This is a genomic window from Bradyrhizobium sp. R2.2-H, from assembly GCF_004346455.1.
In the GTDB taxonomy this organism is placed as follows: Bacteria; Pseudomonadota; Alphaproteobacteria; order Rhizobiales; family Xanthobacteraceae; genus Bradyrhizobium; species Bradyrhizobium diversitatis.
In genome coordinates, this window is record NZ_SMBR01000016.1 from 114,390 (window position 1) to 166,611 (window position 52,222).

At 61.5% G+C, this 52,222-nt stretch carries 44 protein-coding genes (1 of these 44 running past the window's edge); 6 read left to right on the forward strand and 38 right to left on the reverse strand.

Annotated elements, in window-relative coordinates:
- From EDE08_RS32205 to EDE08_RS32300, 20 genes are all read right to left on the reverse strand, one after another.
- Positions 1–4,607 carry the 5' end (the start) of a non-ribosomal peptide synthetase gene (locus EDE08_RS32205; RefSeq protein WP_131873184.1) on the reverse strand. The gene continues 5,140 nt to the left of window position 1, outside the view, so only the first 4,607 of its 9,747 coding nucleotides appear in the window; it begins with the start codon at positions 4,605–4,607; its stop codon lies beyond the left edge, outside the window.
- 57 nt (positions 4,608–4,664) lie between these two features.
- The gene (locus tag EDE08_RS32210; protein WP_131873182.1) at positions 4,665–5,633 is read right to left on the reverse strand and encodes a TauD/TfdA family dioxygenase; all 969 of its coding nucleotides are present in this window, start codon (positions 5,631–5,633) and stop codon (positions 4,665–4,667) included.
- Positions 5,602–6,357 (reverse strand): thioesterase II family protein, encoded by a 756-nt coding sequence (locus EDE08_RS32215; RefSeq protein ID WP_131873180.1) that lies wholly within the window; start codon positions 6,355–6,357, stop codon positions 5,602–5,604. The genes EDE08_RS32210 and EDE08_RS32215 overlap by 32 nt, the downstream gene beginning before the upstream one ends.
- Positions 6,358–6,378: 21 nt before the next feature.
- Positions 6,379–6,606, reverse strand: a complete 228-nt coding sequence (locus EDE08_RS32220; RefSeq protein WP_131873178.1) for an MbtH family protein — start codon at positions 6,604–6,606, stop codon at positions 6,379–6,381.
- Between the two features lie 365 nt (positions 6,607–6,971).
- On the reverse strand, positions 6,972–9,311 hold the full coding sequence (locus EDE08_RS32225) for a TonB-dependent receptor (RefSeq protein WP_131873176.1): 2,340 nt from the start codon (positions 9,309–9,311) through the stop codon (positions 6,972–6,974).
- A gap of 315 nt (positions 9,312–9,626) precedes the next feature.
- Entirely contained in the window at positions 9,627–9,809 is a 183-nt protein-coding gene (locus EDE08_RS32230) for a hypothetical protein (protein WP_132013690.1), read from the reverse strand.
- Positions 9,810–9,823: 14 nt separating this feature from the next.
- The gene (locus EDE08_RS32235) at positions 9,824–10,774 is read right to left on the reverse strand and encodes an urease accessory protein UreD (protein ID WP_131873172.1); all 951 of its coding nucleotides are present in this window, start codon (positions 10,772–10,774) and stop codon (positions 9,824–9,826) included.
- Complete coding sequence (gene ureG, locus EDE08_RS32240; protein ID WP_131873170.1) at positions 10,771–11,421, reverse strand: urease accessory protein UreG; 651 nt, start codon at positions 11,419–11,421, stop codon at positions 10,771–10,773. Before ureG ends, EDE08_RS32235 begins: the two co-directional genes overlap by 4 nt.
- Entirely contained in the window at positions 11,418–13,124 is a 1,707-nt protein-coding gene (ureC, locus tag EDE08_RS32245) for an urease subunit alpha (RefSeq protein ID WP_131873168.1), read from the reverse strand. The genes ureG and ureC overlap by 4 nt, the downstream gene beginning before the upstream one ends.
- A gap of 2 nt (positions 13,125–13,126) precedes the next feature.
- Positions 13,127–13,825 carry an urease subunit beta gene (gene ureB / locus EDE08_RS32250; RefSeq protein WP_131873166.1) on the reverse strand — a complete coding sequence of 233 codons (699 nt, stop codon included), beginning with the start codon at positions 13,823–13,825 and terminating at the stop codon, positions 13,127–13,129.
- A 14-nt stretch (positions 13,826–13,839) separates the two neighbouring features.
- Positions 13,840–14,523: an urease accessory protein UreF gene (locus EDE08_RS32255; RefSeq protein WP_245524942.1), complete on the reverse strand. Its 684-nt coding sequence runs from the start codon at positions 14,521–14,523 to the stop codon at positions 13,840–13,842.
- Positions 14,510–14,962, reverse strand: coding sequence for an urease accessory protein UreE (ureE, locus tag EDE08_RS32260; protein ID WP_131873164.1), 453 nt, complete (start codon positions 14,960–14,962; stop codon positions 14,510–14,512). The genes EDE08_RS32255 and ureE overlap by 14 nt, the downstream gene beginning before the upstream one ends.
- A 33-nt stretch (positions 14,963–14,995) precedes the next feature.
- Positions 14,996–15,298 carry a putative quinol monooxygenase gene (locus EDE08_RS32265; RefSeq protein WP_131873163.1) on the reverse strand — a complete coding sequence of 101 codons (303 nt, stop codon included), beginning with the start codon at positions 15,296–15,298 and terminating at the stop codon, positions 14,996–14,998.
- Entirely contained in the window at positions 15,298–16,812 is a 1,515-nt protein-coding gene (locus EDE08_RS32270; RefSeq protein ID WP_131873161.1) for an amidase, read from the reverse strand. The genes EDE08_RS32265 and EDE08_RS32270 overlap by 1 nt, the downstream gene beginning before the upstream one ends.
- Before the next feature lie 84 nt (positions 16,813–16,896).
- Positions 16,897–17,598, reverse strand: coding sequence for an ABC transporter ATP-binding protein (locus EDE08_RS32275; protein ID WP_131873159.1), 702 nt, complete (start codon positions 17,596–17,598; stop codon positions 16,897–16,899).
- Entirely contained in the window at positions 17,595–18,323 is a 729-nt protein-coding gene (locus EDE08_RS32280) for an ATP-binding cassette domain-containing protein (protein WP_061882174.1), read from the reverse strand. Before EDE08_RS32280 ends, EDE08_RS32275 begins: the two co-directional genes overlap by 4 nt.
- 2 nt (positions 18,324–18,325) lie before the next feature.
- The gene (locus EDE08_RS32285) at positions 18,326–19,390 is read right to left on the reverse strand and encodes a branched-chain amino acid ABC transporter permease (protein WP_131873157.1); all 1,065 of its coding nucleotides are present in this window, start codon (positions 19,388–19,390) and stop codon (positions 18,326–18,328) included.
- Positions 19,390–20,256, reverse strand: coding sequence for a branched-chain amino acid ABC transporter permease (locus EDE08_RS32290; RefSeq protein ID WP_061020378.1), 867 nt, complete (start codon positions 20,254–20,256; stop codon positions 19,390–19,392). Before EDE08_RS32290 ends, EDE08_RS32285 begins: the two co-directional genes overlap by 1 nt.
- Before the next feature lie 63 nt (positions 20,257–20,319).
- Entirely contained in the window at positions 20,320–21,558 is a 1,239-nt protein-coding gene (locus EDE08_RS32295; RefSeq protein ID WP_061882172.1) for an urea ABC transporter substrate-binding protein, read from the reverse strand.
- 66 nt (positions 21,559–21,624) lie between these two features.
- A complete protein-coding gene (locus EDE08_RS32300) occupies positions 21,625–22,674 on the reverse strand; it encodes a substrate-binding domain-containing protein (RefSeq protein ID WP_131873155.1) in 1,050 nt (349 codons plus the stop codon).
- A gap of 246 nt (positions 22,675–22,920) precedes the next feature.
- On the opposite strand from EDE08_RS32300, the gene EDE08_RS32305 reads away from it, so the two are divergent.
- Both EDE08_RS32305 and EDE08_RS32310 read left to right on the forward strand, forming a co-directional pair.
- The gene (locus EDE08_RS32305; protein WP_131873153.1) at positions 22,921–23,376 is read left to right on the forward strand and encodes a MarR family winged helix-turn-helix transcriptional regulator; all 456 of its coding nucleotides are present in this window, start codon (positions 22,921–22,923) and stop codon (positions 23,374–23,376) included.
- Between the two features lie 216 nt (positions 23,377–23,592).
- Entirely contained in the window at positions 23,593–24,492 is a 900-nt protein-coding gene (locus tag EDE08_RS32310; RefSeq protein WP_131873151.1) for a LysR substrate-binding domain-containing protein, read from the forward strand.
- Between the two features lie 177 nt (positions 24,493–24,669).
- Here the strand turns inward: EDE08_RS32310 and EDE08_RS32315 are convergent, their stop codons facing one another.
- The 9 genes from EDE08_RS32315 to EDE08_RS38685 form a co-directional block, all read right to left on the reverse strand.
- On the reverse strand, positions 24,670–26,160 hold the full coding sequence (locus EDE08_RS32315; protein WP_131873149.1) for an amidase: 1,491 nt from the start codon (positions 26,158–26,160) through the stop codon (positions 24,670–24,672).
- 16 nt (positions 26,161–26,176) lie between these two features.
- Entirely contained in the window at positions 26,177–26,974 is a 798-nt protein-coding gene (locus EDE08_RS32320) for an FAD binding domain-containing protein (RefSeq protein WP_131873147.1), read from the reverse strand.
- A gap of 11 nt (positions 26,975–26,985) precedes the next feature.
- Positions 26,986–29,373: a xanthine dehydrogenase family protein molybdopterin-binding subunit gene (locus tag EDE08_RS32325; protein ID WP_131873145.1), complete on the reverse strand. Its 2,388-nt coding sequence runs from the start codon at positions 29,371–29,373 to the stop codon at positions 26,986–26,988.
- A gap of 2 nt (positions 29,374–29,375) precedes the next feature.
- Entirely contained in the window at positions 29,376–29,867 is a 492-nt protein-coding gene (locus EDE08_RS32330) for a (2Fe-2S)-binding protein (protein WP_197488783.1), read from the reverse strand.
- A 21-nt stretch (positions 29,868–29,888) separates the two neighbouring features.
- A complete protein-coding gene (locus EDE08_RS32335) occupies positions 29,889–30,995 on the reverse strand; it encodes an ABC transporter ATP-binding protein (RefSeq protein ID WP_131873143.1) in 1,107 nt (368 codons plus the stop codon).
- Positions 30,996–30,997: 2 nt separating this feature from the next.
- Positions 30,998–31,903 carry an ABC transporter permease gene (locus EDE08_RS32340; RefSeq protein ID WP_131873141.1) on the reverse strand — a complete coding sequence of 302 codons (906 nt, stop codon included), beginning with the start codon at positions 31,901–31,903 and terminating at the stop codon, positions 30,998–31,000.
- Positions 31,900–32,778 carry an ABC transporter permease gene (locus tag EDE08_RS32345; protein WP_131873139.1) on the reverse strand — a complete coding sequence of 293 codons (879 nt, stop codon included), beginning with the start codon at positions 32,776–32,778 and terminating at the stop codon, positions 31,900–31,902. Before EDE08_RS32345 ends, EDE08_RS32340 begins: the two co-directional genes overlap by 4 nt.
- Before the next feature lie 83 nt (positions 32,779–32,861).
- Complete coding sequence (locus EDE08_RS32350; protein ID WP_131873137.1) at positions 32,862–34,211, reverse strand: ABC transporter substrate-binding protein; 1,350 nt, start codon at positions 34,209–34,211, stop codon at positions 32,862–32,864.
- Positions 34,212–34,433: 222 nt separating this feature from the next.
- Positions 34,434–34,601, reverse strand: a complete 168-nt coding sequence (locus tag EDE08_RS38685; protein ID WP_165936398.1) for a hypothetical protein — start codon at positions 34,599–34,601, stop codon at positions 34,434–34,436.
- Between the two features lie 930 nt (positions 34,602–35,531).
- On the opposite strand from EDE08_RS38685, the gene EDE08_RS32355 reads away from it, so the two are divergent.
- On the forward strand, positions 35,532–35,759 hold the full coding sequence (locus EDE08_RS32355; RefSeq protein WP_131873135.1) for a cold-shock protein: 228 nt from the start codon (positions 35,532–35,534) through the stop codon (positions 35,757–35,759).
- A gap of 39 nt (positions 35,760–35,798) precedes the next feature.
- On the opposite strand, the gene EDE08_RS32360 is transcribed toward EDE08_RS32355, so the two are convergent.
- The 4 genes from EDE08_RS32360 to EDE08_RS32375 form a co-directional block, all read right to left on the reverse strand.
- Positions 35,799–36,533, reverse strand: a complete 735-nt coding sequence (locus EDE08_RS32360) for a hypothetical protein (RefSeq protein WP_131873133.1) — start codon at positions 36,531–36,533, stop codon at positions 35,799–35,801.
- Between the two features lie 425 nt (positions 36,534–36,958).
- Complete coding sequence (locus EDE08_RS32365) at positions 36,959–38,167, reverse strand: glycosyltransferase family 4 protein (RefSeq protein ID WP_131873131.1); 1,209 nt, start codon at positions 38,165–38,167, stop codon at positions 36,959–36,961.
- 17 nt (positions 38,168–38,184) lie between these two features.
- Positions 38,185–39,318 carry a radical SAM protein gene (locus tag EDE08_RS32370; RefSeq protein WP_131873129.1) on the reverse strand — a complete coding sequence of 378 codons (1,134 nt, stop codon included), beginning with the start codon at positions 39,316–39,318 and terminating at the stop codon, positions 38,185–38,187.
- Between the two features lies 1 nt (position 39,319).
- Positions 39,320–40,675 (reverse strand): glycosyltransferase family 4 protein, encoded by a 1,356-nt coding sequence (locus EDE08_RS32375; protein ID WP_131873127.1) that lies wholly within the window; start codon positions 40,673–40,675, stop codon positions 39,320–39,322.
- 346 nt (positions 40,676–41,021) lie between these two features.
- On the opposite strand from EDE08_RS32375, the gene EDE08_RS32380 reads away from it, so the two are divergent.
- Both EDE08_RS32380 and EDE08_RS32385 read left to right on the forward strand, forming a co-directional pair.
- On the forward strand, positions 41,022–43,163 hold the full coding sequence (locus EDE08_RS32380) for a type I secretion system permease/ATPase (protein WP_131873125.1): 2,142 nt from the start codon (positions 41,022–41,024) through the stop codon (positions 43,161–43,163).
- A 69-nt stretch (positions 43,164–43,232) separates the two neighbouring features.
- Positions 43,233–45,266 carry an HlyD family type I secretion periplasmic adaptor subunit gene (locus EDE08_RS32385; protein WP_245524943.1) on the forward strand — a complete coding sequence of 678 codons (2,034 nt, stop codon included), beginning with the start codon at positions 43,233–43,235 and terminating at the stop codon, positions 45,264–45,266.
- Positions 45,267–45,580: 314 nt separating this feature from the next.
- On the opposite strand, the gene EDE08_RS32390 is transcribed toward EDE08_RS32385, so the two are convergent.
- From EDE08_RS32390 to EDE08_RS32405, 4 genes are all read right to left on the reverse strand, one after another.
- Positions 45,581–46,951 (reverse strand): DUF4910 domain-containing protein, encoded by a 1,371-nt coding sequence (locus tag EDE08_RS32390; RefSeq protein ID WP_131873123.1) that lies wholly within the window; start codon positions 46,949–46,951, stop codon positions 45,581–45,583.
- Positions 46,952–46,978: 27 nt separating this feature from the next.
- Positions 46,979–48,268 (reverse strand): class I SAM-dependent methyltransferase, encoded by a 1,290-nt coding sequence (locus tag EDE08_RS32395; protein WP_061882156.1) that lies wholly within the window; start codon positions 48,266–48,268, stop codon positions 46,979–46,981.
- 115 nt (positions 48,269–48,383) lie between these two features.
- Positions 48,384–48,965: a dTDP-4-dehydrorhamnose 3,5-epimerase gene (gene rfbC / locus EDE08_RS32400; RefSeq protein WP_131873121.1), complete on the reverse strand. Its 582-nt coding sequence runs from the start codon at positions 48,963–48,965 to the stop codon at positions 48,384–48,386.
- A 24-nt stretch (positions 48,966–48,989) separates the two neighbouring features.
- On the reverse strand, positions 48,990–49,172 hold the full coding sequence (locus tag EDE08_RS32405; protein WP_061882154.1) for a hypothetical protein: 183 nt from the start codon (positions 49,170–49,172) through the stop codon (positions 48,990–48,992).
- Positions 49,173–49,512: 340 nt separating this feature from the next.
- Here EDE08_RS32405 and EDE08_RS32410 point away from each other — a divergent pair, with 340 nt between their 5' ends.
- The gene (locus tag EDE08_RS32410) at positions 49,513–50,922 is read left to right on the forward strand and encodes a glutamate-1-semialdehyde 2,1-aminomutase (protein WP_131873119.1); all 1,410 of its coding nucleotides are present in this window, start codon (positions 49,513–49,515) and stop codon (positions 50,920–50,922) included.
- 242 nt (positions 50,923–51,164) lie between these two features.
- Here EDE08_RS32410 and EDE08_RS32415 read toward each other — a convergent pair whose 3' ends face one another.
- The gene (locus EDE08_RS32415) at positions 51,165–51,830 is read right to left on the reverse strand and encodes a Crp/Fnr family transcriptional regulator (protein WP_131873117.1); all 666 of its coding nucleotides are present in this window, start codon (positions 51,828–51,830) and stop codon (positions 51,165–51,167) included.
- Positions 51,831–52,222: the final 392 nt, after the last annotated feature.

The window sequence follows — 52,222 nt, forward strand, 5'->3', positions numbered from 1 at the left end:
GCGCGCCCGATCTCTCCGAGCTCGACACGATAGCCACGCAACTTGATCTGATCATCGGTGCGGCCCAGGAATATCAGCCGGCCCGCGCCGTCGCAGCGGACACGGTCCCCGGTTCGATAGAGGCGCTCGCCTGCTGCCCCGAACGGATCTGGGACGAAACGTTCCGCAGTCAGTCCGGCCGCGCCGCGATAGCCGCGCGCCAAGCCGACGCCGCCGATATAGAGTTCGCCGGTAACGCCGATCGGTACTTCGTTCAGCGCGTCGTCCAGGACATGGGCGTTCAGATTGGCAAGTGGCAGACCGATCGGAACCGGGTTGCTCTCGCGCTCGGCCGCGCATTCATGCGTTACCGCACCGACGGTCGTTTCCGTAGGCCCGTAGTGGTTGAGAATCCGGCATTCCGGACGCAAGCGACGGACTTCGTCCAGCAGCGCCCGGTCGCAAGACTCTCCGCCCAGAATGAGCGCCTCGCGGGGCAGAAGATCGGCCGACCGCGAGGCCTTCAACAGCCCCCGCAGATGGCTCGGCACGATCTTGAGAATGTCGACCTCGCCTTCGCGCATCGCTTGCGCGAACGCATCCGCGTCGATCACGGCGTCTGGAGACAGCAGATGCAGCGTCCCGCCGGACGCCAGCGCGCCGAACAGGACGGTATGGCCGAGATCGGCCGCCACCGTCGACACCATCGCCATGTTCGCTGACGGACGCGGCTTCAGGCGTAGCAGCAGGGCCTGAACGTAATTGGCCAAGGCGCCATGCGAGATGCTGACGCCCTTCGGGGCGCCGGTCGATCCCGATGTATAGATGACGTAGGCGGTCTGCTCCGGATGAATGGTCGTGTCGAACGGCAGGCTCGGGACCTCCCCGCGCGCGGCTTCGGCTTCTGCATCGAGCACGAGCCAATCGAGCCCACTCGCATCCCCGAGCTTTCCACCCGCCGTCAGCACGATCTCGATGCCGCCGTCCGCCAGGATGCGGCGGACGCGCTCCATCGGCCATTTCGGGTCCAACGGGACGTAAGCGCCGCCGGCTTTGAGCACACCGAGCAAGGCGACGACAAAAGCCGGCGAGCGCTCGATCCACAGCGCGACCGGCGTCTCCCGCGCCAAGCCCCTGGCGCTGAGCACCTGCGCGATACGGTTCGACCTGCGCTCGAGTTCCGCAAAGCTCAATCGCTCCCGGCCGCATCGGATGGCCGTGGCGGTCGATCGATCCGCGGTCGCCGCACGGTGAAGGCTGATGACATCGGTGAAGCCGAATGCGGCGGCCTCACTTGGAACGGCCTGCCGGTGCCCATCGTCAATGGCAAAGTCCGATATCCGCCGCTCGGCATTGTCGGCAATCTGCCGCAACATCGAACCGAACTGCGCCGCCAGCCGCCCGATGGTGGGACGATCGAACAGATCGGTGGCGTAGTTGAACGTGACCTTCATGCCGCCGGCGCTATCGATGACGTCGAGCGCGAGATCGAAATGCGAACCTGCGAGATCGATGATGTCGATTTCGGCAGTGAGCCCTTCGACGCCGGCAAACCCGCCCGGCGCCGTCATGTAGTTGAACTTCGCCTGGAACAGCGGATTGTGGCCCCCACTGCGTTCCGGCCTGACGCCTTCAACCAGCATTTCGAAAGGAAGGTCCTGGTGCGACAGTGCCTCGACCACCGATTCCTTGACCTGCTGCAGCAGGCTCGGGAAGGTCGCGTCGGCTGCAATCTCAGCCCGCAGCACCAGCGTATTGACGAAACATCCAATCAAGCCCTCGAGCTGCGTGTGCCGGCGTCCTGCGATCGGCACGCCGACGCGCAGATCACTCTGTCCGGTGTAGCGATGGAGCAGCACCTGATATGCGCCGAGCAGTAGCATGAAGACACTGACGCGCTGCCTGACAGCGATTCCCCGGAGTCGGGACGCAAGCGCGTCGTCGACGATAAGGCCGGTCGTCTCGCCGGCATGGCTCTGGATTGCCGGGCGCGGCCGATCATGCGGCAACGCCAGGACGGGATGAAAATCGCCGAGCTTCGCGCGCCAATACGCGAGTTGCCGCTCGGCCTCGCCTGCCGAGAGCCAGTTTCGCTGCCAAGCCGCAAAGTCGGCGTATTGAATCGCCGGAATCGGCGGCGCGCCTCCGCCCTGACCGATACCGCTGCGATAGAGCGCGGCCAGTTCGTCGAGCAGAACGTCGAGCGACCTGCCATCGACGATGATATGATGGGCGAGCAGCAGCAGCTCGTGCGCATCGTCCGCGAGCCGAAGCAACACCGCGCGCAACAGCGGACCGTTCACGAGATCGAACGGCTTGGCGAGCTCCGATCGCTTGAGGCTCTCCGCGCGCTCGGCGCGTTCCCCTGCAGAATGGGAACGAATATCCTCCTCCCGAATGCCGATGCTCATGACATCGTGGATGAGCTGCGTTCCGCGGCCGTCGCTGGCTGTGAACGTGGTACGCAATATCTCGTGTCGACGGACGATCTCGCCGAACGCGCGCGACAGGACGGCACGATCGAGCCGCCCCTTCAGACGGATTGTACTTGCGACGGTGTAGGCGGTCCCGGCCGGGTCCATGTTCCAGAGGAACCAGAGCCGCTCCTGCGCGTGCGACAGCATCGCACGATCAGCCGCGGCAGCCCACGGGATCGGCGGCAGCGTCCGGCCGCCACCAGCGCCAGCCAGGGCATCGATCCGGCCGGCGAAGGCCGCGAGCGTCGGCGCATCGAAGAAGGTACGCAGCTCGACCTCCACGCTTAGGCGGTCGCGGATCGCCGCGGCAACTTGGCCGGCTGCGATCGAATTTCCGCCGAGCACGAAGAAATCGTCCTCGCGATGCACTGCCGCGACATCAAGCGCATCGCACCAGATCGAGGCGACGGCGCGTTCGGTATCGGTCGTGGGCTTCGTCAAGGATACGCCGCCGCGGCGACGCCCCCTCTCGAACACCATGAAGCTGTCGAGCGTATTGTCGGCGAGGCGTGTGGCGCAGGCCGAGCGTTGCAGCTTGCCGCTCGTGGTCAGCGGCATCGCTTGCGGGTTCAACAGAGCGATCACGGCCGGATATTCCTGCGCCTGCCGGAGGACCGCTTCGCCGATCGCATGTGCGAGCGCTTCCGGATCGCTGAGCCTGAGCACGGCGCGGCTGAACTCCGCCGCGACGCCGATGGCTTCACGCCCGTCCATTTCGACCGGAAAGACGGCAACCCGCCCGCTGCGGACAGTCTCGACGTCGGCTTCGATCGCCTGCTCGACGTCCGTCGGATAGACGTTCTGTCCGCGAACGATCAACAGGTCTTTGAGGCGCCCCGCCACGACCAGCGCGCCATCGCGAATGAAGCCGATGTCGCCGGTCCGCAGCCAGCGCGCGTCGTCCCGCTCGACGAAGGCCTGGTGCGTGGCCTCGGGATTGTTCCAGTAACCGAGCGCGACGCTGGGACCCGCGACCCAGATCTCACCCGCCTCATTCGCTTCGGCCACGGCCGATCCGTCGACACGCATGATGCGTGTCTCGTGGCCTGCGGCGGTTCGACCGCACGCCACGAGATCGGTGCCTATGCTGGCGCTGGCGATACGACCTGCGGCGAGTTCCGCAGTGTCGAGCGTATAGCTAATGGTGTCAGCGGTGATGTCGCCGGCCGTGACCAGCAGCGTCGCTTCGGCGAGGCCATAACAGGCGGTCAGCGCCCGTCGATTGAAGCCAGCCCGCGCGAACCGGTCACCGAACCTCTCGAGAGTGGTCCGGCGGACAAACTCCGAGCCCGAGAACGCGAATCTCCACCGGCTTAGGTCCAGCCGACTGATGGTCTCATCCGAGATGCGGTCGGCGCAGAGCGAGTACGCGAAATCGGGACCGCCGCTCAACGTGCCGCCGTGACGATCGATTGCCTCGAGCCAGCGGCGCGGCCGCTCCAGGAAATTCCGCGGTGACATCAGGACGCCGGTGAAACCCGTGAACAACGGATTCAGGAGCCCGCCGATCAATCCCATGTCGTGATAAAGGGGCAGCCAGCTCACAAAAACGTCGTCCAGCGCGCCACCGGCAACCGCTTCAATGGCTCGCTCGTTGGCAACCAGATTGCCATGGGAGACACAAACCCCCTTTGGCTGCGAGGTCGACCCCGACGTATACTGGAGGAACGCGATCGCATCGGCCGCGGGCCTTGTCTCGCGCCAGTCCGCTGCGAGTTCGGAGGGGATGGTATCCACCCTGACGATGTGCACGTCGCCCAATGCGGGCAGCGTTGCTGCGATGAGATCATGCATGGCCATCTCGCCCAATATGAAGCGCGGCGCCGCATCCCGCAGGATGCCATCGAGACGTCCTGCATAGCGCTCCGGGCCCCCCTCCGGCGGATAGGCCGGAACGGCGATCACGCCCGCATACAGGCAGGCATAGAATGCCACGGCATAGTTGATCCCGCTCGGAAGCAGGATCACCGCCCGCTCGCCTGCGCCGCCCATCTGCTGCAACCACGCCGCCAGCGCCCTGATCCGAGCATCGAGCGCGGCAAACGTCAGCTCATCGGCGACGTCGTCGCCTTCCAGGAAGCGCAACGCCACCTTCCCCGGTCGCAGGGTGGCGTGCTCCCGCAAGCGTTCGACGAGGTTGGCTCTGTCCATGTTTTCGAATCCCTGTCCGGCCGCGAGCCGGAAATCACCACCGACGATCGCTGTCGATCACTCTTGCCGATGAGCTTCGGCCATGGCGACGATCACCTTGCGCGGCCCCTTGAACGGAGCACGCGCGTGTGCGGTGAGCATGTTGTCGAGCATCACGACGTCGCCGGCTTGCCAGGGAAAGCTGATCTTGTGCTTATCGAGAACGGCCCGGACCGATGACAGCGTCTCATCGTCGATGGCCGAACCATCGCCGTAGAAGACGTTGCGTGGCAGATCGGCTTCGTCATCGACCACGTCGAGCAGACTCTCGCGGACCTCAGGCTCGAGATTGGAGACGTGGAACAGATGTGCCTGGTTGAACCAGACCCACTCACCCGTGACGGGATGTTGCGCCGTGCCCTGACAGATCTGGCGCGTACGGAGCTCGCCATCCTCCTTCCATTCGCATTCGATGTCGTGGCGAGCGCAGTAAGCCTCCACCTCAGATCTGGAGTCCGTGCCGAACACCTGTTGCCAATCGACGTCGAGGCCGTTGCCGTAGTTCCGCACATACATCACGCCCTTGTCGGCAAACCGTTCGCGAATGGCTGGCGGCATGTCGCGATAGATGGCTCGGCTGTCGGCGATCGGCGTCTCCCCGCCCTCCAGCGCCGGCTGCATGCAATAGAACCAGATCTTCATCGGCCAATCGCGGGTATAGGCCTGCTCGTTGTGCAGCGGAATATGCTGGTGCGGCGGGTATTCCGTCGAAGTGTAGACGCCCGAGGTCACCTGCGAACGCGGCGTCGATCCGAATTCGTATGTGAGCAGCGGGTGACCGAAATCGGCCGCGAAGGCCCGAAACGCATCGGGGCCATCCAGCGAGAAATCGCGGAACAGAATGCCGCCAGCATCGATCAGGTGCCTGTCGATCGTCTCGCGCAGCATGGGACGTGCTTTGCCGAGCGGCTGCCCGGCCTCATCGGCCTTGAGCAGCAGAGGAAGAGTTCTGCCCTCAATGAGTGGCTGGACGGAGAACGTGCTCATGATCCTCGCTCCGATACAGATCAATCGATCGCCCCGATCGCCGGGCCAGCGCCGCACCGATCCGCTCGATCAGCTCGGCCTGCTGCGTGTGAATGAAGAAGTGATGGCCGGGCAGCACATCGAGTGTGAATGATGCGGAGGTCTCCCGCCGCCAGGTCTCGAGCGCTTCGCGGCCGGTCTCGTCGTCTGCTCCGGCAAAGACGTGCACGGGGCACGGCAAGGGACGACGCGGTCGATAGACGTAGGCCCCGCACATCAGGAAATCGGCGCGGAGCACCGGCAACGCAGATCGCATCAGCTCTGCGTTCGACAGCGCCTCATCGGGCGTGCCCTGCAGATTGCGCAGCTCCTGCATCAGCGCATCGTCGCTCAGCGGCTCGCGCCACCTGCTGCCGTCCCGAACCGCAGGCGCTTCCGCACCCGAGGCGAAGAGAACGGCCGGCGCGGCCGCGCCGCGATCGAGCAGGCCGTGCGCGAGCTCGAACGCGATCACGGCACCGAGACTGTGACCGAACAACGCGTAAGGCCCGTCGAGCTGACCGCCGAGCTCGCCAGCGAGCTTCGCGGCCAACACATGCGGATCGGTAGCCAAAGGCTCATCCATGCGCGCGCCGCGCCCGGGCCACTCCACCGGCCTCACGTCGATCCACGATGGCAGCAGCCTGCGCCACCGCGCGTAGAACATGGCGCTGCCGCCGGAGTAAGGCAGACAAAGAAGCCGCATCGGAAGACCAGGCTCCGCCGACTACGCCGACCGTTGAGACGTCGCGTCGTCCATGAACTTGCGCAGGCTGAGCGGGCGCATGTCGGTCCATACCTGCTCAATGTGGTCTAGGCATTCCTTTTTGCTGCCGGTCTTCCCCACCGCCTTCCAGCCCGCCGGAATCGTCTTGAACGTCGGCCAGATGGAGTATTGCTCCTCGTGATTGATGACAACGGTGAAGGTGACGTCGTCTCTGTCGAACACCATCATGGCGCGATCCCCTTTCAGCGAGCGAAAGTAGAGACGTTTGACTAGGTCAGAAGCAGACGATGGTCAAAGCAATATCGACGCGACTTTTTTTAAGACCTCAAAACTGGCGATGCGGAGACACTATGCAACCTCCGCGCTTGCGCGCCAACACGTGGGAAAATATCGAGATTTCAGATCACGCCGCAGATTGCTGCAATTCTAACTCGACAAGCGGGAACTTTTCGGGTGCGGCATGATCGCACGTTCTGTCGCGGGCCATCCTTCATCGCATTGTCATCAATTGCGATAAGCGCGCCATTGTTGACGATAGAGCATACAAAAACCGCCGCGGACAGGATCCGCGGCGGTCCAAAGCGCCGTGGCGCTCAGAAATTGAACGTAGTCGATAAGAGGTACGTACGCGGCGCACCTAGTGAAATTGCACTGCTGACCGTCCGATAGGAATTCCAGTACGCTTCGTTGAACACGTTCTCGACACTGGCACGAATGACGATCGGCTTGCCATTCCACGGCGACAGGAAGGTGTATCGCGCACCAAGATCAACCCGGGTCCAAGCAGGAAGCTCCTGCGTATTCGCATCGTTGGCGTAACTCTCGCTAGTGTAGATGACGCGACCTGTCATAGTCAGTCCCGGCAAGAACGGAGTATCCCACTCGGCTCCTAGGTTGACGTTGACTGCAGACACACCGACAGGGACATTGCCGTTATAGCTGACAATGATCGATCCAACCGAGACTGCCTGCCTCACCACCTCGCCGTCAATGAAGGTCACGCCACCCAGCAACCGAAACGTTGGCGTCAGCTCGCCGAAGGCGAACAGTTCAAAGCCCCGATTGCGCTGCTCACCGGAAAGTCGCCTCGCGGGCAAGGCCCGCCCCGGAACGGCGACCGAGATAATATTCGGACTGGTGATGTCGAATGCGCTCGCGGTAAATCCGATCCGGCCCATATCGACCTTCATCCCGACTTCCTTCTGCTTGGTCTGAGCGGGAGGAATGATCTCGCCGACATTCGAGTACGACGTGGCTCCGACAACGACTTCGGGCGCCTTCAGGCCTTCGATGTAGTTTGCGTAGAGCGCAATATTCTCGACCGGCTTGACGATAACCGCATAGCCTGGGCTCCAAGTCGGAACATCGACACTTGATTTGGCGGAAGTCAGCAGGTTCACGCTATCTACACCCGCGGTCTGCCGCCTCGCCCCGATGACGAACTGAAGCCTGTTGTCGAGCATAGACATCGTGTCAGCGACACCGACGCTGGTAAGCTTTGTTTGTGTCTCCAAATTTTGCACGACTGTAGCGAAATTCGGATAGGGGATCGGGACTGGATTGTACAAGTTTGAATTGATGGCAGCACCTGCCCTGCCGAACGAACTGTAATCCCGCTCGAACGCCGAGTAGTTGACGGTGACAAGGTGATTGATGGGGCCAGTGTCTACCGAGGCGCGCAGTCCGACCTCACCCGTATAGTTGTCATAGACGTCGCGCCCACTAAACGGAGCCGCTGTCCAGTTGCCGTTCGCACTCGTGATACGAGGCGATGGATAGACGTAGTCGATCTCGCTCTTGTGATATCCGGCCGCGCCATACGCAGTTACCGACTCCGTCAGATCGACTTCGCCCCGCGTCAGGGCAAACGAATCTCTCGGCTTCCATGTCGCCCAGTCCGGCATGTAGTTGGCGCCGGGCTTCGGAAGGGCTGGAACCGGAATCGTGGTCGCGAATGGGGGACTGGTGGTAAACGTCAGAAATCGCAGCGGCGGCTTGAGATCTTCAGCCTGATAACCAATATCTGTCGAAAAGCGGACACGCTCGCCGCGATAGTCGAGATTGAGCACGGCGTTGCCGAACTGATCGGTCTGCCGGTCATAAGCGGTCGATCCGCCTCGCGCTTCACCGTTGAACCGGACTCCCCATTCTTTATGTTCGCCGTATCTCCGGCTCACATCGGTCTGCAGGCCGAATTGGGACTTTGATATATAGAGCGCAGTCAGTTGTGTGATGTCGAAGTCGGGCGCGCGCTTCGTCACCAAGTTAATGCTACCACCGTTAGCACCCGCAGGCGGCATACCGCTGAGGAGCACGCCCGGCCCCTTCAAAACCTCGACTCGTTCGAGGAAGTTCGCCGACGTTGAATAGAACGGCGCCATTCCATACAGGCCGTTCATGGCGTAGTCACCACTGTCGTGGTAGAATCCTCTGATGTAAACGCCATCAACGCCATTGCCCGCTGGTGTCTTCGTCCGAACCGAGGGATCATTGAACAAGACGTCGCCGACAGTCCGCGCTTGCTGGTTCTGTATCAACTGCGCCGTATAACTCGTCTGGTTGAACGGCGTATTCATCACACCGCGATTGCCGAGAAGACCGAGACTTCCGCCGGTCGCGACCTGGCCGCCTGCATAGGCGGGCGGCACTCTGCCGAGCGTACCGGTCGAAGGGACCAGATAGGGAACGGGCGCGGCCTGGCGGGGGGCGGCCGCGGCGACGGATCTCTGTCCCCGCGATGCGCGGGTCGACTGGGATCTTTGAACCGACTGCCGTGCTCTCGGCTTGGGTGCATCGACGGTCACCGGCGGAAGGTTCGTTTGCGCAAACGCATGCTGAAGGTCACCCGACGATTCCAGCGACAGCGCGAGATAGCTCACCGCTCCAAGCGATAGCGTGCGCACAATTTTCCTGACCGAGAGTTCACGCGTCATTCCTGCACCCCAATTCCACTACAGGTCCCCGCGCTTCCTAACATACGCGGGTGCCCCGAGAAGGGATGGAGAACTAGAAGTTATCTAAGGTTGCACGACAAGCCGTCGCGATGGGACGATCGTTGCCGGCCTCGAATGACGCCGCTCAATCTTTGAATCTTTCTATTTTGAAACCATTCTAATCTCAGTTCGCATGCAGCATCTCGGCGAGACTCCGTTGCTCCGTCTCGGATTTCCGATCCGAGCAGGTCGCTATCGCCCGTACCCAGAAAGACCTTTGCCGCCTTGGACCGCGCACCGATACGCCCGAAGTCCTCAGACCCACGCAGTGAAGTGCCATGCCGCAGGATGTCGCACCCCTTTCCAAATCTTCTGCTTCCAAGATGGGCAAGCGGCGGTGACATCGTTTGTGCAATGTTCGAACACGCCGCCATAGACGATGTCCACTTTCAATCCCTGATCGGACACCACGCCCCGAATCAAGGCTTCTGCTTCCACAAGGGCTCGCTCCATCATCGCGTCGGTCGCTGTTCTCTGTGTTGCTCACAGCTCGGCGCGCCCCGGTGCGATACCGACGCTGGCTCCTCAAGCCTCGCATCGTAACCTGCATCTCTTTCGGTGATGGACAAGTTCTCGGAACGTAGTCCGTCAATCCATTCCGAGAGCGTTTCGCGATAGATTAGTTTGATCCTGTCAAAAGCTTGACGGATATTTCTTAAGTCCAGGGCAGCGAGACGGATCGAGAGCCCAGCCTGTGCCGGCGACGCGCTCACTGCGCCATAGAGCCCTTTGATTCGCTCTAGCGCTGCCGCCAACCTCCCTTGCAGCCTTCCCGGATCATGTGCAGAGGGCAGCACAATGAATGCCGATCCGAAGGCCCCGTAGCCACGAAAGAGGCTTCGGTCTGGGCGAAACAGACGCGTCCGCTCCATCAGCAGCGGCTCGCCACCCGATCTTCTCAGGCAGAACGTCGACTCCAGCTCGCGGAAGTAGCTCGCTCCGCCACAGGGGTCGTGCATGGTGAATGAATCGACGATCAACGCATAGGCGTCGGGCGCGCAGTCAAGCTCGATCGTCTGTGACAATGCCGCCTCGGGAAACAGGATGCGCGGCTCCGGCAGGTATTCGAGACTGGCCTTGCTCGCGACATCAAGCTCCACCGTCTCGACAGCGCGCGCAGCGGGGTGGGCGCGATGAACCGACGTCGCGCCCTGAGTGGTCAGGCAAACGGCCGTCCCGGGGCCGAGCACGAGGCGTTGTGCAAGGCTATCCTCTCCGTGAATCGCCCCGCTTGCCGTCTGCACAATCACGCTGAGGCGATCTGGCCGATCCGGATCGACATGAAAGCTGCGCGTCAGCACGAATGGCCAAGCGAAGTTCCGTCGGTCGATCACAGTACGGTTGGCGCGCCGAACGAAGCTAAGGTCGAGCCGCGCTGCCTCGTTCGCCGTTGCATTGTTCATGTATTGAACAACACTTCGCGCTCGAGGAGATCGACGATCGATTCGATACCGTCACCGCGGCGACAATTGGTGAGCAGTACCGGGCGATCTCCTCGGACGTTCAATGCGTCTCGATGCATGCACTCCAAATCTACGCCAACGTGAGGCGCAAGATCGACCTTGTTGATGACGAGAAGATCGGCGCGAATGACACCCGGACCGCGCTTGCGCGGAATATCGTCGCCTCCGGCGACATCGATCACGAACATCCAGAAGTCCGTCAGATCGCGCGAGAACGTCGAGGCGAGATTGTCACCACCACTTTCGAGCAGGATCAGCTCGACCCCAGGGAAACGACGTTCGAGCTCATCCGCGGCTTCAATGTTGAGCGTAGGGTCCTCGCGAATGACGGTGTGCGGACACGCGCCCGCCTCGACCGCCGACACCCGCGCCGGATCTATCAGCCCGGAGCGTCTGATCCGTTCGGCGTCCTCGGCCGTGACGAGATCGTTGGTGATGACGGCGATATCGATGCCCCGCGCAACGAGTGCTGGAATCAAGCACTCCACCAACGCAGTCTTGCCTGAACCGACCGGTCCTCCGATTCCAACCCGTGCGGCCGCGATCCGTGGCCGCGCCAATCCATTGTTGAGCGAGAGCCGGCTCATCGGAGCATATACCGTCTTGCCAACGGCACCTTCGTCGCCGGCGGGCACATCAGAAGCTTCCCATCAGCCCGAACCTCGAACGTTTGCGGGTCGACCTCGACATGCGGTGTCGCGGCGTTGCGCAACATGTCTGCCTTCCGCAATTTCCGTACATTCTTGATCTGGACAGGGGCCCGCTCAAGGCCAAGCTTGCGGGTCACATCGGCATCCATGGCGAGCTTCGACATGAAGTTGACGCCCAGCCTTTGCGGTGCGGCACCGAGCGCCCCCCACATCCGCTTCTGAATCATCGGTTCCGACAGACCGAGGCTGCCATTGCCGTCGCCCATGGCTGCCCAGACGACAAAACCGTTCTTGATCACCATATAGGGCTTGATGCCGAAGGAAGCGCGCGGCCAGAGAACGAGATCGGCCATCTTGCCGGGCTCGATCGAGCCGACGAGGTGATCGATGCCCACCGCAATGGCGGGATTGATGGTCAGCTTGGCAATGTAGCGCTTGATGCGCTCATTGTCCGCACGTGCCGTCTTTTCCTCGGGCAGGCGGCCGATCCGGTCCTTCATGACGCTCGCCAGCTGCCAGCACTTCGCGACGTTCTCGGCGAGGCGCCCCATGCCTTGCGTATCCGTGCCGAATATCGAGATCGCCCCCATGTCGTGCAGAAAGTCTTCCGCCGCCATCGACTGGGCGCGCACCCGTGCCTCGCCGAACATCACGTCTTCGGGCGCGTTGTAATTGAGCTGATGACAGATCATCGTCATCGGCACGCCCTCCTCCATGCCGTAGGACGTGTACGGATTGGTCGGATTGGTCGACGAGGGAATGACGTTGTCCCACGACACGACCTTCAGCAGGTCCGGGGCGTGACCGCCGCCGGCGCCCTCTACGTGATACATATGGATGGTGCGGCCCTCGACGGCCGCCATCGTATCCTCGCAAAAGCCGTATTCATTGATCGAGTCGGTGTGGAGGTGAACAGCGAAATCATTGCGATCTGCCGCAATGAGGCTCTGATCAATCACCGCCGGGGCGGCGCCGAAATCCTCGTGAATCTTCACGGACATGCCGCCGGCCGCAACCGCTTCCTCGATCGCCTCGGGGTTGGACCCCGCACGTCCGAACAAGGCGAAATTGAGCGGGGAGAATTCGATCGCTTGCAGAAAGCGCGCGAAGGTCGTTGCGGCCCCGCTGCCGACGTCAAAGACCGGTCCTGATCCGTTTCCGACCAGGGTGGTCGTCCCGCCGGAAAGCGCATGGTCGGATTGTTCGGGCGAGATCAGGTGCGCGTGCGACTCAATGGCGCCGGCGGTGACGATGAAAGGACCTCCAGCAATCGGTGCCGTCGTGTGACCTACGACCATGTCGGGATGCACGTCAGGCATCACGTCGGGATTGCCGGCCTTGCCGATGCCAACGATGCGCCCGTCACGGATGCCGATGTCGGCCTTCACGATGCCGGCGACTGCGTCGACGATGGTGGCGTTCTTGATGACAACGTCAAGAGCCTTGTGCGAGGCAGTCCTGTAGGCGTTGACGCCTTCGCCATCGCGCAGGTTCTTTCCCGCACCAACCAGCAGTTCGTGCCCGTAGGTGGTGTAGTCGTGCTCGATCTCGGCGAGCAGACTTGTGTCGGCCAATCGCACTAGGTCGCCCTTGGTGGGCCCGTAGAGTTCGCCGTAGGCCCTGCGTGACAGTGTGGCCATGGTCAGGCTCCCAGATAGCCGCGGGCGCGAGCACGCTGAAGCGCATCATCCCTCGCCGACGGCGCATCCAACGAACCGTTGACGAGACCTGCCTGCCCATGCACGACGCGATCACCCGAGATCGGGACCAGCCGCACGGACTTGGTGACCCCCGGCTCGAAACGGATACCGGCCCCCGCGGGACGGTCGACTTTCCTGCCCCAGGCCGCCGCGCGATCGAAGAGCAAAGCGCGATTGACCTCGAAGAAATGGGTGTGGCTGCGAACCTGCACGTCACGGTCGCCGGTATTCGTGACATCGATGGTGATCGCAGCTAGGCTCGCGAAGCTCTCAATGTCTCCGTCACCCGGGATGATCTCACCGGGCACGATATCGTCCACGACCGAAGTGTCACTGGGACCGACCGGCTCGAAAAGCGCCATCACCTTGGTCCCTTCCGCGAACATGCATTCGATATAGAGCATCGGAATCATCTGCCCGACGCCCGGCTCGACATCGTCCCATGTCAACAATCGGCCTGCCATGTCGCGGATCTCTGCGTAAGGCAGGTTACGGCGCGCCGCGGTCATGACCTCGTCTGTGATGTAGGCGACCGCCTCCGGATGGCTCAGCCGGATTCCAAGCGACCGATTGCGGCGCGCCATTTGCGCGGCATTGAAGATGACGAGGCGGTCCATCTCGGTCGGTGAAAGGTTCATCATGGAAGAGCATCCTCTCAAGTCGTGAACATGCGGACATGTCGCAGCGGTCCGCGCGAAACCGCGATGTCGATGAACGGCGTGAAGCTCGCAGGCAGCGCATCGGGCGGCGGAGTTTCCTCGAGCAGTCGCGCCAGCAACATGCGTGCGGCTTCCTGGCTGCGCTGCGCCTCGATGTGGCCGATGATCCCGAGCCTTACGGCTGCGCTGACAAGGCCGGTTACGAGCGTCCAGCCCGAAACCAGCTCTGCGGCCTCCAGGCCGAGCCCCGCGTCCCGGCCGACGACGGCCTGCACAACGGCCAGATGGCCTAGCCTCGTGTCCGACGACACCAAGCCACGGTAGGCGACCGATAGCGGTCCATCGAGCCTGAACCATACCCCGAGTAGCGCCCTGCCCGCCCGCCGCGATCCCTCCCGCATTTCGGCCGAGGGTGTTGCCGCCTCGGCCAAGCGATCCACGCGCGCGATGGCCACACAATCCTCTGCCCGAAAGGCCTGGCGCAGCAGAACACGGTCCATGCTTGCCCAGCGCCGCTCGAGCTGGTCCGCGATGATCTGATCGAGTTCGCCGCGATTGCCAAGCATGCCGTCCGCAGCAAGGCCTTCCAGCCCCCAGGAGAACGCAAAGCCGCCGGCCGGGTAGGCACTGTCCCCGAGCTGCAACAAGGCCAGCGTTTGCGATTTGTCAAACAGCGTCACTCTCCACGATCTCGCCTGCCTCGAGCAGCGGCCTGATCCGTGCCCGGTAAGTGTCGAGCGGAGCATCGAGCAGAACGACGAGAACATCATTCTCGAAACGGACCCGCCAATGCAGATTTCCGGCATTCCAGCCCAGCTTCAGCGCGGCAGCTTGGTTAGCGGGCTTCAATCGCCAACATTCCTGCTCGCCGAAGCGGACGATGATGGCGCGATCATGTGCGAGAAACAGCAATGCCCCGTCGACCAGGTCCTCGTCCCGGTCCAGGCTGACGGCGCAGTCGGTGCCGCGGTCGGTCGTCAAGCGAAAGCGCTTGCGGCCGACGTCTGACGGCGGCACGAACAGGAGCTCGATCCCGCCATGATGTTCGACGTGGTGAAGACGGCCTGCATAGGCTGCGTCGTCGGACCGTCCGATGATGCCGTGAAGCCGTAACGTCACGATATCCTCCCGCGAACTGCAAATGGACCCGGCTCAGCGCATCGTTGCCGACACCTCCCTTGAGGTCACCAAAGTGACCTCGCCATCCAGGATGGGCTTGGCAATTCCGAAGAAGGTCGCGACGACCGCCGAGCTGTTGTGGCGATCCATCGCGGCCTTGTCGGAAAATCGCTCGTACGTCGTGAACACGCACGGATCGTCCTCGCTCTGCGAGATGAAGAATCCGATCGTATCAGGCTCGTTAGCCGCGACATTTTCGGCGACGGCCATCAGCGCGTCGCGCATCGTGGTCTCGTGCCCGGACTTCGCCCTGATCACGGCGGTAATGGTGATCATCAGAATTTCTTCCAATCACCATCGGCTTCGAAGGCGCTCGCCGCCTGGTAGATGCTCGCCTCGTTATAGTCTTTTGCGATCAGCATCAAGCCGACCGGAAGGCCGTCCGACAGGCCGCAGGGAATGGTCATCGCCGGATGACCCGTCACGTCGAACGGACTGGTCGTGGCCGTCATTTCAAAGGCACGCTGGACAATCTCGGCGAGCGGCGCATCCTTGGCCGGGATCGGCGTGGCGACACAGGGCAAGGTCGGCATCAGCAGCAGATCGTAAGAGCCGAATACCGCATCATAGGCCGCCTTGGCAGCGATCGCGATGTTGCGCGATTTGGCATAGTAACGACCGCGATAATGGCTGACGCCCCACTGCCCAACCAGCATTGTGAGCTTGAGCGTTTCCGACAGGTCGTCGGCACGGGTACGCCAACCCGAGTGGGCGTCGAGCAGGCCCACGTCATAGAGGCCCTTCCAGTTGAAGCCCATGCCGTTGCCGATCATCATCTGGACCAGGAATCCTTCCAGCGTGATCGGGTTCCAGGCCGCGAGTGCATGAAGATGTTCGGGAATCGAAACTTCCGACACGCTGGCGCCGAGCTTTGCGAAACGCTCTGCGCCGGCCTTCACCTTGGACGCAACGCCTTCCTGCATGTTCGCAACGGCAAATCCCTCCTTGAGGATGCCGATCTTCATGCCCTTGACCCCCTTGCGGAGCATCTCGGTGTAGCTCGTGACCTTCGGCGCATATTGGCGCGGATCTAGCCCGTCGGCGCCGGCCAGCACCTCCAGCAACAGCGCGTTGTCGGCGACGTTGGCCGTCATCGGGCCGGTGTGGTCGATGGTCGATTCGATCGGCATCACGCCCGTATACGGCACGAGCCCGTGCGTCGCCTTCATGCCGTAGATGCCGCAATAGGATGCCGGGATCCGGATCGAGCCGCCTTGATCGCCGCCGATCGCCATGTCGACCTCGCCGGCTGCGACCAGCGCGGCACTTCCCGACGAGGATCCGCCGGCGGAATAGCCCATCTTGAGGGGATTGTGAACCGGTGCAGGATTGGAGGTATGGCTGCCGCCCGACAGGCAGAAGTGCTCGCACACGGCCTTGCCGACGATGGTGCCGCCTGCATCGAGAATCCGGGTCACGATCGTCGCATCGGCCGCGGGAATGAAGCCTTCGAGCGTCGTCGAGCCGTTCATCATGGGGACCCCGGCCAGGGCGACGTTGTCCTTCAGCACGATGGTACGACCCGCGAGCTTGCCGCTCGCCGCACCCTTGACCTCCGTCTTAATCGCCCACGCGCCGTACTTGTTGTCCTTCGGCATCGGCTTGGAGCCCGGCATGCGCGGATATTTGACCGGCGGCAGCGGGTTCGGCAGCTCGTCGATGACGTCGTAGGCGTCGAACATCCCGCCCATGAGGGCAAGATAGCTTCCGGCTTCTTCGACGGTCATGTTCATGTGCAGGCTCGCGGCGAGCTCGGCGACATCTTCGGCAGTCGGGCGTTTGATAGACATAAGTCATCCTTTCTTGTGAGGACAAGCCGGCAGCAAGAGAACCAGCGATCGTAACGACCGGCGCAGCCGCGCCGGAACTTGAACCTAGTTTGGATGCATCGCGCCGTCCCGAGCCAGAAGGCTTTCTCGGTCGAGCTCTCCGGTGATGCGCCCCTTCTGGATATTGAGAATCCGGTCCGACAGTGAGGTGATGAACTCGAGGTTCTGCTCGACGACGATCAGCGACATGTTCCACCGCTTCTTCAGCGCGAGCAGCGTCTCGACGATCTCTTCGATGATCGATGGCTGGATACCCTCGGTCGGCTCGTCCAGCAGGATCAGCCGGGGCTTCGTGCAGAGACAGCGCGCCAATGCCAGCAATTGCTGCTCGCCGCCCGAGAGAGCCCCACCGCGTCGGTCGAGCAGCCGCACCAGGCGCGGAAAGTCCTGAAGCACCGCGTCGATGACCGATCGGTCCTCCTTCGGCGCCGCCGCCAGGCCCATTCGCAGGTTCTCAAGGACGCTCAGGTCGGGAAATATCTCTCGTCCTTGCGGCACAAGCCCGATGCCAAGCCGGGACCGCTCGTACGGCTTGAGATGGGTGATCGGCTTGCCGGCGAACGTGACGGTGCCACCCGTCGTCGGCAAATGCCCCATCAGCGCACGCAGCGTCGTGGTCTTGCCCATGCCATTGTGGCCGAGAATACCGAGATACTCGCCATCCTGAACCGTCATGTCGAGACCAAACAGGATTGGAATGCGGCCGTAGCCCGATCGTAGATCCCGGACCTCGAGAAGCGCGCTCATGCCGCCACCTTCTTGCCGAGATAGACGTCGCGCACGCGCTGATCCGCCAGGACCTTGTCCACGGTGTCTTCGACCAGCACCCGCCCCTGATGAAAGACCGTCACCTTCTTTGCGATCTGCTTGATGAACTCCATGTCGTGCTCGACGACGATGATGGCGCGGGTCTGGTTGATCTCGCGGATGATGGCGGCTGTGTGCAGTGTCTCCTCGTCGGTCATCCCGGCGGCCGGTTCATCGAGCAGGATCAACTCCGGCTCAGCCGCAAGCACCATGCCGATTTCGACCCATTGCCGTTGGCCGTGTGACAGCGTCGCCACGATGCGATCGGCATGATCCGTCAACCGGATCATCTGCAATACCGCATCGACCGCGGGCCCCTGGGCGCGCGGCGTCGCTTTCCGCCGAACGGCGAGCCAGATGTTTTCTCGCACCGAGAGACCGTTGAAGACGTTCGGCACCTGGGTCTTGATGCCGATTCCCATGCGGGCGATCTCGTGCGACAGCTTGCCGGCGATCGGCTGACCGCGAAACGCAATCGCACCCGACGTCGGCACAAGCTGTCCAGTCAGCGTCTTGAAGAAAGTGCTCTTGCCCGCGCCATTGGGCCCGATCAGGCAGCGCAGCTCCATCTCTTCCAATGTGAAGGTGATGTCGTCATTGGCGACGACACCGCCAAAGCGCATCGTGAGGTGCTCTGCCTTGAGGAGGGGTACGAGGTCCGCCATGGTCATTCGGCTCCGGCCATGTGAGACGCGGCCACTGATGGCGGCACCTGATCATCTATGGGCTGCGCCTTCGCTTCTGGAGCTGGCACGAGCCGCATCAGCAGGTCGCGCGCCGTCGGCACGAGTCCCTTCGGAAGCAGCAGCACGAAGACGACCAGCACGGCACCAAGCACGAGGTTGGAGTTCAGAGCCTGCTGCGAGCCGATATAGGCGACGATGTATTCGATGAGCACGCAGCCAACGATGGGACCCAGCAACGTGCCGAGCCCGCCCACCGTGATCCAGATGATGATCTCCGCCGACAACGAGAGGCTGAAGATGGTCGGCCCGACGAACGCGCCCCAGTTGACGTAGAGCGCACCAGCGAGCCCCGCGATCGCGCCGCTCAGAATGAAAGTGAGCAGCTTGACCTTCCGTGGGTCGTAACCGAGCAGCGAGGCACGAACCTCGTTCTCACGCACCGCCACGATGACGCGTCCCGCTGGTAGAGACAGCAGCAGACGCAGCAGCAGGAATATCCCGAGCAAGGTCCCACCCGTCACCCACCAGGATTGTTCGGGCGAGAGGATCTGGTCGGGATAGAATGGAACGTTGAAGGTCGGCACGGCCGGGATGCCGTTGAAGCCGCCGAGCAACGCCTTGCCAATCCTGTACTCGTCGCCCGAGGTCGAGTTGACGCAGTTGAACAGGATCAGAGTCACGGTGAGCGTGATCACGCCGAGATAGACGTCGGAGATACGGCCGAAGAAGATGAAGTAGCCGAGGATCGCGGCGAACAACGCGGGAATGATAATGGCGAGCAGGATCGACGGCGTGGAATCCTGGAAATTGATCGCTGATATTGCGTAGGCATAGCCGCCGAGGCCGAAGAAGGCCGTCTGTCCAAACGACAGGATGCCGCCAAAGCCCCAGATGAAGGCGAGGCTAAGCGCCAGCACCGCCATTGCCGCGAACAACGTCAACTGCATCATCGCGAACAGCTCGATGACGCTCGGGATCAGTGCGATCGCGATGATCGCGATAAGGACGGCAACCGCCTGAGCCACAAGGCGAAAGCGGATGGTCATTACAGATTCCCCTTGAAGAAGCGGCCGGAAATTCCCTGCGGTAGCAGGCGGATCAGCACGATTGCGGCCGTGAACACCAGGACTTCGCCATAGACCGGCGTGGTGAAGAAGGCGCCGACCTGATTGACAGCACCGAACAGGCTCGCCGCCGACATCGTCCCCGACAGAATGGCAGCGCCTCCCCCGACGACGGTCATGAAGGCCTTGGCGACGTAGGCGCCGCCCATGCCGGGCGTGATGCCCGAAACCGGAGCCAGCAAGCCTCCGGCGAGACCTGTGATGGCCGCCCCGACCGCGAACGTGCTCATGTAGACCCGCGCCGGATTGACGCCCAGCGTGGCCGCCATTGCCGGGTTCTGCATCGTCGCGCGGGCGATCAGGCCGAAGCGGGTGTAGCTCATCACGCCGTAGACCACGGCCATCATGACCACCGCCATTCCGGCCAGGAACAGCGTGTAATAGCTCGACTGATACGAACCGATGGAGAAGCCACCGAGAGGAGTCGGCACGCCCTGCTGCGTGTTGCCGTAGATCGTAGTGACGATCCCGATGATGAGAAGGCTGAGCCCCCAGGTCGCGAGCATCGAATCGACGAGGCGACCATAGAGAAAGCGAATAAGGCACCGTTCGATGACGAGACCTACGAGACCTACGAAGAGCGGAGCAACGACCAGCATCGCGATCCAGATATTCACGCCTGCATTGGCCGATATGACAGTCGCATAGGCGCCGAGCATGATGAACTCGCCATGGGCAAGATTGATGATCTTCATCATGCCGAAGATGATCGCCAGTCCGAGGCACAACAGGAACAGCGACGATATCCCATTCAGGACGTCGAGCGCGACGATGAGGTAGATCGCCATTCTTGGATTCTTTCGGTCCCCTCGAAGTCACGGGGCCCCGCCGGTGGCGAGGCCCGGCTAACATCAGAGATTGATGATGTACTGCTTGGTGTCGTTCGGATTCTTGACGAGATCGCAGACACTGGCAGTATCGGCCGGCTTGACGTCGGAGTAACTCTCCAGCACCGACCATTTGCGGTCCTTTACCTCCGCGAGAAACGCATTGCGGGTGGTGTGATGGGTCGGCTTGTCCAAGGTGACCTTGCCGCTCGGGCCATCGAAAGCGATCCCGTCCTCCAGCGCGGCAATCACCTTCATGCGATCGATGCTGGCGGCTTTCTTCACGCCGGCAGCCCAAAGCATGACGCCCTCATAGGTGCAGGCAGCCAGCTCGCTGACATAGGGCGAGTCGGGATGGGCCTTCTTGATCTTCTCGACGAAGCTCTTCGAGGCCGGCGTGGTAAGCTCCTCGAAGTAGCCGTAGGCGCCGAGAATGGAATCGCTTTCGGCCGCATCGAGTGTGGTCGGCTCGTTGACGAGACCGAAAGTGGTCGACGCGATCGGAATCTTGCCCTTCATGCCGGCCGAGGTCCATTGCCGGTAGAAGGCCGTATGATTGCCGCCGACCAGTGCCGACAGGATGAGGTCGGGCTTTGCCGCCTGAATCTTCGAGATCGTCGTACCGAAATTGGTGACGTCGAGCGGGAAGAAGTCGGTCGCCAGCACCTCGCCGCCATTGTCCTTGACGTACTTGGTCATCCATTTCGCGGTGATCTGACCGTAATTGTAATCGGCGGCAATGATGTAGGCTTTCTTGCCGGCCTTCTTCATCGCGCTCGGCACCAGCTTTTCCACGGTCTGCGCAGGCGTGGTACCGGTACAGAAGGTGTTACGATCGCAGACACCTCCCTCGTAGAGGACGTTGTAGAAGTACAGCACCTTGAAGCGATCGAAGGTCGGACGCACCGCCTCGCGCGAGGCCGAAGTGATGCCGCCATGGACGACATCCACCTTGTCTTTCACCGCAAGCTGCTGCGCGAATTGCGAGTACATCTGAATGTTCGACTGGGTGTCGTAGTGGATGACCTTCAACGGGCGTCCCAACAATCCTCCGCCGGCATTGATCTCGTCCACAGCAAGCTGGAGCGCGTAGACCATGGGCGTGCCGGACGCTGCGATCGGACCAGACTGGTCATGAAGGCTGCCGACGACGATCGGGTTCTCGGCGCCAAAGGCGCCGGAGCGGAAGACTGCAGGTGCGGCAATCAACGTCGTCGTTGCAATTGCTGAGCGCTGCAGGAAGCGACGGCGGGAGAAAGTCATATATGTCCCCATCAATCCTTGAGATGGAAAATATTACTAATACAATATTTGAAAAGGCAAGCTATTTTATCGCCGCGCGATGATAGAGAAATCGTGCCCATCGAGCTGAGCCAGATAGATCGGATGGCGGCCGCCGACCACCGATTGCGCCAGGTCGCCTCGTGCCGTGCGTCGCTGGAGCGTCCTTCCGTACAGACGCGTCAACTTGCGCGCGTCGAGACTGGCGGCCTCCTCGATCAGGGACGCGAGCGAGTAAATGCCTTCGTAGCAGGACTCACCAAAGGCATTCACGGGAGGCGGACTATCGCCGAATGCCGTATGATAACGCTCCAGAAACGCGCCATTGTTACGTGAGCGGATCGACCCGTAGTAGCCCGAAGCGGCGTAGAGATTCTCGGTTTCATCTGCGTTGAGGCCGTATGCCACAGTTTCGTCGATCGCCGAGGAAAACCGCAGCGCGCGCGAACTCAGCCCCGCCGCAGAGAAGGCGCGATTGAATGCGATGCAGTCAGAGCCAAGGAAATACGGAAGAACGACGTCCGAGCCCGTTGCCTTGATCCGGTCCAGTATCTCGTCGAAGTCATGCTGGCCGACCGGCAGATAGTATTCACCCGTCACCGTGCCGCCCAAGCGGGCAATCGACCTGCGCGCAATCTGAAGCGATGAGCGAGGCCATACGTAGTCATTGCCGCAAAGAAAATATCGGCGCGCACGCCTCGTCTCCGAAAGCCATTGAATCGCGGGAGAAAGCAGCTCTTCTGCGGTCTCACCGGTCGCCATGACGTCCAGCGTCGATGAGCGGCCTTCGAACTGCGGCGTATATATGAACGGAACGCGACCACGGGCCGCGCGCGCCACGAAATCGCGCGCGAAGCTCGGCAACATTCCGACGATGCCGTCGACACGATCGATGTCAATTGCATCTTGCGCGGCCCATCCCGCACTTGGGCCGGTTTCTCCGGCGTTCACGACGTGCAATTCGACGGGACGGCGAAGGACACCGGACATGGCGTTAATCTCGTCGACGGCCAAGCGTCCGCACGCCTCGGCTGACGGGGCCCAAAGCCCCGCAGCGCCGCTCTGCGGGATGAGCAGACATATCCGGACGCTACGCAACGATGGTGTCTCCGCACTTTCCGTGCACAGAACACTCACGAATCGTGCCAACGGCAATCCTGTGCCGCTACGGCCCGTTTGACGACGAGAACGCTCGATCCTGAAGGGAACATGCCCTTTTTCGCGGCGCCAGCCGATGCATTCGCCCCTTCCCTAGGCAGTTGCGCGCAAACCTGCTTTTCGCTTGCTCCTCGTTACGTTCCAATGCAAATATTGAAATATCAAATAATTCGCTGAGGGTGCAACGTGGACCTCCCCGAACTCATCCGAGGTGTGAATCGCCGGCTTGAGCAGATGCTGGAAGCGAAGCTCAAGCCACGAAGCCTATCTCTTCACCAGTACCGCGTGCTCGAGGCGCTGTCCGAAGAAAACGGGATGCCGATGGGCGATCTGGCAACCCGCCTCTTGGTCGACGGTCCAACGCTCACAAAGATCATCGACAGAATGGTCGAGTCGGCGCAGGTCTATCGCGCGCCCGATCCACATGACCGGCGCAGGGTCCTGATTTTCCTCTCGCAGCGAGGGGCGGAGCAATTCAAGGACATCGGCCCAATCATCAAATCCATTCAGCAGAACCTTTTGAACAGGCTGGGCGCATCAGATGCCACAGTCCTGACGGGCCTGCTCTCGGAGTTGCTTAGCGACCGTGCCTCCGCGCATTCATACCCGGTTCGCGGACAAGAAACACTGATCCACGATTGATGGCCTTCGCCCGCGGGCTACTTCGTAGGCTCGGTGTGCCGTCCGATCCCGCTAACTCCAGTCTTCAACATTGTGATCGAAGGCAACAATGGTGTCAGCGGCGCCTGTGACGGCAAGGCCGCCACTTCCTCCTCGCGCCGGCAACAAGATCGTCACCGACAAGCTCGCGAGAGGTAGCACGGAACTTGCATAAATTCTGGGCGACATGGACGCCGCATGAACCTCATCAGTCTCGACATCCGCATGCTCCGGTCTCTGATCTCGGTGGTCGAGACCGGCAGCATCACCGAGACGGCGCGACGGCTTGGCCGCACCCAGCCTGCGATCACCCTTCAATTGCAGCGGCTGGAGGAGCTGACCGGCAAGCAGCTGTTCGAGCATGGCGGCCGCAGGTTGACGCTGACCGACGACGGCACCACCGTCCTCACCTACGCCAAATCCATCCTGAGGTTGCATGACGAGCTGATTTCGCAGCTGGCGTCACAGGAGATCGAGGGCCAGGTCGTGCTCGGCACGCCCGATCTCTACGCCGCGTTCATGCTGCCGCAGATCCTCAGCGTGTTCCGGAAATCCTTTCCGCGCGTGCAGGTGGAGCTCAACTGCGCGCTTTCTACGCCGCTGGTCGGCCTCGTCAAGCGCGGCGATGTCGACATCGCGCTCGTTACCCGCATGAACGACTTCACCGGCGGCCAGGTGGTTCGCCGAGAGCAACTGGTTTGGATGACCGGCGAACAATCCGCCGCGCATCAGGAACGTCCGATCCCGCTCGCGCTATTGCCGCCGGGCAACATCTATCGCGACTACGCCATCGATACGCTGGAACGCGCAAACCTGCGCTGGCGCATCGCCTGTGTCAGCGAAAGCGTCGGCGGCCTTCAGGCCGCGGCCTTCGCAGGCATGGCGGTTACCGTGCTCGGGCGCAGCGCGCTGGTGCCGGCAATGCGCGAGATCGGGCCGAACGAAGGCCTTCCACCGCTGCCGAAGATCGAGCTGCTGCTCTACAAGTCGAGCGGCGCGACCTCGAAAGCAGCAACCGCCCTGCACGACTACCTCGCGCACTACCTGCGCCTGGACGAAGAGCTCAGCGGCAGGGGTATGCCGATCGAGCTGTCCTGAGACGACAAGATTGCACGCGTCCCTCGCTCTCCCACAAAAAGTGGGAAAACAACCCCATGCACAGTAGACGGAGCTAGTCGGATCAAGGACTTACGCGGGTGACAATGAGGCCATGCGCTGGCGGCGGCTTAGCTTGACATGTCGGGCAAAACAGCAGCAGGATTCCACCATGGCCCGTCACGCCTTGGTACGCGCTCGGTCCGATTCGCGTAAAGCCAGCGGTGGCCAGAACTTGGCCCAGGGTTGCGCCTGCTCGAAGGCGGCGGCGATGCGGAAGATCGTGGGTTCGTCGAGCCAGGGCGCGACGATCTGGAGACCGACCGGCAGGCCGTCGCGGTCGAAACCGCAGGGCAACGTCGCCGCCGGCAGGCCGGCAAGATTGATCGGCCAGGTGAAGGGCGACCAGCCGAGATGCGAATCGACCTTGCAGCCGTCGATCGTATCGACACCGATACGCCCGGCCTCGAACGCGGTCACCGCGACCGTCGGTGTCACCAGCGCATCGACACGCTCGAACAGCTTTACGAACGCATTGCGCGCCTGGCCCCGGCGGTAGCCGGCCTCGATGTAGTCCGTGCCGCTGAAACGCCGGCCTGCCGTGACGACATCACGGTAGTCGGTCTCCGAGCTTGCGAGATCGGCAGCGGTCCTGGTCGCCACCGCCGCCGCCTGCTCGGTGAAGGCAATCGGCTTCAGCGTGTGCTCCAGAATGCCGGGATCGAGACCAGGGCCGTCCAGGGTGATCTGCGCGCCGCAGCCGTCGAGAACGGCCAGCGCTTTGCTGAACGCGGCACGAACATCCGGGCTGACAGCGGCGTAGCCGAGATCGGCGCTGGCGCCGATGCGAATGCCGTCCAACGGCGCCGCGTTGGTGTCGAAGCGGCGTGGCGACACCGGCAGGCTCGCGGGGTCGCGCAGGTCGTAAGCAGCGATGATCTCCAAGGTGAGCGCGGCATCCGCGACGGTGCGCGTGATCGGCCCGGTATGGGCGAGCGAAGCCCAGGACGGCGGCGAGAAGCCTGGCGAGCGCGGCACCAGGCCGAAGGTCGGTTTCAGTCCGAACACGCCACAGAAGGACGACGGCACGCGGATCGAGCCGACGCCATCGGTGCCGATCGCGATCGGCCCGCAACCGGCGGCAACACCGGCCGCTGCGCCACCGCTGGAACCGCCGCTGGTGCGGCCGGGATTCCAGGGATTCCGCGTCGTGCCGGTGACCGGGCTGTCCGCCGTCAGTTTGTAGCCGGACTCGCAGGTGGTGGTCTTGCAGGTGATGATCGCACCGGACGCCCTCAGCGCCGAGACCACGGCGGCATCGACGTTGGGCACGAACGCCTTGTTCATCGGCGAGCCGGCATAGGCCGGCACGTCCGCGACGAAGACGAGATCCTTGATCGTAACTGGCACACCGGCAAGCGGCCCCTTGGCCTCGCCCGAACTCATTTCCCTGGTGAGCCGGTCCGCCTCTACCCTCGCCTGCTCGTACATCGGCGTCACCACCGCATTGCAGGCCTCATTCGTCGCCTGCAGCGCATCGATGGTGTCGTCGACCACATCGCGCGGGGTGAACGCCTTGCGCCGGTAGCCGGCCATGATCTCGGCAACAGAGAGCGCACCAAGGCCAGTCGGCGCCGGCGGGAAGGCCGTTCGGCCGGAACCATCAGTCATCATCAATCCCAAAGAGCTAGCTGAGCGCCGCGTCGACGGCGCGCTTGGCCATGACCGTGACGAGATGCGCCCGGTAATCGGCTTCGGCATGAATGTCGGAGGTCAGACCGTCCGTATCGATCTTGATCGCGGCGATGGCCGAGGGATCGAAATTGGACGACAGCGCGTCCTCCATCGGCGGCACGCGAAAGACGCCTGAACCGGCGCCGGTCACGGCGACGCGGACACCATCGGCGAATTTGGCGACGAACACACCGACCAGCGCATAGCGGGAGGCCGGCGCCTTGAACTTGGCGTAGCCGGCCTTCAACGGCACCGGAAAACGGATCGCCGTGATGATCTCACCGGGCCCAAGCGCGGTTTCGAAGAGGCCGAGGAAGAACTTGTCGGCCGCGATCTCGCGCGCGCTGGTGATGATGGTGGCGCCGAGACCGAGCACGCCGGCGGGATAGTCAGCCGCGGGATCGTTGTTGGCGACCGAGCCGCCGATGGTGCCGCGGCTGCGCACCGCGGGATCGCCTATCATCGAGGCCAGCGCGGCGAGCCCCGGGATTCTTGTCTGGACCAGCCTGGAGGCGGCGACCACCGCATGCGGAGTCATTGCGCCAATCGTGATCGTCGCGCCGCCATCGGTGATGCCCTTCAGCGCCCCGAGCTTCGACAGATCGACCAGCGCAGGCGGATTGGCCAGCCGCTGCTTCAGCGTCGGAATCAGCGTCATGCCGCCGGCAACGAGTTTGCTGTCCTCGATCGAGGTGAGAAGCTTGGCCGCATCGGGGATCTGGTCAGGCTGGTGATAGGCAAACGGCTTCATTGTCATCCTCCCTATTCCGCGGCGACCGGCAGCGACGCGTTCTGCAACAGGCGCCAGATCCGGTTCGGCGTGGCCGGCATGTCGACATGGGTGACGCCGAGATGCGAGAGCGCGTCGACGACCGCGTTGATGACCGCCGCCGGCGAACCGATGGTTCCGACCTCACCGCATCCCTTCACGCCCATCGGCGTATGCGTGCACAGGGTGGAATGGGTCGCCACCTTCATCATCGGCAGATGATCGGCGCGCGGCATGCAGTAGTCCATCAGCGAGCCCGACAGCAATTGCCCTGAACCTTCGTCATAGACCGCATTCTCGAACAGCGCCTGGCCGACGCCCTGCACGATGCCGCCGTGCAACTGCCCCTCGACGATCATCGGATTGATCACCGTGCCGACATCGTCGACCGCGGTGTAGTTGACCAGCGTGACCGTGCCCGTCTCCGGATCGACCTCGACCTCGGCGATGTGGCAGCCGCCGGGATAGGTGAAGTTGACGGGATCGTAGTAGGCCTGCTCCTCCAGCCCCGGCTCCAGCACTTCCAGCGGATAATTGTGCGGCACATAGGCCGCGCCGGCGATCTCCTCGAAGGTCTTGCTGCGGTCCGTGCCCGCGACCGAAAACTTTCCTGCCTCGAACTGGATGTCGACCTCGGCCGCCTCGAGCAGATGGGACGCGATCTTCTTGCCCTTGGCGATCACCTTGTCGGTCGCCTTCGACAACGCGGCGCCGCCGACCACGAGGGAGCGCGAGCCATAGGTGCCCATGCCGAACTGCACCCGATCGGTGTCGCCGAACACGATGTCGACATTCTCGAAGGCGACGCCGAGCTTCTCCGAGACGATCTGCGCGAAGGTCGTCTCGTGGCCCTGGCCGTGATTGTGGGTGCCGATCATGACCGTGACCTGGCCGGTCGGATGCACGCGCACCGTGGCGCTCTCGTAGAGGCCGCCGCGCGCGCCGAGCCTCCCTGCGAACCGCGACGGCGCAAGGCCGCAGGCCTCGACATAAGTTGAGTAACCGAGCCCGCGGAACTTGCCCTTGCTGGCGGAAGCCGCCTTGCGGATGCCGAAATTCTTGACGTCGGCGGCAATCAGCGCGCCGTCGAGGCAGCCCATGGGATCGCCGGAATCGTACTGCACCAATACCGGCGTCTGGTACGGATAGGCCTCCTTCGGTATCATGTTGCGGCGGCGGATCTCGACGCGGTCGATCCCCATTTCGCTCGCTGCGACATCAACGATGCGCTCCAGCACGAACGTCGCCTCGGGCCGGCCCGCGCCCCGATAAGCGTCAACCGGCACGGTGTTGGTGAACACCACCTTCACGTTGCAGTAGATCGCGGGCGTGGTGTAGACGCCGCCGAGAAGCGGCCCGTAGAGATTGGTCGGGATGTTGGGCCCGAAGGTCGAGAGATAGCCGCCCATATTGGCGAGCGTGTTGACGCGGAAGGCGAGGAATTTTCCGGTCTCGTCGAGCGCGAGTTCGGCCTCCGTGACATGGTCGCGGCCGTGACGGTCGGAAACATAGCCCTCCGAGCGGCTCGCCACCCATTTCACCGGCCGCCTGACGCGTTTGGCGGCCCAGGTGATCACGGCCTCCTCGCCGTAGTGGAACTGCTTGACGCCGAACCCGCCACCGACATCCGGCGCCACCACGCGCAGCTTGTGCTGCGGGATGTTCAGCACCAAGGCACCCATCAGGAAGCGCACGACATGCGGGAACCGGCTTGTGGTCCACAGTGTGAAGCGATCGGTGCCCGGCTCGTATTCGGCGATCGCCGCGCGCGGTTCCATGGGGTTGCCGATCAGGCGGTTATTGACCAGGCTGAGCTTGGCAACATGCGCAGCCTTCCTGAACGCGGTCTCGACCGCGGCCTTGTCGCCGAGCTCCCAGTCGCAACAGACGTTGTTCGGAACATCGTCGAAAAGCTGCGGCGCATTCGGCCTGACAGCTTCGAGCAGGCCGACCACCGAGGGCAACACCTCGTAGTCGATCTTCAACAGCTCGGCCCCGACATTCGCCTGCTCCGGCGTCTCGGCGACGACGAAGGCCACCATGTCGCCGACGAAGCGCACCTTGCCCTGCGCCAGCATCGGGAACGGCGGCTCCTTCATCGGAACGCCCTTGGCATCCGAGATGCCCCAACCGCAGGGCAACGAGCCGAGCCCATCGGCCTTGACGTCCTCGCCGGTCAGCACGGCGATGACGCCGGGCGCAGCCAGCGCCGCACTCTTGTCGATGCCACGCAGGACCGCATGCCCGTGCGGCGAGCGCACGAACACGCCTGCAGCCATGCCGGGGCGCTTGATGTCGGAGACGTAATTGCCGCGGCCAGTGAGAAAGCGCTGGTCCTCTTTCCGCTTCGGCGCGGCGCCAATGCCGATCACATTGCCCATGGTCACTCTCCCTTGGCGGCGTTCATGGCGGCAGCGCCGGCCATGACGGAAACCACGATGTTCTGGTAGCCGGTGCAGCGGCAGATATTGCCTTCGAGGCCGTGACGGACGTCGGCCTCGGTCAAGTCGGGCTTCTCGGCAGCCAGCGCGACCGCCGTCATCAGCATGCCCGGCGTACAGAAGCCGCATTGCAGGCCGTGATGCTCGCGAAACGCCTCCTGCATCGGATGCATCAGGTTCGAGCCCGGCGCGCCTTGCAGGCCTTCGATGGTCAGCAGCGTCGCGCCGTCGAGCGCGGGCGCCAGCAGCGTGCAGCTCTTCACCGGCAGGCCGTCGAGATGCACAACGCAGGCGCCACACTGGCTGGTGTCGCAGCCGATATGGGTGCCGGTCAGGTTGAGCTGCTCGCGCAGCAGCTCGGCGACGAGGGTCGCCGGTTCGACATCCACGGTGGTGGGGCGGCCGTTGAGTGTAAAGGATATCTGCACGGTCATGCTCCTGTGCGCGGCGGGTCTTCAGGCGAGTGGCAACGCGCTGCCGGCGGCCCATGTGGCCATCACGACATCGCCTATGGCGAAGGGATCTGCGAAGAAGGTCTTTTCCGGCACGTAGGCGACGAACTCGTCGTCCGGCACCGTGTCGAGCATGACCTTGACGAAATAGCCCTGGTATTCGATCGCGAGCACGCGGCTCGGCAGCGAGGTTGTGCAACCCGGAGGCAAGTCTCTGCCGGGCCGGACCAGCGCGACGTCGTCGCGGCGCACCGCTATATCGACCTTATCGCCGACGCTGACGGCCGAGCGTGGCCGCAGCGACACCTCGATGCCATCAGGCGCTGCCTGCGCGAGCGTGAAGCTCGCGCCGTTGACCTTCTCGACGCGGCCCGACAACACGTTCTGACCGCCCATGAACTCGGCGACATAGCGATCGTGCGGATGGGCGTAGACGTCGCGCGCCGGGCCCGCCTGCTTGATCTTGCCCTGCTCCATCACGACGACGAGGTCGGCCAGCGCAATCGCCTCGAGCTGGGTATGGGTGACGTGGATGAAGGTGATGCCGAGCTCCTGCTGCATCCGCCGCAGCTCCTGGCGCATCTGGACGCGGAGCTGCTCGTCGAGCGCGGACAGCGGCTCGTCGAGCAGCAGCACGCGCGGCTCGGTGATCGCGGCCCGGGCCAGCGCCACACGCTGCTGCTGGCCGCCGGAAAGCTGGGCCGGCAAGCGGTCGGCAAATTGCGTCAGCCTGACCTTCTCAATCATGGCATCCGCCGCGCGCAGCCGATCGGACTTGGACTGGCCGCGCACGCGAAGCGCAAAGGCGATGTTCTCCCGCACGGTCAGATGCGGGAACAGCGCGTAAGACTGAAACATCATCGCGGTGCGCCGTTGCACCGGCGCAAGACCGACGACGTTCTGGCCGCCGATCACGATCTCGCCGGCGGTCGGGTCGTCATGGCCTGCGATCATGCGCAGGATCGTGGTCTTGCCACAGCCGGACGGGCCGATGAAGCAGCAATAGGCGCCGTCCTCGATCTTCAGATTGTCGCCGTCGACCACGTAGGTCGCGCCGTCAAAGCTCTTGCAGACGCCCGCCAGTTCGATATCGCCGCGATCGCTCTTCATTCCTAACCCTTTGTCGCGCTGCCGCGCCTCTTCTGGATCAGCACGATGGTGCCGAGGCTCGCACCGATGACGACGAAGGAGACGATGGTGGTCACCGTGCCGAGCGCGTAGAGCGAGGGCGAGGTGACGTTCAGAGTCATGCTCCAGATTTCCAGCGGCAGCGTGTTCAGCGAGCCTGCCGTCTGCAGGCTGCGCGCAAACTCGTCGTAGGACAGCGTGAAGCCGAACAGCGCAACCGCGACGAGACCGGGCGCCAGCACGGGGATCATCACCAGCCGGATCGACTGCCAACGGCTGGCGCCGAGATCGTACGCCGCCTCCTCCCAGACGTGGTTGAAGCGCGACATCACCGCGAACATCACGAGCACGCCGAACGGCAACGTCCAGGACAGCTGCGCGCCCAGTGCCGACGTGTACCAGCTCGCATTCAGCCCGAGCGCCTGGAACAAAAGTCCCGTCCCGAGACCGAGCACGAGGCCGGGCGCGACCAGGCTGCCGATCATCATGTAGAAGACAAAGGTGTCGCCGCGAAATCGCTTGCGAAAGCCGAGGCCGGCGAGGAACGAGACCACCACAGTGATGACGGTGACGATGACCGCAAGCCTGATCGAGCGGTCGAAAGACCCCTTGACGTCGCCGGTCCGCACCTGCGTGAAGAGGTCGACGAACCAGTGCAGCGAATGACCCTTCATCGGAAACACAAGTCCGCCACGGATGTCCTGGAACGACAGGATGTAGATGCAGAACATCGGGCCGTAGAGCGCGATGACATAGAAGGCAAACAGCGTCGCCAGCACGTAGAACGTCCAGGGCCGGCCGCCCTTGCTCGGCGCGATCGCCTTGGTCGTCGCGGGCGCGACCGTCTTCGACACGTCGGACTTTGGCATGTCGGCGAGAACCGCGCTCATCGCGTGATCTCCTGCCGGATATCCACGGTGCGGAGGATCAGCGAGACGATCGCAACCAGCACGAGCGTCAGCAGCACGGCACTGGCCGCCGCGGTCGGATATTGCAGCACGCCGACGTCCTCGTAGAAGGCGCTGACCACCGACGCCGATCCGCCGCCGGACATCACCTTGACCACGAAGAAGTCGCCCATCACGATCGAGACCACGAAGATGGTGCCGAGCGCGATGCCGCTCTTGGACATCGGCACCACGACCAGGCGCATGATGTCGAAACGGCTGGCGCCGGCGTCGATCGCGGCCTCGATCAGCTTCTTGTCGATCCGCGCCATGGAATTGAAGATCGGCACGATCATGAAGATCGTGAGCTGATGGACATAGGCGATGACCACCGCGAGATCGGAGAACAGCAGCACCTCGAGCGGCTGACGGATCACGCCCATTCCAAGCAGCGCCTGGTTGATCAGGCCTTCCTTGCCCAGGAGCGGAATCCAGGAAATCATCCGAATGATGTTCGAGGTCCAGAACGGCACTGTGCACAAGAGAAACAGGCCGATCGCGAGCAGTTGGTTGCGGACGTGGAACACCAGGAAGTAAGCGACGAAGAAGCCGATGATCAACGTGAAGATCCAGGTCAGGACCGTGAACTTGATCGTCGCCAGATACAGCTTCAGCGTCAGCGCCGAATGCAGGACCTCGACGTAGCTTGCCAGCGTGAAGCCCGGCGTCAGCCCGCCAAAGCCGTCGGTGGCGAAGAAGCTCGCCGCCAGCACCACCAGAATCGGCGCCACGAAGAACGGCACGAGCACCAGGACCAGCGGCGCGACATAGAGCCAGCCGGCGAGATTTGCGCGTGGCGGAGTTTGACTGGACTGCATAGCGGCAAACGCCTCGAAGTCGGTCTTCTCGCACCGGCGCGTGACGGCGCCGGTGCATCGCTTCAGGTCAGGGAAAGCAGGTTTCAGGCCACCTTGAAGTCGTTCCAGCGCTTGTTCATGTACGCCGCCTCGTCCATCAGCGTGTTCCAGCAGGAGATGTTCTTGACGCGATCGAGGAACGAGCCGCCGTCACGCTTGGTGCCGGCCTTCTCCATCGGCACGCCGTAGGGATCGTTGACCACCTCCGGCGCCGGCTGCCCCTCGTACCAGAACGCCCATTCGGCCGGTGTCAGGAATTTCTTCGCGGTCGAGGGCACCGGGCTGTAATAGCCGTAGCGCGCGACGAAGCCGCCCTGCCAACCCGACAGGTACCAGTTGAGATATTCATAGGCCGCATCGAGCTTCTTGCCGGAGAGATGCTTCATCAGGCCCATGCCGTTGCACCAACCCCGATAGCCTTCCTTGCCGTTCTTGACGTTGACCGGCGCGTAGACGCAGGGAATCTCCTTCACGCGCACCGCCGCGACCGCCGGCGACCACATCGACTGGATGACCACTTCCCCCGCAGCCATGAGCTGCACCGACTGGTCGAAGGTGGTCCAGGTCGCACGGAACTGGCCCTGCTTCTTCAGCTCGATCAGCTTGTTGCAGGTGAAGTCGATCTCCCCCTTGGTCATGTTGCCCTTGTTGCCGTACTTGATCAGGCCGGCACTTTCGAAGCAGAGCGCTGCGTCCATGATGCCGATCGCGGGCACGTCGAGGATCGCGGCCTTGCCCTTGAACTTGGGATCGATCAGGTCCTTCCACTCGGTCACCTCGTGGCCGACGAGGTCGGGACGATAGCCGATGGAATCGGCGTTGTAGACTTGCGGCAGGAAGGTCGCCCACTCGGTGACGCCGTCGTGCAGATCGGTGGAATCGGGCTTGGCGACGTACATGGCCTCATAGGGCGAGATGCCCTGGCGCGGGATCTTGTGGCCGTCGATCTCACCCTTGGTGAAGATCGGCAGGATGTTGTCGAACTCCTTGATCTTCTTGACCTGAATGCCCTGGATCACGCCGCGCTTGGCGGCGAGCTTGGCCTGCCAGCCTTCGACGTCGGCGATGTCGACCGTATTAGGCTGGCTTATGAAGCGGTTGATGGCGGCGGAGGTATCGAGGTTCTGCATCGTCACCTTGAAGCCGAGATCCTTGGCGGCCTGGTCGCCGATCGCCTTCACCACCGAATAGGAGACGCCGACGTGGCGGAGCTCGATGTCCTTGATCTCCTGCGCCCAGATGGTCGGGAAGCCGCGGATCGCGTCCGAGCCGACGGCCGCGCCTGCGACCGCTGCAGCACTCTTCAACAGCCTGCGGCGGCTCAGTTTTCTTACTTCCGCCGGCTCCGCTTCGGCTTGGTTGGCACCAACATTCCCCTTGTCCCTGTCAAGCATGGCAACCCTCGTTGGTTACGATGAGCGGCCGCAACGATCTTCAGCGATCCCTGCGGATGTGATCAATTGCGCTTGAGGCTATTGACGGGATTTCGCGAAGTAAAATTGGAAGTAAATATTCGCGACATAAGCGCGCCTAATGGCTCAACTCTCTGCATTTCATTCCAGCACGCAGCTTACGAAGGCGGCAGGCAGCTATACCGCGTCGAGCCCGTTCGGCTGTCATCTCGCGGGACCATCCATATCCTTCAGCGCGCGAGTGATCGTCGCCACCACCGGATTCATCTGCTTGAAGGCGAGCGCACTCGCGGCGAGCAGCGCAAGATGCGTCGATACGAATTCGTCTGCACCGTCGACGCTTGCCGCTCTCGCCCATCGTGAAGTCGACATTGCCCTCGCAGCGCCATCATCGCACGTGGAACAAGGTGGGGAGGCCATCGACGCCGGCGGCCATCCTGCAACTTGACGGTGATCAGATTCCGCACTGCCTTGTTCCGATAGCTTCCTTCGTGCAAGGCAGTCCGGGAGCATCGGGGATCGTGCGAGAGCACGTCCTGGGCCGCCGGAGCAAACAGCAAAGACGCAGCCGCGAGGAGTTGCGCAACCTAGATCTGCTGCGCTGCCCCTTCGGCAGAGGCCCTCTCAACCGCCTGAAAAGGAGCGAGACAGTGTCGTCCCTGCAGACCAACAAGCAGAAGCTAGCTCCGCCATGGAGCCATCACGAAATCGAGCAGGTCCGGTTGCTCATTTTGGAAGGGAAGAGCTTGCACGCTGTCTCACGACGACTTGGACGAACGCCACAAGCGGTGAGAAAAATTGCCAGCAGGCTGAAGCTTTCGCTCCGATCTCTTCATCTCATGAGCTGATTTCTGTTTCAATGTTCGCCGCTGATTGACGTCTTCCCTCACGCGCACAGTTGCGGACCGCCCTCGCCCCGCCGGTTGCCCCGGTGAGGTGTGCTGAGAGGCCCTCCATATTCTCTTTTGAATTTACCTGACCTATTGGAACGCAATCAATTTTCAATGAGTTTGCATCCAAGAGCGAGATGCGGGGTAGCCCTTTGGGTTCATCGGCCGACGCAATGTATTGAGGCGCTTGCGCCTACAACGTAGGCAAACCAGAAGGCGCGCTGCGCATCGACGCGGGATATTCGCACGGCAGGACGCCGCATATTGAGAATGTGAGGAAACGATTTCAGCGCAGAGTTCCGGTTGTGCGCGGCATTCTGCAGCACCGGCTCAATCTGGATGAACGAAGCTCACCCCTCCCCCGACTAAGGCGTAGCAGCGGTTGACGCAAGCAGAGGTCTAGGCTCGACGTATGGCTAACGGATTCGTAGTCTGGTTCAACAAGTTCAAGGGCTACGGCTTCATAAGGCCCGACGGCGGAGGCAAGGACATATTCGTTCATATGTCAGCCGTCGAAGAAGCTGGACTGTCAACGCTCATCGAAGGACAAAGAGTGAGCTACGAACTCGTTTCCGTTGCGGACAAGGTAACGGCCAGTCGCCTGCGAGTCGGACCCCATGAAGCCAAATCTGACGGATGAATGGAGCTTTCGTATTATCGATCGTCCGAGCTCTTCGCGTCACTTCTGGAGCTGGATGTTCTCGATCATGTCGTTGTAACGACCGATGAGGTCGACCAGCTCGGCCCCGTGGCGCGACAAGAAACAAGCAATGCTGGAACCAACGATTCGTATGGTCGCGTCGATCTGTTCCAAGAGATCGCGCCGCGCAGCGTCGCAATACTCCGCAACGACTACGTCAGTCGACAACTCGCTTGCAATCCTCATGGTCGCCGACGCTGATGCTCCAGGTTGCGGCATGACTTCGAACCAGCGATCTGCCTGCGCGCTCCGCTCAACCGCTTGAGGAGAGCCATCAGCAACGTCCCTTTCGACGTCGATGGAAAGCAACTCTATCGTCTCGTTGTGAAGGCGATCAAGCTCGGTCCATGAACGATCGAACATGCTGCTCAGCTGCGTCAACTGAAGCCACGCGAGCCTCAAATGTTGATACGGCGACAACTGGTTGTGGATCCAGGGATAGTCGCCGGCAACAACGCGACAAACGATCAGATCGCCGTATACGGTCCGCAGATTGAGCAGCGCTGCAAGCTCCGCTTTCAGGCGCTGATGAACGGTCAATATCCCCCCTCTCATCCGCTCGGGCACGAACTCGAACGAAGGATCGGACTGGCGCATCAGCTCTTCACCGGCCAGTTCGATGATCGAAACGATCCGCTCGTCAATCTCACCGGGCGTTAGCCCATCCACCCTGTTCATTTTCACATATTCCAGCAACGCCCGGCGCTTCGACACCTGGCCAGCATCATCGGGCCTGCGAATCCCCAACGCGGAGCCTCTCAGGGTCCAACGGCTTTCGGAAGCCCCAATCTATGTCTATTATTTGGGCAATGGAAGAAAGCCAGCCCGTGCCGGCGGCCGGTCGAGCGATCGGATCCGGTCGCAGACCTGGTGGCTCGCCACGATTTCGATCGCGGGCAGCGGACTTTGGACGCCCGCCCATCGATCGCGACCGGCAACTATCGCCAAAAGTTGGGGGCGATAACAAAGGCCGGGGATCTCAGCGCTGAGAACGAGGCCGCCCGACCTGAAATCAGGCTCCGAGCAGCCGCCACAATCCTCTGCGCCGCCAGCCCCGCCGCGGCGTCACGTCAGCCGGATCACGCAAGGCGCGCACCAGTATGCTGCCAGACTTTGCCGGAGAGGCCGCTGGCGGGAGCTCAATTGTTGGCGGGCCTGCCGTATACCGATTGTCGCGACCTTGCGCTGCTGCTGGCCCAGCCAGCGCGCGACAGATTGCCCTGCTGCCGCTTGCGGCCGAGCAGGTCATCGTAGATCTCCAGCGTGCGCAATGCGATATCGGACCAATCGTACCGCACGGCGCTCTCGCGGCGCACGATTTCGCGCTCGGTTGCGCTCGGACGCGTCTTCGTCAGCGCCTGCAGCTTCGCACCCAATTCCTCGCAATCACCGACATGGAAGATGTGCTCGGGATCGGCAACCACCTCCAGGTTGGGTGCGATATCACTTACCAGCACCGGCAATCCATAGCTGAGCGCTTCAAGCAGCACGATCGGCAGCCCCTCATGCGACGACGGCAGGACGAACAGCGCGGCGTGGGCGTAGAGTTGTCGCAAGCCGTCGCCGGTCTGGAACCCGGCCATGACGACGTTCTGGTGGCCTTCCGCTTCTCTAGCCAGCTGATCCGCGTACTCGTTCCGGTGGTCGATCTTTCCAACTATGGCGAGCTTCCATCCGGGCAGCGCCGTCGCCAGGAATGCGCGCAACAGATCGAGCTGTCGCTTCTCGGGAACGAGCCGGCCGACCGTCAATACGTATCGTCCCGGCTCCAATCCCAGCTCGACCACCTTCTCGCTTTGCTGCGGCATGTCCGAGAACACCACGCCATTCGGCACCACCTCGCAGGGTTTGCCGTATTTGGACATGACGAGGTCGCCGATGCTGCGGCTGACCGCGATGCGCTTGCTGGCGTAGCGCATTCCGAGAGCTTCGCCGGTCCTCAGCACCGTGCGCGCCGCCCAGCCCCATTTCTCTCTGTTGTAGTCCTCGCCATGATGCGTGACGACGACCCGCAGCCCGACGGCACGAAGCAATGGCGTTACGATCGCAGGACCTATGCCATGGATATGGACCAATGCCGGACGCCGCACCATTGCAACAATGGCGCAGACCACGGAATGGAGCAGAGTCTCGAGGTACTTGTTGCTCAGAGTCCACAGCCGCAGGACCCGCACGCCCCTCCACACCTTGGGAACATCCGACGCAACATAGGGCGACCGCATGCAGACGGTAACCCGTCTGCCGAGCTCCACCACCCTTGGTGCGAGATTCTCTGCGTGTGTCTCGATACCACCCTGAATTTGAGGGAAGCCACGGAAGCCGAACATGTAGATCTCACGCCTGCTCATCTGGACTTCCTTCCAATCTAATTGTTCATAAAGGTACGCAACGGGTAATGCTCGTCCGGCGTCACGCGGCCCTTGACCAGCCGGGCCTTGACGGTCTTGTTCAGGAACGACGTTCGCTCGACGTGCGGCGACGGGCGCACGTCGGAATAGTTGATGTAACTATCAAAGCATATGCTCTTGCCCATCGAGACCTTGAGCTTGTTCTTGAGGACCCACAGCAGCGGATCGCTCTTCGGAAGCTGAGGGACCAGGTTGGATCGCATCGCGGTCCGCGCGGTGGTCACCATCCAGCAGTTCTGTCCACAGCCCGCGACCTTCTTGCGTGTCTGCTGAGCGACCTCGCTGTTCATGATCTCGTCCCATGACTCCCGCGCAAGATTTCCCATCGGCAGATCCGAGCGGACGTTGCAGGCCCAGACGTCCGACCATGGGTCGATGAAAGCGAAATCCTTGCCTGCGCTGCATGGGATCAGCCGGTCATGACCGAGGATCTTCTCGATCAGGCCAAGGTTCAGGTAGGCCCGAAACCAGTTCTTTGGCTTCGGACTACGGAGCATCGCCGAGATGAGCCCCTCGACCTTCCGGGCGACTGCCTTCCGGTCGTAGAAGTAATTGTCGTTCTTGTAGAACTGCCACGCATTGTGGAGCGTCGACGTCGCCAGCTCGAATCCCTCCTTGCGAGCGAACTCGTAGACGTTGACGAGCTGATCGACGTTCTCGTCCTGGATGACCATGGCGAAGCCGAGGTCGGTGCCCCCTGCCTCGCGCAGCATACGAAGCCCGGCGATCTTGGTGTAGTAACCGTCCTTCTCGCCGCGAATTCTGTCGCTCGTCTCCTGATCACCCTCGAGCGAGAAGCGTACCTTGATGTTGGGATGTTTCTTGATGATCGGAACGAGGCGCTCGGGATGCAGCCCGTTCGACGATATCTCCGTCACTCTTGCCTTCGGATAGAGAAGATCGATGATCTCTCCGAGGTCCTTGCGAAGCGTCGGCTCTCCACCCGACACGTTCAAATTGTCGAAGCCTGACGGAAGCTTCGACAGCGTGGCCAGCGACACCTCTTCCTTCGGCTCGGTTGGATTCTGCCAGATGTAGCACATCTGACACTTGGAGTTGCAGCGGAACGTGGAAATGACGGTAAGGTCCATTTTATGATCCAACTTTCCTATGTAAGCCAGCTGTTGCAATCAGATTCTCGTACAACGAGAACAATGCCGAGCCATGATCCTCGAGCGAGTACTCGTCCTCGACGATTCTTCGTGCGTTGCGACCGAACGCTTCGCGCCGGCTGCGATCGAGCAGAAGATCTCTGACTTTTTCGGCGAGTTGAGACGCATTGCCGGGGTCGAACAGCAGACCTGTCGTCCCTTCCCTGACCATCTCGGGAATTCCGCCGATGCGCGACGCAACGATCGGCTTACCGTGCGCCATCGCCTCGAGGATCGAGAGCGGGCTGTTCTCGTGCCAGATTGAAGGCACCACGATCACCCCGGCTTCGCTGATCGTTCGTTCAAGGTCGCTGCCCGTAAGGTGCCCCCTGAACTCTACCGCCGGGTACTTCCGCCGAAACTCATCAAGGAGCGGTCCAGTGCCGGCGATCACCAAGCGCCAGGCGCCTTGAGCTGCGGCATGGGCTTTAAGGAGATCCTCGACGCCTTTCTCGGGTGACAAGCGACCAAGATACAGTGCGTATTCATCGTCGCCGACGGACGTATCGACACCCGATGCATCTATTCCATTCGGAATATGAACCACCTTGGCCGCACCGAACCTGCGCACGATGGCTTCATACATGAACCTGCTCGGCGCAATGAATTTTTCGACGCGATGATAGCTTCCGAGCAGCGCGTGATAGCGCGCCTCCGCCCAAAGCAGAGCGCTGCGCCCAAGAGAACCGTCGGCGCAGCGGCGCGCGAGAATCGTCTCGAACGCGCCCTCCCCGCATCTCGTACACACCTGCCCGTTGCTGAGCTGTGTGTACACCGGGCATACCGGCTTGTAGTCGTGAAGTGTGAGAACGACGGGAACCCCCATATCCGCGGCCGCCGTGACGATCGAGGGGGTCAGCTGGTGATAGATGTTGTGACAGTGCAGTACATCCGGCTTCTGATCTCGGATGAGGCGCCTGATCTGCGAGACAGCTTCGGATGAATGAATGAAGGACAGCGCCGATCTCAGCTTTTCGCGCCTGGATGATGCGCGATACGACTTCTGCGAAACGAAATACGATTGGAAGCGTGATGGAATGTTTCGATCGTCATTCATGGAGAACTCGATGACGTCGACATTCCGCCTGCGCATCAACTCCATCTCGTCGAACATCACGACTTCGGAGCCGCCGTTACGAAAGAAGAACTTGTTTGCAAACAGCACTTTCAGAGCGCGTCGACCCGATCCGTCAGGCCGTTCTCGTCTCCAGGACGGAACTTCTGTCTCTGGACCCAGCCTTGAGCGCGCCACCGAAACCGCGACATCGCCGGTGAGATCGAACGAAGGCTCCGTCATCGCCGCGGTCCTCGTTTGGAGATCGAAACAGGGCGCGCTGCAAGGCGGACACCAGCGCCTGCAGAATGGTGTTCGGTCGAGCGGTGCAAGGCTGATCTCGTCGCAACTACAACCATCAGCAGAATGATAGGCGGCCGCTATGCGCCGGTATTGACGGCCGTCAACTTGGTACCGGTGCGTGGCCTAGGATGGAGAAGGCCCTTTTCGAGTCGGAATGCTGCCCAATTCTGCGGATACCGGCTGCGTCTAGGACGCGCTCGAGCGTCGAAACGACATATCTTCATAATCAGCGAGAACTGCACCGTGACTGCCGGAGCGCAACTGCGCGATACAATGCGGAGCGAGGATGCCCGAGCACCTTGAGCCAACTGGCGCAACCCCCGATCAGGGGTTGATCGCGTTGGTCATGATGCTCCGATTTAACGGCCATGCCGTGGATCCCGAGCGCATCCGTCATCAATTCGGGACTATTATCAGAGCCGCCGAGATTCTCCGCTGCGCGAAGGAGCTTGGGTTGAAGGCCCGCGTCGTCAGGACCAATTGGTCTAGGCTTACCCGTCTACCGATGCCCGCGCTCGCCATCCTTCGTGAGGACAGATTTCTCATCTTCGGAAAGGCTACCGACGAGCGGGTCATCGCGCTGGAGCCGGGTCGCCCACAACCGGTCATGATGTCGCGGATGGAACTCGAAGCCATCTGGGACGGCGCGGTCATTCTGATGACGCGTCGAGCTTCTCTTTCCGATCTTGCGCGGCGTTTCGACATAACGTGGTTTCTCGGCGCAATTCGAAAATACCGACGATTGCTCCTCGAAGTCCTTGCGGCATCGTTCTGCCTTCAGCTGTTTGCCCTCGTATCACCGCTCTTCTTCCAGGTGGTTATCGACAAGGTTCTCGTGCATCGCAGCATGAGCACGCTGGACGTACTCGCGATCGGCCTCTTAGCGACCGCGTTGTTCGAAACGATCCTTGGGATTCTGCGTACCTACCTTTTCTCTCATACGACCAACCGCATCGATGTCGAACTCGGCGCTCGGCTGTTCCGTCACCTGTTGGCGTTGCCGATCGGCTACTTCCAGGCGCGGCGGGTGGGTGACTCCGTCGCGCGGGTCAGGGAACTCGAAAATATCCGCAATTTCCTGACGAGCTCGGCTCTGACCTTGATCATCGACCTGTCCTTTTCGGTTGTCTTCATTGCTGTTCTGGTCTTCTACTCACCGACGCTAGCCTTGATCGTTCTCGCCTCGCTTCCGGTCTATGTCGCGATTTCTGCCGGAGCGACGCCCTTGTTTCAGCGACGGCTCGACGAAAAATTTCAGCTGGGCGCGGAAAACCAGGCGTTTCTCGTTGAGAGCGTCACCGCCATGGAAACGCTCAAGGCGATGGCCGTTGAGCCTCAGATGCAACGCCGCTGGGAGCAACAACTGGCCGGGTACGTCGCGGCGAGCTTTCGTGTCATCAGCCTGGCGAACGTATCCAGCCAATCGGTCCAACTCGTGAACAAGCTGGTCAGCGTGGCCATCCTCTATTTCGGTGCCCGGTTCGTCATGGCCGGCGATCTTACCGTCGGCGAGCTGGTTGCTTTCAATCTGATCTCCGGTCGCATCAGCGCTCCGGTCCTTCGATTGGCCCAGACTTGGCAGGATTTTCACCAAGCCAGGCTCTCGATCGCGCGCCTCGGCGACATCCTGAATACAGAGCCGGAACCGGTTTACAGCCCCGGAAAAATGGCCCTGAGTACCATCCGAGGCGACATTGCGTTCGAACAGGTGACCTTTCGCTACCGCATCGATGGGCCGGAGATCCTTCGGGATGTGCAGCTGCACATTCCGGCAAGGCAGGTCCTTGGAATAGTGGGCTCCTCGGGATCGGGAAAGAGCACCTTGGCCAAACTGGTGCAGCGCCTGTATATCCCGGAGCGAGGCCGGGTTCTGGTCGACGGGATCGACGTGACTCAGGTCGACCCCGCCTGGTTGCGCCGACAGATCGGTGTCGTTCTCCAGGACAGCGTCCTCTTCAACTGTTCGATCAGGGAAAATATCGCTTTCGCAGATCCCGGGACATCGACCGAGCGTGTAATTGAAGCCGCCACGATGGCCGGTGCACACAATTTCATTCTACAGCTACCGAACGGATACGACACCGTGGTCGGCGAACGCGGGAGCAGCCTGTCGGGCGGACAGCGTCAGCGCATCGCGATCGCACGCGCACTCGTGACGGATCCCCGGATCCTTATCTTTGACGAGGCGACCAGCGCACTCGACTATGAGAGTGAGCACATCGTTCAACAGAACATGGCAAAAATCGTACAGGGCCGCACCGTACTTATCATCGCGCATCGGCTATCGGCCTTACGAATGGCCGACCGGATCATCACGATTGAAGATGGCCGCCTGGTCGAGGATGGTCCTCATCAGCAGCTGGTCAAGAGCGGAGGACGTTATTCAAAGCTTTACCGCCTGCAGTCGGGCTTCCATGACCTTACATAGTCCGCATTTCGCGAGCGCTGATACCAACAGGCGAGACGGTCGAGCTCACGTCAGCATCGACGAGGCCGCATGAAACAGACAACCGCAAGAACGTTCGACGATCCGGGGTTGTTTGTGCTCGACCTCCTGCTCCGACTGCGTGGTGTCGACAGCAGCCTCGACCATATTCGCCAGCGCTTCAATCATGCGCCGATCGATGTTCCGGAGATGCTCGCTTACGCGAGGGAGCTTGATCTTTCTGCAAGCTGTGTCCTGACCGATTGGGATGGACTGTCGGCATCGACCTTACCCGGCATCCTGCCGATTCGCGGCGGAGGCTTTCTCTTGCTCGGAAGGGTGCATGGCCACGAGGCTGTGGTGATGACATCTGGCGCCGAGAGGCCGTCCATCATTTCCAGACACGATCTCGAGGCGAATTGGGACGGGCGACTGGTCGTGGTCGCACAACGACGCGCCCTCGCGGTTCCGCTCCTGCGCTTCTCGCGATACTGCCTGGAGTTCATCCGGCGTTCAAAGGAACGCTCCGTGATCGTCTGGGCACGACTGGCCGGTATGCTTTCGTCTCTTGCCGATCGCGCGCCAGCAATGTTCAAGCAGCGGCCAGCCGCGCCGGCGGAGCCTCCCCGGAACTCGAACAGCGGGAGCGCCGTCATTGTATTCGCGGATCACGCACGCAAGCTCGGGCGTGCCGTCGCGGGGCTGACGCCTTCTCGCGGGGCTCATCCGAGCGAAGCACTCGCATTCCTCCCGGCAGCGCTCGAAATCGTCGAGAGCCCTCCTTCGCCGGTTGGACGTACCATCGTCATCAGCATCACGGCCGGCTTCGTCGTCGCCTTGCTCTGGGCCAGCCTTGGCACCATCGACATTGTCGCTATCGCTCCCGGCAAGATCATTCCGAGCGATCGAACCAAGACCATCCAGCCATTCGAGACCGCCGTTGTGCGAGCAATCTACGTTCAGGATGGCCAAACCGTCAGAGCCGGTGAGCGCTTGATCGATCTGGATGCGACCATGACGGCCGCAGAACTGAACCGCCTCAAGAGCGACCTGACGAGTGCGCAGCTCGACGCCGCCCGTTTGACGGCGTTGCTGTCGAACAAGACCGATCCAGCTTCTGCGTTTAGCCCGCCACCGTCGACCACACCTGCCCTGACCGAGATGCATCGTCGCTTTCTCGTCAGCCAGAACACCGAGCAGGCCGCCAAGATTGCCGCGATTGACCGCCAGATCTCGCAAAGGGAAGCTGAACGAGCCACTTCGAAGGCGTCGATCGACAAGCTGAAGGCGACAATCGGCCCGCTCCAGCAGCGCGTCGAGATACGCGAGCAGCTGTACCAGAAGGAACTCGGATCCAAGCTGCAGTATTTGACGGAGTACCAGGAGCTGGTCGGCCAACGGCAGGAAATACTCGTTCAGCAAAGCCGCTTCAGCGAAGCGGATGCCGCCATCGCGGTCCTGGTGGAGACTCGCAACAAAACCGTTGCCGAGTACGAACGCGCATTGTTCGAGGAGCTGGCAAAGGCGGAACAGAAGGCCGCCGGCCTGAGCCAAGACGTCATCAAGGCCGAACGGCACACCGGCCTGCAAAATTTGACGGCACCGATCGACGGCATGGTACAGCAACTCGCCGTTCACACGGTTGGGGGTGTGGTCACTCCGGCACAACCAATCATGATGATCGTTCCAACCGATAGCAATCTCGAAGTCGAGGCAATGATCTCGAATCAGGATATCGGCTTCGTCGAGGCGGGCCAGGACGCCGCCATAAAGATCGATACCTTCAATTTTACCCGGTACGGACTGCTACATGGCAAGGTCCTCAGCATCTCCCAGGATGCCATTCCGCGCAACAAGCCACCGGAGAACAGTAACTCGAAGTCTTTCGGTGCCGGGACAACAAGCAGCGAACCCATCGGACAGGAGCTTGTCTACGCGGCGCGGGTGTCGCTCGACCGCAGTTACATGAACATCGAGAACAAGCGTGTCAGCCTTTCTCCCGGCATGGCTGCCACCATCGAGATCAAGTCCGGATCGCGCAGTGTCATCAGCTATCTCTTGTCACCGATCATGCGGTACAAGCAGGAAAGCCTGCGGGAACGGTAGCGTGTGAGCACTATGAAAGCTCACTCGCTGCCAACCCGGCAATGACCGCCGCCCTTTGGATCACGAGTTCTCTCGCTGGTCCGGAAATGCTCAAGTTCGACCTGCTGGCGAGCGACTTCCAGCGGACACTATCAGCTCGTCACCCCTTCAGCAGTCTCGACCTCCATCGGCGACGAAACACCACCCGCCCTGACGAAACTAAAAGAGCTTGCTCCTCTCGAGGACTGTCCATTCGGGATACACCTTCTCCCCAGCCCGCTCGCGCAAGCGGGGGAGGGAGTGCGCCGCTGTCGACGCAGCAATCAAGCATCCCGTCACGCTTTAGCTGTCGGCAGACCCGGCTCGGCTTGCTTGATGAGACCAGTCCGGCTCAGCGCGGCGGCCGCTTTCTTTATCACTTCCCAGGGCAATTTGGATCGTTCAGCGATGTCGAGCAGTGAATGATCGCCGTCCGACATGTTCAGGACCCACAGCAGCGCCATCTGGAAGTCTCCGGCCGCGAGCCCGCCCAATCCACCGTAGAGGCCATAATTGCCCAATTTGGGCTCGCAGAATGGCTTTTCATTCCGAAAGCAGGCGTTGTTCTCGATGACATCGATCGCTGCTATCGCCTTCGTCAGAGTATCGTACAGCGCAGCAGGGCGAACGAAATCCAGATTATCGGCAGAGCTGTGATACTCCGCGAATCTACCGAAGGGCGTCCGCATCACGGTCCCAACCGGCAGGTTAAAGCCAGGCGAGCAGTATTGCCGCTCGTCGTAGCCGTAAGGTGAGAACTCCTGAATTTCGTACGGATCGCCACTCTGCTCAAGCACGTAGGACCAGGCTCGATCAATCTCTGCGTTGCCGCGGCGGCTCTTTTTGTAGGTCATCGCGCCGGAATCGCCGGCGCAGGTCAGCACAAATCCGTGCTTCACCCGCCCGACATGAGCCTCGTTGAGCGCCAACCAGGTGATCGCTCCGATCGTGCCGGGGATGAAGACGAAGCGATACGTATACCTCAGCTCCATCCTCCGCAGGTACTGCGCCAGCGCGGTTGCGACTGCGATCCCGGACAGGTTGTCATTGCAGAGCGACGGATGGCAGATATGGCAGGAGATCAGCACCTCGTCCGAGGTACGGCCGAGCAATCTCAAATCCCCGTAGGTCAGATGGCCTGCGGCAAGATCCGCATCGACACAGACCTCGTATTCGCCGTCGGGCATTGCCAATAGTTGATTGTGCGGAAGACAGAAGCCCCAGGTCTTCTGGTAGTAGCTTGTCCGATAGGGGGTCCAGTCCGGCTTGTCCGGGTCCGAGTAGAGGTGAGGCCTGAGCTGGTCGAGCGTCATGCGCGCCCTCACCGGGACGCTGTAGCCAAGAAGGTGCAGGTTCGACTTCTTGAAGTCGATCACGCGCTCGCCGGCGCTGTTCTTGACGTATGCATCACGCACGTTCCACTCCGGTGGAACGGTCCAATCAAATACCTGCAGGCCGGACGGTACTTCGCAGGTGGTCAGCGGGATATAATTTCGGATGAGATCGATCGTTCTTCGGGTCCCCTCTCCCGTTATGCTGCGGGAGATGGGATACATATCTGCAATGAACTCGTGGAGTGCACGTCCGGACTTGTCCGCCGACAGGTCGACGGCCGCGTCACTCTCCCTGAGATCCGCGAGGTCTGCATGCCTTGCGATGTCATCCATGCGCCCTCTCCCTCGGATCCGATGGGTTCAATCCACGATCCTGGGCTCGGGTATCGGCACCACGAACTGAGCACCCCAACTGCGTGCGAACGACAGCTGGCTGACGATCTCCCGCTTCAGGTTCCAGGGTAGAATGAGTATGTAGTCCGGCTTCGTCACGTTGATGCGTTCAGGCTCGAAGATTGGAATGTGAGATCCCGGCAGCAACGACCCCTGCTTGTGCGGGTTCCGGTCGACCGTATACTCAATGAGATCCGTGGTAATGCCGCAGTAGTTCAAGAGAGTGTTGCCCTTGGCAGGGGCACCATACCCGACGACGCGCTTGCCCTGTCGCTTTGCCTCTTCAAGAAACGACAGAAGCTTTTGCCTGGTTTCCAAGGCGCGCTCTTCGAACGCGTCGTAGTGATCAAGATTGGCATATCCGGCGTCGATTTCGCGACGCCTGAGGTCCAGGACCCGGTGGGAGATCGGATGCCATCCCTTGTTGGCGTGCTGAGCATAGATTCGCAACGAACCACCATGGGTCGGCAGCTCTTCGACGTCAAACAGCGTCAGGCCATGTGCCGCAAAGATCTTCTCGACGGCGATGAAGGAGAAGTATGAGAAATGCTCGTGATAGATGGTGTCGATCTGACACTCGTCGAACAGGCGCATCAGATGGGGGAATTCCATCGTGATAACCCCCGCATCAGCGAGAAGAAGGCTCATGCCTTTGACGAAGTCGTTCAGGTTCGGCACGTGAGCCAGGACATTGTTTCCAATCAACAGATCAGCGCGCAGCCCCTCGCGTCGCAAGGTACGGGCTGCGCGTTCGCCGAAAAATTCCACACGCGTCGGAATGCCCTTCGCGCGCGCCACGGCGGCGACGTTCTGAGCCGGCTCGATGCCCAGGACCGGCACGTCGGCCTCGACAAAGTACTGCAGCAGGTAGCCGTCGTTGCTTGCGATCTCGACGACCTTGCTATTCGCCCCGATACCGAACCTGTCGATCACTCGAGTGACGTAGGACTTGACATGCTGCAGCCATGAATCGCTGTAGGATGAGAAGTAGGCATAGTCTCCGAAGATATTCTCCGGCGCCTCGAATTCCTCGAGCTGGACAAGAAAGCACTCGCCGCAGACGTAGGCCCGCAATGGAAAGAAACGCTCGTCCTGCTTGGCCTTCTCGTTCCGAAGATAGGAATTTGCCAACGGAGACATTCCGAGATCGATAAACACACGTTCAAGAGGCGCACTGCAGAAACGACAGCAGCTCGACTCGGTTGCATGCGCAGTTGGTGCCTTGACGTCGAGGGTGGATGTCACTTCCTTCAGCATTCTATGGCTCCTGCCGTGGCAATCCGTGATGTCACCGACACGTTAACGTTGGTCGGGCCGGGGCAATTGACGACCGTCAAGTCACGTCTGGCTTTTGCGAACGTGGAGTCCTCACCTACGACCTCTTGTGGACTGCGATGTTCATGCGAGCCTTCAACTCGTCCCCGATGTTGCTGTGAGGCTTCCACGCCTTGTCACGATCTGAGAGCACGCGCACCTCGGCCGGCCAGGATATCCCAAGCGACGGATCATCATGCGGCAACCCGCCCTCCGCGCCCGGCGTGTAGTAGTTGCTGATCAGGTAGATCAACTCCGTATCGTCAGTGAGCGTGATGAAGCCATGCGCGAAACGTTCCGGTATGTAGAGCCCGCGGCCATTGTCCGCGGAGAGATTGACGATGACATGTCGCAGGTAGGTTGGCGATTCCGGCCGCAGGTCGACGATCACGTCGGCCACCGCCCCCTTGGTGCATCGGACATACTTGTTTTCCGCCGCGGGCGGATACTGAAAATGCAGACCCCGCAGGGTACCGCGTTTTGCGTTGTAGCTGATACTTGCCTGCGCGACGGCAGGCTTGAGACCGTGCGCCAGGAACGTGTCGGCGCAAAACACCCGAGCGAAGTATCCTCGGCTGTCCTGATGCCTGTCTATCTCCACGGTGTAGGCGCCCGCGAGGATCGTTTCGAAAAATATCATGCGATGAATGAGACTGCTGGGCAGCTATAGGAACACGATCCAACAAAGTTTGACGGCAAGCCACAGCAGGGCCAGGTCCCACGCAACGACGCTGACCAGCGCAACCGCGATACCGAGGACGGGCCAATCGAGAGCCCGGCTCGCCGCTTTCGTGGCCCTGAACTGAGTTGCATAGCTTGCGGTCCTGAGTTGATCGAATTCAGACATTGCCCGCTCAATCTGTGACGTGACCTCACGAGACCTTAGCCAGGCCGGAGCCCGAAAATCTGACGAAGCTCAATAACGGCGGGCTATGCGACGGTGGCATCCAAACGATGCTGTGGGCAGTGGGTGGTGCCCCCTCCCCGGCCGCTGCGTCCGCCCAACCAGGCGCGGCCAGAAGGTCTGAGCATTCTTGTGCGTCGCCCGAACGCACCTGCAGCAATTGAAAAGATCGCGTGCAAGTTGAGAACCCTCAAATACGGGAACCTTCCTGCGTCCTCAAATGCGACGCGGGCGGCGCGTAATATCGTTCTTCATCAATCACGCGTTGAGAGGGATTTCTATAATGAACATTCGGTCGCGTTTTTTCTCCGAAGAGAACCCCGACAACTTCGCAAGGTCAGGAGAGCTGCGGCTTCGGGCGCGGGCGGCGATCCCAGGCGGAGCTCATACCTACGCGAAGGGCGACGATCAGTACCCGCTCCTCGCGCCAGGCTTCATCTCGAGAGGCTTGGGCTGCCATGTATGGGACGTCGACGGCAACGAATTCATCGAATACGGAATGGGACTGCGCGCGGTGTCGCTGGGCCACGGCTTTCCAGCCGTCGTGGAAGCAGCAGTTGAGCAACTGTCCCGAGGCACGAACTTTACGCGGCCTTCGACACTTGAGGTCGAATGCGCGGAGCGGCTGATCGCGCTTGTCCCCGGCGCCGACATGGCGAAGTTCACCAAGGACGGATCGACGGCCACGACGGCTGCAATCCGGCTTGCCCGAGCTTACACCGGTCGGGACATGATAGCGGTTTGCTCCGATCACCCCTTCTTCTCCTACGACGACTGGGCGATCTGCACGACACCGATGAACGCCGGCATCCCCCAGGCCACGGCGCAGCTGACACAGGGATTTCGGTACAATGACCTGTCCTCGGCGGAGGCGCTCTTTGCGCAGCATCCGGGTCGGATAGCGGCCCTGATCCTCGAAGCGGAAAGAGAGGTCCCGCCGGCGCCGGGATATCTCGCCGGCCTGCGTGAACTCTGTCATCGGAACGGCGCTCTCTTGATATTGGACGAGATGATCACGGGCTTCCGATGGCCGGAGTGCTCCGCCCAACGACACCATGGAATTGAGGCCGACCTATCGACCTTCGGCAAGGCGATGGGCAACGGCATCGCAATCTCTGCGCTGCTCGGCAGACGCGAGATCATGGAGCTGGGTGGTCTCGACCATGATCGCGATCGCGTCTTCCTGCTCTCGACGACACATGGTGCCGAGACCCACGCTTTGGCGGCAGCCCTGGCGGTCATGAACACCTATCGGGACGAACCGGTCATCGAGACGCTACACCGCCAGGGAAGTCGCCTGAAGGCCGGTATCGAAAGCTCGGCGCAGCGCCGCGGACTAGCCCGCCATTTCAGGCTCGCCGGCCGGACGTCCAATATGGTCTATGCCTGTTGTGATCGTGACGGACTGCCGTCACAGACGTTCCGCACATTGTTTCTGCAGGAGACAATCCGCCGTGGCGTGCTGGCGCCCTCACTGGTCACAAGCTATTCGCACACCGACGATGATATCGACAGAACCATCGAGGCCATCGATGGCGCATTCGCCGTATATCGGAAGGCGTTGGAGGACGGGCCGGAAACCCATCTGATCGGCCGACCGGTGGCGCCGGTGTTCCGCCGCCGAGCCAATTCGACTTCGGCCGGAACGCCGAGAACGAAAGCTCGCGGTCCAAGGAAAGCGAAGGCCAGCTAGTCAATCAAAGTCCGGTACGCGCAAAGTTCGGCACCCGGCGGGTTGTATCGGGTAGCCGAACTCCGATCACCTCGACATCCAGAGCCCCCGCCGCGAACACAAGGAACGGTTCGCTGCGGGATGCTCGAGACATGAACAGGTCTAAAGCATGATCCGGAGAAGTGCGCAGCGGTTTTCCGAAAAGATCATGCTTGAACAACAACCTGAAGCGCGATGACAATTCACCCTGATCGCATCACGCCCTAATCAGCTGCTCGCCCGTTGGAAATCCTCGCGAGCCCGTCGATATCGGTGAACTTGATCGTCTTGCGATTTGGAAGGTCGATGACCTTCTTCGCCTTGAACTCGGCCAGCGTACGACAAACCGTTTCGAGCGACGTTCCAACGTGGTCTGCGATATCTGCCCGGGGCAACTGAAGTCGGAGTGCACCAGGCCGCTTGGGGTCTGGAGGCAAGTGTGGCCGAATGCGCAGCAACAGCCAGGCGATGCGCGCCACACAATTCTTCTGGCTCATGGTCATCACCAAGGTGAGGGTATCTGCCAGGACCTGGTGGGCACCACAGGGCTCATCGCTCCGGCAAACTCCGGAAGTTCTCGATCGAATGACGCGACAATCTGTCACGGCTTCCGCAGTAAACTGCTGATGGGTTGAATGGGTCGGCATGACGACATCGCCGGGCCAGTAGAAAGCGAGGATCTGGCGATTTCCGTTCTCCAGAAGGCGGACTGCCCGTACGACGCCCTCGACGATCTCGATCTTCTGAGCTTCTTCCTCTCCCTCCCAAAAAAGAGCTCTGCAGCGAGGTACGAAGGACGTAGACGGGCGTCGGAAATCGGGAAGTTTGTTCGATCCATGAAGGTGTGAAGGGGGTTTTCCGTTCTGGAGAAAAGTGGATTCTGTAAGCATTTGAAATCACCTCAGCACGTAATCCAATACCCTGAAGTGTAGACGTCCTAAATTCGAGGGATATTCAGGCTAAAGCGTTAGGATTATATTGGTTCCGCATAGGCCGGTTGGACTAGTCCGTTAGTCGAGAAAACTATGCGCTGCCTATGCGGCATTCAAAGGCGCAAAAAGCTCGTGCTACTTCGCGGAAGAAGTGCTCACGCGTGCGCCACCTTTGTCCAACTCAATAGCGCTCTTCCCTGGGTCGATTTTTGGGAAGAGTTACACTTGAGAACGAGCCTCACGCGAGGTTTCTACAGGTCGTGTCCCCGGGAGTGGTGTAGCTCGGTAGAGCAAAGCCGCCCGGACGCGCGCCCCCAAATAGCGCCGTAGCGGGCGGGCGGCTTTGCGGT

Excerpts from the sequence above, each read along its gene's own strand:
- EDE08_RS32410 (WP_131873119.1), top strand. The coding sequence starts at position 49,513 with ATGAACATTCGGTCGCGTTTTTTCTCCGAAGAGAACCCCGACAACTTC.
- EDE08_RS32380 (WP_131873125.1), top strand. The coding sequence starts at position 41,022 with ATGCCCGAGCACCTTGAGCCAACTGGCGCAACCCCCGATCAGGGGTTG.
- EDE08_RS32275 (WP_131873159.1), bottom strand. The coding sequence starts at position 17,598 with ATGAGCGCGCTTCTCGAGGTCCGGGATCTACGATCGGGCTACGGCCGC.
- EDE08_RS32385 (WP_245524943.1), top strand. The coding sequence starts at position 43,233 with ATGAAACAGACAACCGCAAGAACGTTCGACGATCCGGGGTTGTTTGTG.
- EDE08_RS32270 (WP_131873161.1), bottom strand. The coding sequence starts at position 16,812 with ATGTCTATCAAACGCCCGACTGCCGAAGATGTCGCCGAGCTCGCCGCG.
- EDE08_RS32315 (WP_131873149.1), bottom strand. The coding sequence starts at position 26,160 with ATGACTGATGGTTCCGGCCGAACGGCCTTCCCGCCGGCGCCGACTGGC.
- EDE08_RS32285 (WP_131873157.1), bottom strand. The coding sequence starts at position 19,390 with ATGACCATCCGCTTTCGCCTTGTGGCTCAGGCGGTTGCCGTCCTTATC.
- EDE08_RS32290 (WP_061020378.1), bottom strand. The coding sequence starts at position 20,256 with ATGGCGATCTACCTCATCGTCGCGCTCGACGTCCTGAATGGGATATCG.
- EDE08_RS32220 (WP_131873178.1), bottom strand. The coding sequence starts at position 6,606 with ATGATGGTGTTCGACAGAGACGACGTCACCTTCACCGTTGTCATCAAT.
- EDE08_RS38685 (WP_165936398.1), bottom strand. The coding sequence starts at position 34,601 with ATGTCGACTTCACGATGGGCGAGAGCGGCAAGCGTCGACGGTGCAGAC.
- EDE08_RS32415 (WP_131873117.1), bottom strand. The coding sequence starts at position 51,830 with ATGCTTACAGAATCCACTTTTCTCCAGAACGGAAAACCCCCTTCACAC.
- EDE08_RS32370 (WP_131873129.1), bottom strand. The coding sequence starts at position 39,318 with ATGGACCTTACCGTCATTTCCACGTTCCGCTGCAACTCCAAGTGTCAG.
- EDE08_RS32235 (WP_131873172.1), bottom strand. The coding sequence starts at position 10,774 with ATGAACAATGCAACGGCGAACGAGGCAGCGCGGCTCGACCTTAGCTTC.
- EDE08_RS32295 (WP_061882172.1), bottom strand. The coding sequence starts at position 21,558 with ATGACTTTCTCCCGCCGTCGCTTCCTGCAGCGCTCAGCAATTGCAACG.
- EDE08_RS32345 (WP_131873139.1), bottom strand. The coding sequence starts at position 32,778 with ATGCAGTCCAGTCAAACTCCGCCACGCGCAAATCTCGCCGGCTGGCTC.
- EDE08_RS32390 (WP_131873123.1), bottom strand. The coding sequence starts at position 46,951 with ATGGATGACATCGCAAGGCATGCAGACCTCGCGGATCTCAGGGAGAGT.
- EDE08_RS32215 (WP_131873180.1), bottom strand. The coding sequence starts at position 6,357 with ATGCGGCTTCTTTGTCTGCCTTACTCCGGCGGCAGCGCCATGTTCTAC.
- ureG (WP_131873170.1), bottom strand. The coding sequence starts at position 11,421 with ATGAGCCGGCTCTCGCTCAACAATGGATTGGCGCGGCCACGGATCGCG.
- EDE08_RS32350 (WP_131873137.1), bottom strand. The coding sequence starts at position 34,211 with ATGCTTGACAGGGACAAGGGGAATGTTGGTGCCAACCAAGCCGAAGCG.
- EDE08_RS32355 (WP_131873135.1), top strand. The coding sequence starts at position 35,532 with ATGGCTAACGGATTCGTAGTCTGGTTCAACAAGTTCAAGGGCTACGGC.
- EDE08_RS32265 (WP_131873163.1), bottom strand. The coding sequence starts at position 15,298 with ATGATCACCATTACCGCCGTGATCAGGGCGAAGTCCGGGCACGAGACC.
- ureC (WP_131873168.1), bottom strand. The coding sequence starts at position 13,124 with ATGGCCACACTGTCACGCAGGGCCTACGGCGAACTCTACGGGCCCACC.
- EDE08_RS32310 (WP_131873151.1), top strand. The coding sequence starts at position 23,593 with ATGAACCTCATCAGTCTCGACATCCGCATGCTCCGGTCTCTGATCTCG.
- EDE08_RS32335 (WP_131873143.1), bottom strand. The coding sequence starts at position 30,995 with ATGAAGAGCGATCGCGGCGATATCGAACTGGCGGGCGTCTGCAAGAGC.
- EDE08_RS32225 (WP_131873176.1), bottom strand. The coding sequence starts at position 9,311 with ATGACGCGTGAACTCTCGGTCAGGAAAATTGTGCGCACGCTATCGCTT.
- EDE08_RS32280 (WP_061882174.1), bottom strand. The coding sequence starts at position 18,323 with ATGGCGGACCTCGTACCCCTCCTCAAGGCAGAGCACCTCACGATGCGC.
- EDE08_RS32340 (WP_131873141.1), bottom strand. The coding sequence starts at position 31,903 with ATGAGCGCGGTTCTCGCCGACATGCCAAAGTCCGACGTGTCGAAGACG.
- EDE08_RS32210 (WP_131873182.1), bottom strand. The coding sequence starts at position 5,633 with ATGAGCACGTTCTCCGTCCAGCCACTCATTGAGGGCAGAACTCTTCCT.
- EDE08_RS32330 (WP_197488783.1), bottom strand. The coding sequence starts at position 29,867 with ATGACCGTGCAGATATCCTTTACACTCAACGGCCGCCCCACCACCGTG.
- EDE08_RS32325 (WP_131873145.1), bottom strand. The coding sequence starts at position 29,373 with ATGGGCAATGTGATCGGCATTGGCGCCGCGCCGAAGCGGAAAGAGGAC.
- EDE08_RS32320 (WP_131873147.1), bottom strand. The coding sequence starts at position 26,974 with ATGAAGCCGTTTGCCTATCACCAGCCTGACCAGATCCCCGATGCGGCC.
- EDE08_RS32365 (WP_131873131.1), bottom strand. The coding sequence starts at position 38,167 with ATGAGCAGGCGTGAGATCTACATGTTCGGCTTCCGTGGCTTCCCTCAA.
- EDE08_RS32395 (WP_061882156.1), bottom strand. The coding sequence starts at position 48,268 with ATGCTGAAGGAAGTGACATCCACCCTCGACGTCAAGGCACCAACTGCG.
- ureB (WP_131873166.1), bottom strand. The coding sequence starts at position 13,825 with ATGATGAACCTTTCACCGACCGAGATGGACCGCCTCGTCATCTTCAAT.
- EDE08_RS32405 (WP_061882154.1), bottom strand. The coding sequence starts at position 49,172 with ATGTCTGAATTCGATCAACTCAGGACCGCAAGCTATGCAACTCAGTTC.
- rfbC (WP_131873121.1), bottom strand. The coding sequence starts at position 48,965 with ATGATATTTTTCGAAACGATCCTCGCGGGCGCCTACACCGTGGAGATA.
- EDE08_RS32375 (WP_131873127.1), bottom strand. The coding sequence starts at position 40,675 with ATGACGGAGCCTTCGTTCGATCTCACCGGCGATGTCGCGGTTTCGGTG.